General features: G+C 65.4%; 55 protein-coding genes, 2 pseudogenes and 1 riboswitch (2 of these 58 only partly in view). Of the genes and pseudogenes, 36 read left to right on the plus strand and 21 right to left on the minus strand.

Features of this window, described 5'->3' with window-relative positions; all coding sequences use genetic code 11:
* The 5 genes from L0C60_RS00825 to L0C60_RS00845 form a co-directional block, all read left to right on the plus strand.
* Window positions 1-693, plus strand: the 3' portion of a protein-coding gene (locus tag L0C60_RS00825) for an imelysin family protein (RefSeq protein WP_234507903.1). The gene continues 276 nt to the left of window position 1, outside the view; the window shows 693 of its 969 coding nt (coding positions 277-969); the start codon falls outside the window, past its left edge; the stop codon is at window positions 691-693.
* Window positions 693-1877 carry a di-heme oxidoredictase family protein gene (locus tag L0C60_RS00830; protein ID WP_234507905.1) on the plus strand — a complete coding sequence of 395 codons (1185 nt, stop codon included), beginning with the start codon at window positions 693-695 and terminating at the stop codon, window positions 1875-1877. Before L0C60_RS00825 ends, L0C60_RS00830 begins: the two co-directional genes overlap by 1 nt.
* A 53-nt stretch (window positions 1878-1930) precedes the next feature.
* Window positions 1931-2086: riboswitch (cobalamin riboswitch) on the plus strand.
* Window positions 2087-2246: 160 nt separating this feature from the next.
* Complete coding sequence (locus tag L0C60_RS00835) at window positions 2247-2600, plus strand: acyl-CoA thioesterase (protein WP_243092416.1); 354 nt, start codon at window positions 2247-2249, stop codon at window positions 2598-2600.
* Window positions 2600-3571 carry a ribonucleotide-diphosphate reductase subunit beta gene (locus L0C60_RS00840; protein ID WP_243092417.1) on the plus strand — a complete coding sequence of 324 codons (972 nt, stop codon included), beginning with the start codon at window positions 2600-2602 and terminating at the stop codon, window positions 3569-3571. The genes L0C60_RS00835 and L0C60_RS00840 overlap by 1 nt, the downstream gene beginning before the upstream one ends.
* Before the next feature lie 9 nt (window positions 3572-3580).
* Window positions 3581-5251, plus strand: coding sequence for a ribonucleoside-diphosphate reductase subunit alpha (locus L0C60_RS00845; protein WP_234507908.1), 1671 nt, complete (start codon window positions 3581-3583; stop codon window positions 5249-5251).
* Here L0C60_RS00845 and L0C60_RS00850 read toward each other — a convergent pair.
* From L0C60_RS00850 to L0C60_RS00875, 6 genes are all read right to left on the minus strand, one after another.
* On the minus strand, window positions 5248-5943 hold the full coding sequence (locus L0C60_RS00850; protein ID WP_234507910.1) for a glycosyltransferase family 2 protein: 696 nt from the start codon (window positions 5941-5943) through the stop codon (window positions 5248-5250). The genes L0C60_RS00845 and L0C60_RS00850 overlap by 4 nt on opposite strands.
* On the minus strand, window positions 5936-6670 hold the full coding sequence (gene surE / locus L0C60_RS00855) for a 5'/3'-nucleotidase SurE (RefSeq protein ID WP_234507912.1): 735 nt from the start codon (window positions 6668-6670) through the stop codon (window positions 5936-5938). Before surE ends, L0C60_RS00850 begins: the two co-directional genes overlap by 8 nt.
* Window positions 6671-6750: 80 nt before the next feature.
* A complete protein-coding gene (locus L0C60_RS00860) occupies window positions 6751-8070 on the minus strand; it encodes an ABC transporter substrate-binding protein (RefSeq protein WP_234507914.1) in 1320 nt (439 codons plus the stop codon).
* 12 nt (window positions 8071-8082) lie between these two features.
* Window positions 8083-8898 (minus strand): carbohydrate ABC transporter permease, encoded by an 816-nt coding sequence (locus L0C60_RS00865; protein WP_243092388.1) that lies wholly within the window; start codon window positions 8896-8898, stop codon window positions 8083-8085.
* Window positions 8891-9793: a carbohydrate ABC transporter permease gene (locus L0C60_RS00870; RefSeq protein WP_418952993.1), complete on the minus strand. Its 903-nt coding sequence runs from the start codon at window positions 9791-9793 to the stop codon at window positions 8891-8893. The genes L0C60_RS00865 and L0C60_RS00870 overlap by 8 nt, the downstream gene beginning before the upstream one ends.
* 10 nt (window positions 9794-9803) lie before the next feature.
* Complete coding sequence (locus L0C60_RS00875) at window positions 9804-10556, minus strand: sugar phosphate isomerase/epimerase family protein (RefSeq protein WP_234507917.1); 753 nt, start codon at window positions 10554-10556, stop codon at window positions 9804-9806.
* Window positions 10557-10703: 147 nt separating this feature from the next.
* On the opposite strand from L0C60_RS00875, the gene L0C60_RS00880 reads away from it, so the two are divergent.
* From L0C60_RS00880 to L0C60_RS00905, 6 genes are all read left to right on the plus strand, one after another.
* Window positions 10704-11726 (plus strand): ABC transporter substrate-binding protein, encoded by a 1023-nt coding sequence (locus tag L0C60_RS00880; protein ID WP_234507919.1) that lies wholly within the window; start codon window positions 10704-10706, stop codon window positions 11724-11726.
* On the plus strand, window positions 11713-12459 hold the full coding sequence (locus tag L0C60_RS00885) for an ABC transporter ATP-binding protein (RefSeq protein WP_234507921.1): 747 nt from the start codon (window positions 11713-11715) through the stop codon (window positions 12457-12459). Before L0C60_RS00880 ends, L0C60_RS00885 begins: the two co-directional genes overlap by 14 nt.
* Window positions 12444-13193, plus strand: a complete 750-nt coding sequence (locus tag L0C60_RS00890; RefSeq protein ID WP_243092389.1) for an ABC transporter permease — start codon at window positions 12444-12446, stop codon at window positions 13191-13193. Before L0C60_RS00885 ends, L0C60_RS00890 begins: the two co-directional genes overlap by 16 nt.
* A complete protein-coding gene (locus tag L0C60_RS00895; RefSeq protein WP_234507925.1) occupies window positions 13193-13594 on the plus strand; it encodes a SaoD/DsrE family protein in 402 nt (133 codons plus the stop codon). The genes L0C60_RS00890 and L0C60_RS00895 overlap by 1 nt, the downstream gene beginning before the upstream one ends.
* A 103-nt stretch (window positions 13595-13697) precedes the next feature.
* The gene (locus L0C60_RS00900; RefSeq protein WP_243092390.1) at window positions 13698-14249 is read left to right on the plus strand and encodes a hypothetical protein; all 552 of its coding nucleotides are present in this window, start codon (window positions 13698-13700) and stop codon (window positions 14247-14249) included.
* 252 nt (window positions 14250-14501) lie between these two features.
* Window positions 14502-15485, plus strand: coding sequence for a TAXI family TRAP transporter solute-binding subunit (locus L0C60_RS00905; RefSeq protein WP_234507929.1), 984 nt, complete (start codon window positions 14502-14504; stop codon window positions 15483-15485).
* Here L0C60_RS00905 and L0C60_RS00910 read toward each other — a convergent pair.
* Genes L0C60_RS00910 through L0C60_RS00930 form a run of 5 tightly spaced genes read right to left on the minus strand, consistent with a single transcriptional unit; the run spans window position 15482 to window position 19018 of the window.
* Window positions 15482-16123 carry a histidine phosphatase family protein gene (locus L0C60_RS00910; RefSeq protein ID WP_234507931.1) on the minus strand — a complete coding sequence of 214 codons (642 nt, stop codon included), beginning with the start codon at window positions 16121-16123 and terminating at the stop codon, window positions 15482-15484. The genes L0C60_RS00905 and L0C60_RS00910 overlap by 4 nt on opposite strands.
* The gene (locus L0C60_RS00915) at window positions 16120-16470 is read right to left on the minus strand and encodes a DUF6285 domain-containing protein (protein WP_234507932.1); all 351 of its coding nucleotides are present in this window, start codon (window positions 16468-16470) and stop codon (window positions 16120-16122) included. Before L0C60_RS00915 ends, L0C60_RS00910 begins: the two co-directional genes overlap by 4 nt.
* Window positions 16463-17440, minus strand: coding sequence for a phosphotransferase family protein (locus L0C60_RS00920; RefSeq protein WP_234507933.1), 978 nt, complete (start codon window positions 17438-17440; stop codon window positions 16463-16465). The genes L0C60_RS00915 and L0C60_RS00920 overlap by 8 nt, the downstream gene beginning before the upstream one ends.
* The gene (locus tag L0C60_RS00925) at window positions 17437-18591 is read right to left on the minus strand and encodes an acyl-CoA dehydrogenase family protein (protein WP_234507934.1); all 1155 of its coding nucleotides are present in this window, start codon (window positions 18589-18591) and stop codon (window positions 17437-17439) included. Before L0C60_RS00925 ends, L0C60_RS00920 begins: the two co-directional genes overlap by 4 nt.
* Complete coding sequence (locus L0C60_RS00930) at window positions 18482-19018, minus strand: MerR family transcriptional regulator (RefSeq protein ID WP_234507935.1); 537 nt, start codon at window positions 19016-19018, stop codon at window positions 18482-18484. The genes L0C60_RS00925 and L0C60_RS00930 overlap by 110 nt, the downstream gene beginning before the upstream one ends.
* A gap of 101 nt (window positions 19019-19119) precedes the next feature.
* Here L0C60_RS00930 and L0C60_RS00935 point away from each other — a divergent pair, with 101 nt between their 5' ends.
* Genes L0C60_RS00935 through L0C60_RS00965 form a run of 7 tightly spaced genes read left to right on the plus strand, consistent with a single transcriptional unit; the run spans window position 19120 to window position 25564 of the window.
* Entirely contained in the window at window positions 19120-20415 is a 1296-nt protein-coding gene (locus tag L0C60_RS00935; RefSeq protein WP_234507936.1) for a phenylacetate--CoA ligase family protein, read from the plus strand.
* Window positions 20402-21133 (plus strand): SDR family NAD(P)-dependent oxidoreductase, encoded by a 732-nt coding sequence (locus tag L0C60_RS00940; RefSeq protein WP_234507937.1) that lies wholly within the window; start codon window positions 20402-20404, stop codon window positions 21131-21133. Before L0C60_RS00935 ends, L0C60_RS00940 begins: the two co-directional genes overlap by 14 nt.
* A 10-nt stretch (window positions 21134-21143) precedes the next feature.
* Entirely contained in the window at window positions 21144-22340 is a 1197-nt protein-coding gene (locus tag L0C60_RS00945) for an ABC transporter substrate-binding protein (RefSeq protein WP_234507938.1), read from the plus strand.
* Between the two features lie 3 nt (window positions 22341-22343).
* Window positions 22344-23225 carry a branched-chain amino acid ABC transporter permease gene (locus L0C60_RS00950; protein ID WP_234507939.1) on the plus strand — a complete coding sequence of 294 codons (882 nt, stop codon included), beginning with the start codon at window positions 22344-22346 and terminating at the stop codon, window positions 23223-23225.
* Window positions 23222-24151, plus strand: a complete 930-nt coding sequence (locus L0C60_RS00955; RefSeq protein ID WP_234507940.1) for a branched-chain amino acid ABC transporter permease — start codon at window positions 23222-23224, stop codon at window positions 24149-24151. The genes L0C60_RS00950 and L0C60_RS00955 overlap by 4 nt, the downstream gene beginning before the upstream one ends.
* Window positions 24132-24881, plus strand: coding sequence for an ABC transporter ATP-binding protein (locus tag L0C60_RS00960; RefSeq protein ID WP_234507941.1), 750 nt, complete (start codon window positions 24132-24134; stop codon window positions 24879-24881). The genes L0C60_RS00955 and L0C60_RS00960 overlap by 20 nt, the downstream gene beginning before the upstream one ends.
* The gene (locus L0C60_RS00965; protein ID WP_234507942.1) at window positions 24878-25564 is read left to right on the plus strand and encodes an ABC transporter ATP-binding protein; all 687 of its coding nucleotides are present in this window, start codon (window positions 24878-24880) and stop codon (window positions 25562-25564) included. Before L0C60_RS00960 ends, L0C60_RS00965 begins: the two co-directional genes overlap by 4 nt.
* A gap of 14 nt (window positions 25565-25578) precedes the next feature.
* On the opposite strand, the gene L0C60_RS00970 is transcribed toward L0C60_RS00965, so the two are convergent.
* Window positions 25579-26067, minus strand: coding sequence for an AbrB family transcriptional regulator (locus tag L0C60_RS00970; protein WP_234507943.1), 489 nt, complete (start codon window positions 26065-26067; stop codon window positions 25579-25581).
* Window positions 26068-26251: 184 nt separating this feature from the next.
* On the opposite strand from L0C60_RS00970, the gene L0C60_RS00975 reads away from it, so the two are divergent.
* Genes L0C60_RS00975 through L0C60_RS00995 form a run of 5 tightly spaced genes read left to right on the plus strand, consistent with a single transcriptional unit; the run spans window position 26252 to window position 32101 of the window.
* The gene (locus L0C60_RS00975; protein WP_234507944.1) at window positions 26252-27325 is read left to right on the plus strand and encodes an ABC transporter substrate-binding protein; all 1074 of its coding nucleotides are present in this window, start codon (window positions 26252-26254) and stop codon (window positions 27323-27325) included.
* A 9-nt stretch (window positions 27326-27334) separates the two neighbouring features.
* Window positions 27335-29026 (plus strand): ABC transporter permease, encoded by a 1692-nt coding sequence (locus L0C60_RS00980; protein ID WP_234507945.1) that lies wholly within the window; start codon window positions 27335-27337, stop codon window positions 29024-29026.
* 9 nt (window positions 29027-29035) lie between these two features.
* The gene (locus tag L0C60_RS00985; RefSeq protein ID WP_234507946.1) at window positions 29036-30154 is read left to right on the plus strand and encodes an ABC transporter ATP-binding protein; all 1119 of its coding nucleotides are present in this window, start codon (window positions 29036-29038) and stop codon (window positions 30152-30154) included.
* Between the two features lie 7 nt (window positions 30155-30161).
* The gene (locus L0C60_RS12875; protein ID WP_243092391.1) at window positions 30162-31490 is read left to right on the plus strand and encodes a sensor histidine kinase; all 1329 of its coding nucleotides are present in this window, start codon (window positions 30162-30164) and stop codon (window positions 31488-31490) included.
* A complete protein-coding gene (locus tag L0C60_RS00995; RefSeq protein WP_234507948.1) occupies window positions 31469-32101 on the plus strand; it encodes a response regulator in 633 nt (210 codons plus the stop codon). Before L0C60_RS12875 ends, L0C60_RS00995 begins: the two co-directional genes overlap by 22 nt.
* Here L0C60_RS00995 and L0C60_RS01000 read toward each other — a convergent pair.
* The 5 genes from L0C60_RS01000 to L0C60_RS01020 form a co-directional block, all read right to left on the minus strand.
* On the minus strand, window positions 32080-33387 hold the full coding sequence (locus L0C60_RS01000; protein WP_243092392.1) for a GH1 family beta-glucosidase: 1308 nt from the start codon (window positions 33385-33387) through the stop codon (window positions 32080-32082). The two genes, L0C60_RS00995 and L0C60_RS01000, sit on opposite strands and share 22 nt — an antisense overlap.
* Window positions 33388-33397: 10 nt before the next feature.
* Entirely contained in the window at window positions 33398-34255 is an 858-nt protein-coding gene (locus L0C60_RS01005; RefSeq protein ID WP_234507951.1) for a carbohydrate ABC transporter permease, read from the minus strand.
* Window positions 34256-34258: 3 nt separating this feature from the next.
* Window positions 34259-35185 carry a carbohydrate ABC transporter permease gene (locus tag L0C60_RS01010; RefSeq protein ID WP_234507953.1) on the minus strand — a complete coding sequence of 309 codons (927 nt, stop codon included), beginning with the start codon at window positions 35183-35185 and terminating at the stop codon, window positions 34259-34261.
* 37 nt (window positions 35186-35222) lie between these two features.
* Window positions 35223-36527, minus strand: a complete 1305-nt coding sequence (locus L0C60_RS01015; protein WP_234507955.1) for a sugar ABC transporter substrate-binding protein — start codon at window positions 36525-36527, stop codon at window positions 35223-35225.
* 73 nt (window positions 36528-36600) lie between these two features.
* Entirely contained in the window at window positions 36601-37593 is a 993-nt protein-coding gene (locus L0C60_RS01020; RefSeq protein WP_234507956.1) for a LacI family DNA-binding transcriptional regulator, read from the minus strand.
* Between the two features lie 120 nt (window positions 37594-37713).
* Here L0C60_RS01020 and L0C60_RS01025 point away from each other — a divergent pair.
* The 13 genes and pseudogenes from L0C60_RS01025 to L0C60_RS01085 form a co-directional block, all read left to right on the plus strand.
* Window positions 37714-38308, plus strand: a pseudogene (locus L0C60_RS01025) (IS4-like element ISTth2 family transposase); the annotation flags it as partial.
* 28 nt (window positions 38309-38336) lie between these two features.
* Window positions 38337-38474 (plus strand): hypothetical protein, encoded by a 138-nt coding sequence (locus L0C60_RS01030; protein ID WP_234507959.1) that lies wholly within the window; start codon window positions 38337-38339, stop codon window positions 38472-38474.
* A gap of 129 nt (window positions 38475-38603) precedes the next feature.
* Window positions 38604-39650 (plus strand): D-xylose ABC transporter substrate-binding protein, encoded by a 1047-nt coding sequence (gene xylF / locus L0C60_RS01035; RefSeq protein ID WP_234507961.1) that lies wholly within the window; start codon window positions 38604-38606, stop codon window positions 39648-39650.
* 261 nt (window positions 39651-39911) lie between these two features.
* The gene (locus tag L0C60_RS01040) at window positions 39912-40922 is read left to right on the plus strand and encodes a sugar ABC transporter permease (protein ID WP_243092418.1); all 1011 of its coding nucleotides are present in this window, start codon (window positions 39912-39914) and stop codon (window positions 40920-40922) included.
* Window positions 40919-41668, plus strand: coding sequence for an ATP-binding cassette domain-containing protein (locus tag L0C60_RS01045; protein WP_234507965.1), 750 nt, complete (start codon window positions 40919-40921; stop codon window positions 41666-41668). Before L0C60_RS01040 ends, L0C60_RS01045 begins: the two co-directional genes overlap by 4 nt.
* Before the next feature lie 28 nt (window positions 41669-41696).
* Window positions 41697-41870, plus strand: a pseudogene (locus tag L0C60_RS12880) (winged helix-turn-helix domain-containing protein); the annotation flags it as partial.
* A gap of 84 nt (window positions 41871-41954) precedes the next feature.
* Entirely contained in the window at window positions 41955-42818 is an 864-nt protein-coding gene (locus L0C60_RS01055; protein WP_234507986.1) for an ROK family protein, read from the plus strand.
* The gene (gene xylA / locus L0C60_RS01060; protein WP_234507967.1) at window positions 42819-43982 is read left to right on the plus strand and encodes a xylose isomerase; all 1164 of its coding nucleotides are present in this window, start codon (window positions 42819-42821) and stop codon (window positions 43980-43982) included. It abuts the gene before it with no gap.
* Window positions 43979-45445 carry a xylulokinase gene (xylB, locus tag L0C60_RS01065; protein ID WP_234507969.1) on the plus strand — a complete coding sequence of 489 codons (1467 nt, stop codon included), beginning with the start codon at window positions 43979-43981 and terminating at the stop codon, window positions 45443-45445. The genes xylA and xylB overlap by 4 nt, the downstream gene beginning before the upstream one ends.
* The gene (locus L0C60_RS01070) at window positions 45446-46447 is read left to right on the plus strand and encodes a M24 family metallopeptidase (protein ID WP_326491140.1); all 1002 of its coding nucleotides are present in this window, start codon (window positions 45446-45448) and stop codon (window positions 46445-46447) included. It begins immediately after the preceding gene.
* 84 nt (window positions 46448-46531) lie between these two features.
* Complete coding sequence (locus L0C60_RS01075) at window positions 46532-46744, plus strand: hypothetical protein (protein WP_234507973.1); 213 nt, start codon at window positions 46532-46534, stop codon at window positions 46742-46744.
* A gap of 63 nt (window positions 46745-46807) precedes the next feature.
* On the plus strand, window positions 46808-47368 hold the full coding sequence (locus L0C60_RS01080) for a Fic/DOC family N-terminal domain-containing protein (RefSeq protein WP_243092393.1): 561 nt from the start codon (window positions 46808-46810) through the stop codon (window positions 47366-47368).
* Between the two features lie 9 nt (window positions 47369-47377).
* Window positions 47378-48304, plus strand: coding sequence for an AI-2E family transporter (locus L0C60_RS01085; RefSeq protein WP_326491146.1), 927 nt, complete (start codon window positions 47378-47380; stop codon window positions 48302-48304).
* Here the strand turns inward: L0C60_RS01085 and L0C60_RS01090 are convergent.
* The 4 genes in view from L0C60_RS01090 to L0C60_RS01105 are tightly spaced (at most 42 nt apart) and all read right to left on the minus strand, a layout consistent with a single transcriptional unit that may run on beyond the window.
* Window positions 48301-50157, minus strand: a complete 1857-nt coding sequence (locus L0C60_RS01090) for an APC family permease (protein WP_234508685.1) — start codon at window positions 50155-50157, stop codon at window positions 48301-48303. The genes L0C60_RS01085 and L0C60_RS01090 overlap by 4 nt on opposite strands.
* Window positions 50154-51071 carry a hypothetical protein gene (locus L0C60_RS01095; protein ID WP_234508684.1) on the minus strand — a complete coding sequence of 306 codons (918 nt, stop codon included), beginning with the start codon at window positions 51069-51071 and terminating at the stop codon, window positions 50154-50156. The genes L0C60_RS01090 and L0C60_RS01095 overlap by 4 nt, the downstream gene beginning before the upstream one ends.
* A 42-nt stretch (window positions 51072-51113) precedes the next feature.
* Window positions 51114-52385: an ABC transporter ATP-binding protein gene (locus L0C60_RS01100; RefSeq protein WP_243092394.1), complete on the minus strand. Its 1272-nt coding sequence runs from the start codon at window positions 52383-52385 to the stop codon at window positions 51114-51116.
* A 9-nt stretch (window positions 52386-52394) separates the two neighbouring features.
* Window positions 52395-53835: the 3' portion of an ABC transporter permease gene (locus L0C60_RS01105; RefSeq protein WP_234508680.1), read on the minus strand. 233 nt of this gene lie beyond the right edge of the window; only the last 1441 of its 1674 coding nucleotides appear in the window; its start codon lies off the right edge, out of view — the gene reads right to left on this strand; its stop codon occupies window positions 52395-52397.

Below are 53835 nucleotides of genomic sequence, written 5' to 3' on the forward strand. Positions count from 1 at the left end.
GCCCTGGAATACCTGCTCTTCCAAGCGCTCCCCAAGGAAGCCGAGGGTTTGCGCCACCTAGCCCTTTTGGCGGAGGACCTTGCCCGCCAGGCCGATGCGCTCCGGGAACGGTACGAGGCCTACCTGCAGGAGGCCTCGGAGGAAGAGCTCGCCTCGGAACTCTACGCTGCCAGCTTGGAGCTGGCCGAGGAGCTCTTCAGCGAAAAGCTTAGAAACCCGGAAAGCCCCTATGCGCGGCGCTCGGCTGAGGATTACCGGGCCAACGGCCGAGGGTTGGCCAAGGCCTTGGCCCTCCTAACCCTTCAAGGCAACTCCTGGGCATTGACCCTGGACCTTCAGGCAGCCCTTGCCAACCTACCAAGCCCCTTGGAGGAGGCTTGGGATGATCCCCGGGTGGAAACGGCCCGAACGAAGGCCATGGCCCTGTACCGCGCCCTCTCCCAAACCCCGGTGGGAGGCGCCAAGGAGCGGGCGCGCCTTTGGCTACGCACCTTCCGCGAAGAGTACCTGGGGGAAGGGGAAGTGGACGAGGGACTTGCCGCTTTAGAGGGCCTGGAGCAAGCGGTACAGGCACTTCCCGAGGCGCAAGAGGCGGTGCGCCTTTTGCAGGCTATCCGGGCTAAGGTGGAGGCCCACGCCCCCGCTGAGGAGGTGGAGCCTATTCTCAGCGCATTGGAGGAGCTTTTGCGCTAATGCGGAAGGGGCTCTTTTTCCTCTTTGTCCTACTCCTCGGAGCCCTTCCTGCCCGGTACCTGGTGAACGACGCCTCGTCCCGGGCCTTCGGCCACCCCTTACCCGGGTTGACGCCCGAAGAATTGGAGGCGTTCCGCTTGGGGGACCAAGCCTTCAACCGGGTTTTCGTGAGGGAGGACGGCCTGGGCCCTCTTTTTGTTCACCAGTCCTGTGCCGGGTGCCATGTGCGGGATGGCCGGGGTCGGCTGGCCTTCGCCGAGCGGAGCGAGGCGCTCGTGCGCACCCGGGCTCCAAACGGCCTGGACCCCCATCCCCGTTTCGGGTGGCAACTCCAGGACCACGCGCTTTTGGGGTTGGAGCCTGAGGGGAGGGTGGCCCTCCGCTTTGAGGAGGTGGAGGGAAGGTATGTGGACGGTACCCCTTACCGCCTGCGCCGGCCCCATGTGGAGGTCTTGGACGCCAACGGGTTCCCCGTGCCTGGGCGGTATAGCCTCCGCTTGGCTCCGCCCGTCTTTGGGCTTGGGCTTTTAGAGGCGGTCCCCCAAGCGGTACTGGCCGCCTTAGAGGACCCTGGGGACCGGGATGGGGACGGGGTGTCGGGACGGCTTGCCTACCTGGAGGGGGGACGCGTGGGACGGTTCGGGTGGAAGGCCAGCGTGGCCAGCCTGGAGGAGCAAAGCGCCATAGCCTACCGCGAGGACATGGGCCTTTCCACGCCCTTGTTCCCCGAAGAAGACGGAAAGGTGGAGGTTTCCCAGGAAGAGTTGGAACGGGTGGCCTTTTACCTGCGCCACCTGGCGGTGCCGGCACCGCGGCACCGCCCCGAGGACCTTAAGGGGAAGCGCCTCTTTCGGGAAATCGGGTGTGCCGCCTGCCACCGGGAGAACTTGGCCGGACTTCCCGCCTACACGGACCTTCTCCTGCACGATATGGGCCCCGGTCTGGACGACGGGGTTGCGGAAGGGGCGGCCCAGTCCCGGGAGTGGCGTACCCCGCCCCTTTGGGGCATCGGGCTTACCCGGCAGGTGCTTGGGGAGGAGGCGTATCTCCACGACGGCCGGGCCCGGAGCTTGGAGGAAGCCGTTTTATGGCATGGAGGGGAGGCGGAAGCGGCCAAGAAGCGTTTTCTCGCCCTGCCCCGAGAGGACCGGGAGGCTCTGTTGCAGTTTCTCAAAGAGCTTTAGCCGAGGGCCTTGACCAGGGGCCCAACCCATGGTAGTCTCCCCGCAGGGGTACCCAATACCTAGGGTGCCCTGGCCGCGATGCCAGGCCGACAGGCCTGGACGCCTTTGGGCGGTGGGGGAAGTCCGGTGAAAGTCCGGCGCTGTCCCGCAACGGTAACCGGCCCCACCTGGCCGGAAGCCCGAGTACCCGCTTCGCGGCCCTGCCCCGTAGCCCTCGAGGCAAGGGTGAAGGTGGTGATGCGCATGGGACCTTGACCTGACCCTTTCCCCCAAAACGCGTAAGGACCAGTGTACGGCTGGCCCAAAGAGGAAGCGGCTTTCGCCTACTTTTTGCCCGGTTTGGAGGAGGTGCTCGTGCGGGAAACCCGCATGGTGTATCCCGTGTTCCCGGGAGAGACCAACCACTACGGAACCCTTTTCGGTGGCACGGTCATGGCCTGGATGGATCAAGCGGCTTTTGTGGCCGCTACCCGGCATGCCCGGTGCAAGGTGGTCACCGTGCATGCGGACGCCGTGGACTTTAAGCATCCTGTGCCCTTGGGCTCCATTGTGGAGCTGGTGGCCCGGGTGGTGGAGGTGGGGCGTACGTCCATGCGCGTGGCGGTGGAGCTTTGGGTGGAGCCTTTGCAAGGGGAGCGGTACCTTGCCGCTCAAGGGGGTTTTGTGTTGGTGGCGCTGGATGCGTCGGGCCGACCCACGCCGGTGCCTCCTTTGGAGGGATGATGCTCACTGAGCCGAGGTTCCATTACCGCCCTTACGAGTATCCCGAACTTCTGCGTTTCCGGGATGCCATCCGGCATAGCTACTGGGTGCACACGGAGTTCAGTTACACCGCCGACGTTCAAGACTACGCCCTAGTAGATGAGAAGGAACGCGCCTTGGTGCGGCGGTCCCTTTTGGCCATCGCCCAGGTGGAACTTGCCGTCAAGCTCTTCTGGGCCCGGATCTACGACCGCTTTCCCAAGCCGGAGGTGGCGGAGGTGGGGATGACCTTCGCCGAAAGCGAGGTGCGCCACGCCAACGCTTACGCCCACCTCCTGGACCTCCTGGGGCTCAACGAACACTTTCAGAAAGCCCTGGAGGAGGAGACCGCCCTGAAGGAGCGCCAACGGCTTCTTCAGGACGTCCTGCGCCGGGCCCGGGAAGAAAACCTAAAGACGTATGCCCATAGCCTTCTCCTCTTTGCCGCTTTTACGGAGCACATCTCTCTTTTCTCCCAGTTCTATGTCCTCATGGCTCTAAACCGCCGTGCGGGGCGTTTCAAGGGCATTTCTAACGCCATAGAGGCCACCAGCAAGGAGGAGAATATCCACGGCCTCTTTGGCGTGGAGCTCCTGCGCCTCCTCCGCAAGGAGCTCCCCGAGCACTTCGGGGACGGCTTTGCTGAGGAGGCCTTGGCCTGGGCCGAGCGCTTTTTCCGCGGGGAGGAGGCTTTGGTGGACTGGATCTTTGCCCAGGGAGACGTGGAAGTAGTTTCCCAGGAGGAGGTCTTGGAGTTTCTTAAGCACCGCTACAACGAGGTGCTTTCCCTCCATGGCCTTCCTGCCCCCTTTACGCCCAGGACCGAGCTCCTTCGGGATACGGAATGGTTCGCCCTCGAGCTCCTTGCCGACAAGGAAGTGGACTTCTTCAACAAGCGCAGCGTGGCTTACGCGCGGCGCGTGCAGAGCTACGATCCGGATAGCCTTTTCTAAGGAGGCGCCATGGTAACGGTAAAGCGGGAGTACAAGCCCTGGTACTGGGTCAACGAGTGGACGCGGCTTTACATGAGCCGCGGTTACCTCCTTCCCGGGGTGAGCGTGGAGGAGCGGGTGCGTCAGATCGCCCTCCGGGCCGAGGCGCTTACGGGGATCCCGGGTTTTGCGGAGAAGTTTGCGCGCTACGTGGCCTACGGCTGGTATTCGCTGGCCACTCCCGTCTGGGCCAACTATGGCCTCAAGCGGGGGCTTCCCATCTCCTGCTACGGCACCTACGTGGAGGACGATACCGCCTCCATCCTTCGGGCGGTGGCGGAGATCGGCATGATGAGCAAACAGGGGGGCGGAACCTCGGTCTACCTTGGGGAGCTTCGGCCTCGAGGGGCCCCCATCCGCGATAACGGGGAGAGCAACGGCTCCTATGCCTTCGCCAGCCTTTTTGACCGGGTGATTGAGGTCTTCAACCAAGGTTCTACCCGTCGCGGCCAGTGCGCTGCCTACCTGCCCATAGAGCACCCTGACTTCTGGGAGTGGACCCGTATCCAACGGGAAAACTCCGAGATCCAGTCCCTTTTCTGGGGCGTTTCTGTGGGGGATGCTTGGTTGGAGTCCATGATTGCCGGGGATCGGGAAAAGCGGGAGCGCTGGGCCGCCGTCCTCAAAAGCCGTGCGGAGGTGGGTATCCCGTACATCTTTTTCCGGGACAACGCCAACCGGCAGGCTCCCGAGGTTTTCCGCAAGCTGGGTAAGACGATTTACGCCAGCAACCTCTGCACGGAGATCATGCTCCCCTCCAGTCCGGAGGAGAGCTTCGTGTGTTGCCTCTCCTCTCTAAACTTACTCCACTTTGATGAGTGGAAGGACACGGATGCTGTGGAGACCTTGGTCATCTTCTTGGACTCCGTTTTGGACGACTTCATAGAGAAGGCGGAGGGCATCCCCTACATGGAGCGGGCCGTGCGGTTTGCCAAGCGGTACCGCGCTATTGGGATAGGGGTCCTGGGGTGGCACAGCTACCTACAGTCCAAGGGCATTCCCCTGGAGAGCGCCGATGCCCTTTTCCTCAATAACCTTATTTTTAAAACCATTCGGGAGCGGGCAGAAGAGGCTTCCCGGTGGCTGCGTGCCCGCCATCCGGAAGATGAGTTGGCCGAGGTCATGGAACGGCGCAACGCCACCCTTCTCGCCATCGCTCCCACCAAGTCCAGTTCCTTCATCCTCGGCCAGGTATCCCCTTCCATTGAGCCCTATACCAGCAACTACTACCTCAAGGACCTGCAAAAGGCACGGGTTCCCTTCAAAAACCCCTTTCTGGAGGAGCTCCTCCGGGAGAAGGGCAAGGACGAGGAAAGGGTGTGGCGGAGCATCCTGGAGCACAACGGTTCGGTGCAGCACCTGGACTTCCTGAGCGAGGAGGAAAAGGCTGTCTTCAAAACCTTCGCCGAGGTTTCGCAGAAGACCCTGGTGAACCTGGCTGCGGCCCGGCAACGGCACATTGACCAGGGGCAGTCCCTGAACCTGGTGATCCACCCCGAAGCTCCGCCCAAGGATGTAAACGAGCTTGTCCTCCACGCCTGGCGCTCTGGCCTCAAGAGCCTTTACTACCAGTTCAGCGCCAGCGCTGCCCAGGCCTATAGCCGTGACCTTCTCCTCTCCTGCCGGGCTTGCGAGGGCTAGCGGAGCCGCAGGTGGTCCTTGAGGGGGGTAGGGGGTAGGCCGTGTTTGGCCCGGAGGCGCGCCAGGTAGAAGGCCCTTTCCTCTATACGTTTCCCGTAGCTTTGGTTCTGCCCGTGGACCCGAACGCCGATATTGGGGCCCCGCAGGTAGTGGAAGGGGAGGCCCGCCTGGTGGGCGCGGAGCCAAAGGTCCCAATCCCAGTAGTCCCCCATGCTGGGGTCAAGGCTGCCCAAGGCGAGGAGTGTGGCCCGGGGTAGGGCTGTGCCGGAGGCCAGGATGCGGTTGTCCTGGAGAAGCCACTCCCCCGCCTCCCCCGGGGCAAAGGGGAGGACCTCGAGGCCTACGAGGAGGACCCCTTCCCCGTAGGCTACCCCCTCCCCTCTTCCGAGGGCCCGCCAGACCCGGTGCAGGTAGGTGGGGGTGAGGAGGAGGTCATCGTCGTCCAGGAAGAGGACGATTTCCCCTTGGACTTCCTCCAGTCCCGTGAGGCGGGCCTCCACCTGCCCCCGGCCCCGGTTCCAAAGAGCCCGGATCCTGGGATCTTGGAGGGAGGAGGCCGCCTCGAGGCCCTCCCCCTCCCCGTCCTCCACCACCAGGGCCTCAAAGGCCGTGAAGGTCTGCCGAAGGAGGGAGCCCAGGGCCTCTAGCAAAAGGCCAGGGCGGCCCTTGGTGGGGATGAGGACGCTAATCATGGGCTAGGCTTGGCTGCAGGCGTTTTTCGTCCGTGAGGTCCAGCCGCAAGGGGGTGGCGGCGATAAAACCCTGCTCCACCGCCCAGCGGTCCGTCCCCTCCTCCGCCTCTTGGAGGGGCTTGGCGGCGAACCAGTAGAGGGGCCTGCCCATGGGGTCCTCCCCCGGCACCACCACCCCCTCGTAGGCCCGCACCGACTGCCGCGTCCAGAGGAAGCCCTTGGGCTCGAGGGGAAGGTTCACGTTCACCAAGAAAGGAGCGTTGAGCCGGAGGAGGGTTTCCAAGGTACGCACGATCCATGGCTTCAGGCGCTCAAAGTCTGGGGTTCTGCCGTTTAGGGGCACGCTAAAGGCGGCGGCGGAGAGGCCAAAGAGCCGCCCCTGTTTGGCGGCGGCCACCGTGCCGGAGTGCCAGATCTCGTGCCCCAGATTGGTCCCCAGGTTTACCCCCGATAGCACGAGGTCTATGGGGCCAAAGAGGTGTAGCCCCAAGGCCACGCAGTCGGCGGGGGTTCCCCGGACCCGGTAGGCGGGGAAATCGGGCCCCGGCAAGGGGGCGGGATGGGGATAGGCCCTCACGGGATGGGCGATGGTGATGGCGTGCCCCGTGGCGCTTTGCTCCGTTTCCGGGGCCACCACGAAGACTTCCCCCAGGCGGGTTGCCGCCTCGGCCAAGGCCCACAGTCCCGGGCTAAAGATGCCGTCGTCGTTGGTCACCAGAATCCTCATGCCCTAAGGGTAGGGGCCGGGTGTCAGGAGGCCATCAGAAAAGGCCCCGGGCTTAGCCCGGGGCGGCTTTTTGCGGCTTGTTAGCGGCTTGCCACGCTCCGGTTATAGCGTTCCAGCGCGGCATCCGCCCGGGCCTTGGCCTCCTTCAAGGCATCCCGGGCGGGTTTGCCCCGGAGGACTTCCTCCCAAGCGGCCTGCACGTACTGGCGGATCTCGGGGAAAGCGCCCATCAAGCACCCTGCGCTGGCGCTATTGACCTTACTGGTACCCAGTTGTTGGATCGCCGTGGTGTAGTTGGGCTGGCGCACGTGGGCTTGGCGCACCTCGGGAAGTTCGGTCACCCCCTTCACCACGGGGAAGTAGCCGGTGTCCAGGTGCCACTGGGCTTGGGTTTTGGGCTCCAAGAGGAAGCGCACGAAGCGCCAGGCGGCCTGGGTTTCCCCTTCGGAGAAGCCCCTTAGGACGTAAAGGGCTGCGCCGCCAATGGCCACCCCGTTCCGTTCCCGCAGGTAAGGGTAGTAGGCGGTGCGCAGGGGGAAGCGCCCCCCCACCTGGCGAAGAACCCCCGTGAGGCTCGCCGTGGAGTAGGCGGCGATGGCCGCCTGGCCCTGGGCGAAGAGGCTTTGGGAGTCAGCCCAGTTCCGGCCCGTGTTGGCCGCCACGCCTTCCCGCACCAGGCGGGCGTAAGTGTCCAGGAAGGCCACAGCGGCCTCGTTGTCAAAGGTCACCGCCGTGGCCCTGGCCTTGCGGCCGTTTTCGTTGTTGCAGAAGTACTCGCCGGAGTTGTAGGAGATCTGCTCCACGAACCAGGAGTCAATGGGGATGGAGAGGCCGTAGCGCACCGTGCGCCCCTGGGCGTCCTTTTTGGTGAGCTTGCGGGCAGCCTCCTCCAGGTCCTTTAGGGACCAGGTCGGCCTGTAGGGGATTCCGGCTTCCTGGAAAGCGGCCATGTTGAAGTAGAGGATGGGGTTGGAAGAGTTAAAGGGGAGGCCGTAGAGTTTACCCTCGAGGGTGTAGTAGCTCCTGGGTTGGGGCAGGAAGCGGTCCAGGTCAAACCCGTCCCTTCGGGCCAGATCCTCCAGCGGCACCACAGCCCCGGAGTCCGCCATGATCCGGGCCCCGATATCGTAAACCTGGATCACGTGGGGGTAGCCCCGGCCTGCCCGCAGGGCGGCGAGGAGCTTGTTGATGCCGTCGTCGTAGCTCCCCACGTATTGGCTTTTCACCTGGACAGCGTTTTGGCTCCGGTTGAACTCCTGCACGAGCTTTTCCGTGGCCTCTCCTAACACCCCGCCCATGGAGTGCCAGAACTCCACGGTCACCCGTTGCGCCTGGACGGGGGCTAGGAGGAGCCATCCCAAGGCGCTAACCTTGGTCAATCCCAAGAACCATGTCCGCATACGCCACCTCCTTTATCCCTTCAGCCCGCCCAGGGCGATGCCCCGGATGAAGGCCCTTTGGGCGAGCAGGAAGGCGAACAGGGTAGGGAGAAGAACGAGGACAGCTCCCGCGGCCACCACGTTCCAACGGGCCACCTCTTCGTTCAGGAGGAAGTTCAGGGCGATCTGAGCCGTCTGCATCTCCCGGCTTTTGGTGACCACCAGAGGCCAGAGGTACATGTTCCAGGTACCGATAAAGGTGAGGGCGGCCAGGGCGCCAAGGGCGGGGGCGGTGAGGGGCAGGGCCACGTGGCGCAGGACCTGCCCGTGGGTGGCCCCGTCTATGCGGGCGGCGTCAAAGTAGTCCTCCGGAATGGTCCTCAGGGTTTGGCGGAGGAGAAAGACGCCCAAGGGGCTTGCCAGGAAGGGGACGGTGAGGGCCCAGTAGGTGTCCAGCCACCCAAGGCGGTCCACCAGGAGGTAAAGGGGCAAGAAGGTTACCTCCCCGGGAACCAGGAGGAGGGCCACCGCTAGGCCAAAGAGGGCTTCCCGGCCCCGGAAGCGTAGCCGCGTGAGGGCGTAGGCGGCGAGGAGGCTCGTGGCCAGGACCCCCAGGGTCACGGCGGTGGAAACGAGGAAGCTATTGAGGAGGAAGCGGGCCAGGGGAAACTTGGCCAGGGCCTCGGCGTAGGGGGCGAGGGTGGGGTTTGGGGGTAGAAGGGTGGGGGTGTAGAGGTCCCCCTCGCTCCGGAGGCTTGCGGAAAGTAGGGTGAGGAGGGGAAGGGTGAGGAGGAAGGCGTAGGCGGTGGCGAGGAGGTAGGTGGGGAGAAGTCTCAAGCGCTTACGCATAGTGCACCCTCCGGCCCAAAAGCCAGAACTGGAGCGCCGCAAGCGCCAGGAGGAGGAGGAAGAGGAGGAAGGCTTCGGAAGCCGCCAAGGGTACTTGGAAGTTGAAGAAGGCGTCCTGGTAAACTCGGTAAATCCAGACCATGGTGCTCTCGGCGGGTCCTCCCCGGGTGAGGAGGTGGATCTGCCCGAAGGCGGTGAGGCTTTTGAGCACCACCAGGAGCCCCACCAGGAAGAGGGTGGGGGAGAGGAGGGGGAGGGTGATGCGGAAGAAGCGGGTCCAGGGGCCCGCCCCGTCCACGGTGGCCGCCTCGAGGACCTCCTCGGGAATGTTCTGGAGCCCCGCCGTGAGGAGGATGGCGGTGAAGCCCACCCCGGCCCAGGCGGTGACCACCGCCAAGGTGGGCAGGGCCAGCTCGGGGGAGGTGAGCCAGGGAAGGGGAGGGAGGCCGAGGGCGGCTAGGGTCCGGTTGGCCCACCCCCCCACGGGGTGGAGAAACCATCCCCAGGCCACCGCGGCCACGGCGGTGGGGACGGCGGTGGTGAGGAAGAAGAGGGTGCGGAAGAGGGTCACGCCGGGGTAAGGGCGGTAAACCAAGAGGGCGGCGAGGAGCCCCAGGAGGAGCTCCAGGGGCGCGGTGATGAGGGCGAAGACCAGGGTGGTTTGGACGCTTTTCCAGAACTCGGGGCGGGAGAGGGCCTCGAGGTAGTTGGCTAGCCCCACCCATTCCCGGCCCTTCCCGAAAAGGTTTTCCTGGTGGAGGGAAAGCCAAAGGGCCTCCCCCACGGGCAGGATGAGGAAGAGGAGGAAGAGGCCGTAGGCGGGGAGGAGGAAGGGCAAGGGCTCCAGGGCATACCGCCTCGCCCCGCCCTTTTCCTGGGTGAGAACCCGTTCCACGGGGGCCACCCTACCGGTCCTCCGTCAGGGAAACGTCAAGCCCTTGGCGTAAGCGCGCCAGGTAGGCCAGGGAAGCCCGGGGATCCCCCCGCACCTCCAGAACCAGGGGAAGGCTAAGGTAGGGAGGGAGCCAGCGGGCATGGTCCAAAACCCCCTGCCCGAGGTTCCAGTGGCGGTCGTAGACCCCGTCGGTGTCGTTGAGGTGCAGGTGCTCTGGTCCGAGGGCAAGCCAGGGCTCGGGCTTTGGGGTGGCGCTGAACACCCGGGCATGGGCGGCGTCAAAGCAGAAGCCCAGGGCTTCTGGGTAGGCGGCGAGAAGGGGTTGCAAGGCCTCGGGGCTGGGCTCGTGGGTGTTTTCCAGGAGAAGGCGGATGCCCAAGGCTTGCGCCCTCCGTACCACCGCCCTGAGCTTTTCCGCCAGGCGCTCCGCCCGGGCCTGGGCCTCCTCGGGGGTCCGGCCATGGGGAATGCCCGAGTGGAAGACCGTCCGGTCTGCGCCCAGTTCTGCCGCTCGTTCCAGGCCGAAGAGGAGGCGCCTTAGGGTGAGGGCCCGCACCTCGGGGTCGGGGGAGAGGAGGTCCAGGTTCCAGAAGGGAAGGTGGGCGGAAACGGGTTCCTTTAGCTCCTGGGCCAGGCGGTGGAAAAGGGCGTCGTCTTCCAGGTGCTCTGGGTCCAGGTAGACCTCGAGGCCCACCCCGAGCGCCTCCAGTTGGTTGCGTTGGGGTAGGACCTGGTCCAGGGGAAGGGCTAGGCGGAGGTCCATGGACCCCACCCTATGCGTTTCCCTTCAGGGGTGTGTCATCAAGCCTTCTGCATTCCCCCGGGGCTGGGTGGCTTCTCTGCTAACCCTTCCTTTGGCCCCAAGGGGCGGGCTTTCCTTTGGATGGGCGTGCTTTATACCCTTGACAAGATGAAGCTCAGGCACCACCCTATGGGTATGGACTGCTGCGTGGACCGCAGGAAGGTAGTCCAGGGGTTGTCGGGGCTTGCGCTCGGGGGTTTGAGCCTAGCGCAACGGGGAAAGAAGCGGATAAAGCTTGCCTTTTGCTCCCAGCTCCTCTGCATCATTCCCTATGAGGTAGCCCAACGTCGGGGCTATTTCGCCGAGGAAGGCCTCGAGGTGGAGCTCGTCTATGCCCGGGGGGGAGCGCAAGCGCTCCAGTTTTTGGTGGGCAAGGCAGTGGACTACGCCGCCACCAGCCTGGACGCCGCCCTGCAGGCTTACCGGCAAGGGGCGCCCATCGTCCGCGTCCTTTCCACGGGGAGGCTTCCCCTTTTTGCCCTGGCCGCCGGGCCTAAGAGCACGGTCCGGAGCGTCCCTGACCTTCAGGGCAAGACCGTGGGCATCTCCGCCCTGGGCAACGCGGACCACGTGCTCTTGGTTTACCTCCTGAAGAAGGCTGGGGTGGATCCCAGGCGGGTGCAGTACGCCACCTTGGGCCCCAACCTGTACGAGGCGCTTCGGGCGGGGCACGTGGAGGTGGGGATGGTTCAGGAACCAGCCCTCACCCTTCTCAAGGAGGCGGGAGGAAGGGAGATCGTGAACCTCATGGACCTCAAGCAGGCCCAGGCCTACCTGGGCGGGGCTTACGAGTTCATGGGGGTGGCGGTGCGGCGGGAGGAGCGGGAGGCGCGCCTTGGGGAAATAAAGGCTATGGCGCGCGCCCTGGAAAAGGCTCTCCGCTTTGTCCACGCGGCGGACGCCCGCCTCATCGCCGACACCCTTCCCAAGGCCTTGATTGCGGGCGGGGACGAGGAGCGGCTTAAGGCCGTTATCCAGCGGTATCGCAAGGACCTTTACCCCACGAGCGTGCGCATTGACCTCGAGGCCGCCAGGAGGGTAGCGGAAAGCCAGGTGGAGGCGGGGCTCCTACCCCCTTCCTTCAAGGTGGAGAGCCTATTGGACCTAGAGGTGGTCGGTGCTACGGGTTAAAGGCCTTCGCCTGGGCTATGGCCCCGTCCCCGTCCTGGAGGGGGTGGACCTCGAGGTGGGAAAGGGGGAGTTCGTCAGCCTGGTGGGCCCCTCGGGGAGCGGTAAGAGCACCCTTCTGCGGGCCATCGCCGGCCTGCTTCGGCCGGAGGCCGGGGAGGTGGAGCGGGACTTTGGCGCGGAGGAACTTGGCTTCCTCTTCCAGGAGGACGCCCTCTTGCCCTGGCGCACCGCCCGGGAGAACGTGGCCCTGGGGCTGAGGATCCGGGGGCTGGCGAAAGGGAAAGCGTTGGCCGAGGCGGATGCGTGGCTTTCCCGCCTGGGCCTTGCGGGCCTTGGGGACCGCTTTCCCCACGAGCTTTCTGGAGGGCAGCGGAAACGGGTGGCCCTGGCCCAGGTCCTGGCCATCAAACCCCGCCTCCTCCTCATGGACGAGCCCTTGGCCAGCTTGGACGCCATTCTCCGGACCCAGGTGACCCGGGACCTCCTCGGCCTGGTGGAAGCCGAAGGCATCGCCGTGCTCCTGGTCACGCACGATCTGGAGGAGGCCATCGCCCTTTCGGACCGCATCTACCTTCTTTCCAAGGGGCCAAGGGCACGGATGGTGCGGGAGTACCGCATTCCCTTCCCCCGGCCCCGAGACCCTGTGGGGGTAAGGGCGGAACCCCTGTTCGGCTCCCTTCTGCAGAGGCTTTGGCGGGATCTGGAGGAGGTTTCCCCATGCGTCGCCTACTAGTGCTCATAGGGCTCCTTCTCTTCTGGGAAGTCCTGGCAGGCCTCGGTTGGGTGAACCCCCTTTACGCTCCCCCGCCCCACCAGGTGGTCCTCACCCTCCTGGAGCTCTTCCAAACGGGGGAGATCCTCCCCCACCTCCAGGCCACCTTCACCGCCGCCCTTCTGGGCCTAGGGGGCGGTATCCTCCTCGGGGGCGTCTTGGGCCTGATGGCCGCCTTCAGCCCGTTCTTCTCGGACCTCTTGGAGCCCTTGATGCTCCTGCTGAACGCCATCCCGCGGGTCATCCTGGCGCCCCTTTTCGTCATTTGGCTGGGGATCGGCCTGGCTTCCAAGGTGGCCCTAAGCCTCATCCTGGTTGCGGTGCTCATCTTCTTCGCCGTCTATAGCGGGGTGAAGCAGGTGGATCCCCGGCTTTTGGAGCGGGTGCGCACTTTAGGTGGGGGAAGGGGTTGGTTGCTGCGGGAGGTCTACCTGCCCTCCCTTTCGGCCTGGGTCCTGTCTTCCCTGAAGGTGGCGGTGGGCTTTGCCTTCACGGGGGCGGTGGTGGGCGAGTTCGTGGCCTCGAGCCGGGGTCTTGGCTATCTCCTTTCCTTCGCCCAAAGCACCTACAACGCCCGGCTTTCCCTGGCCCTCATTACCCTCATCGTCCTGTTTGTCCTTTTTCTCTTTTTCCTTTTCGGCAAGTTGGAGGACAGGCTTCTTCGCTGGAGGCCTAGGAACCAAGGAGGTTTCTAATGCGCGTAGCCTACGTTTTGGCGAGTCCTCGGGCGGCGAGCCACAAGCTCGGGCAGATGATCCTGCCCCAACTGGAGGCGGGGGTGCACGGGGCGGAGGTGGTGGGGATCTTCTTCTTTGACGACAACACCTTGGTCCTGCAACGGGGGAACCCCATTGGGGAGCGCCTGGCGAAGGTGGCCAAGGAGAAGGGGATCCTCCTCATGATGTGCGACCTTTGCGCCCTGGAGAGGGGGCTTGCGGAGGGGGAGGCCCGTTGGTGCACGCCCACGGGGGAGGGGCGGAAGGTGCCTGGGGAATGCCGGGTGGCGGCCCACGTGGTGGAGGGGGTGGAGGTGGGGTGTTTCCCGGACCTCTACCGGGCCCTGGCTGGCCGGGTGGACCAGGTGATCACCCTCTAGGGGGTTGCGCCGCGAAGGTTACCCTTCACACGCACATCCCCGGAGGCGATTTTGCTTTGCTAGTCAGGCCCGAAAGGGCGGGGTAGAGCGGTAGACTGGTGCCATGGAGCAAGCCAAGCCACCCCCTTTCCAGGCCATCCTTTTGCTCCAGGGAGTGGCCTCCCCGCCCAAGGGGCCTGGCCACTTTCCCTCGGTGCAGGTTCTGGACCGCACGTACCGGGTGCCCGGGAATGGCCTGGCCCCCAAGGCCAGGGCCGGCTTACCCGGGGTACTTCAGGCTTTCCTGCGGCGAAACCCGGGAGGGGGTCCTGTGCCCGTCCTCCTCTATCCCCGCACGGAGGGGTGTTCCTTGGACCTGGGGAAGACGCTCCTTGCCAAGATCTACACCACGGAGCCTCCCCCCCTAGCGCCAGGACGCTTCAGGGTGGTGGGGCTCCTCGTGGACCGGGAGGGGCAACGCCTGCGGGTGGAGGTACGGCCCAACCCGGAGAAGGGCACGCTAGGAGAGGCCTTCACCCTCTGCCTGCGGCTAGCCCCAGGGCTTGCCGATGCCCCTTTGCCTTTAGGGCGGGTCCTGGACCTGCGGGGCCGCCTCGAGGAGGACCTGAGCCTCTTGGTGGAGGAAGCGCAAGAGGTCCCCGGCGGTTTGCGCTAGGGGCCCCACCGGTGCCCTTGGGAGCTGGCCAGGGGACATTGCATTAGCCTCAAAGGTGCGCTGTGATCCCAAGCTCCCACCGCCTAAGCCGAGGTCGTTCCTCTAGAACGAGGTTTGACCAGTAGCCCAAAGTGCCCTCCTTGACGCCTTCAAGTGTAAGCATAAGGTGGCCCAATGGAACGCTTTTGGACAAGGAGGGGCTTGTGGTGCGGCTCCTTTCTCAGTAAACTCCCCTCCAACCGGAGGGGTGCCATGAAGCGGTGGCTTTGGGTTTTGGCCCTTTGGGGAGTAGCCCTTGCGCAAAAGCCCCAGATCGTCATCGGGACGGGCGGTGTGGGCGGGGTCTACTTCTACTACGGGACGGCAGTGGCGGAGATCCTCAACAAGGCCGGCGTGGTCCAAGCCCAGGCCATGCAGTCCGGCGGGTCCATGGAGAACCTCATGCTCCTCCGGGACCGTACGGACCCTGCCCGGGGCCTCTACTACTGCGGCACCGTGCTGCCCGATGCGGCTCTCCTGGCCTTCCAAGGGGAGGAGCGTTTCCAAGGAAAGCCCGCGCCCGTACGCATCCTTTTCACCATGTACCCCAATTTTTTCCACGTGGTCACCACGGAGGATAGCGGCATCCGCGTCCTGCAAGACCTAAAGGGAAAGCGCGTTTCCACCGAGGTGGCCGGGGGCATCATTGAATACGAGGCCCGCCTCCTTATGTCTGCGGCCATTTCTGGCTTTGACCCCAAGCTCCACTTTGGCAAGTGGGAGCGGGTACGGGTGGCGGAGGCGGCCCCGATGCTCTCCGAGGGGAACCTGGACGCCTTCTTCTGGTCTGGTGGCTTGCCCACGGGGAGCATTCTGGAGCTTGCGGGTAGCCTCGCCCGGAAGGGGAAGCGCCTCTTCCTCGTTCCCCTGCCCCCGCAGAGCACCCCGGTGCAAGTGCTCAAGCGACGCTTTCCCGGTGTGGTAGACACGGGGATTATTCCAAAAAGTGTCTACAACACGCGGTACGATACCCCTACCCTTACCTTCTGGAATCTCTTCGTCTGCCCAGCGAGCCTTCCCGAAGAGGTGGCCTACGCGATGGTGAGGGCCGTTTTTGAGAACCTCCCTGCCCTGTACGCTGCCGTGGCCCCTGCCCGGGACACCACCCTGGATAACGCTGTCCGCTCCCGGAATGGCAAGGTGCCCTACCACGAGGGGGCTGTGCGCTACTTCCGGGAAAGGGGGGTGTGGCGCTAGGGCGTCCGGTAGGCCAGCCATAGGGCTTCCATGGTGGAGAGGCGGGTTTTGGGGAGGAGTTCGTACGGGGTGAGGTTGTGGAGGCGCAGAAGAGGCTTTTCCCCCAGGTCCAGGATGGAGAGCCCGCAGGGGTGCACTTCCAGGGGGAGGAGGCCTCTTTGCCCGGTGAGGGCAAAGCTGAGGAGGGCCCGGATCACCCCTCCGTGCGTCACCAGGAGGGCGGTGTCCCAGTGTCTCTCTAGGAGGCGCTCGTAGGCGGGGAGGACCCGGTTCAAGAAGTCGGAGTACCGTTCCCCGCCCAGGAAGCGCTCGGAGAGGTCCTTGGGATGGAACGCTTCCCGGAAGGCCCGCTCTGCGTCTTTTAGGTCTCTAAGCCTACCTGGGCGGATCTCTTGGAAGTCTGGCCAGGCCTCCACGGGGACCGTGCGCCCCTTAAGGACGAGGGCAAGGGTTTCCTCGGTGCGGGGCAGGCCTGTGTGGACGGCGAGGTCCAAGGGCACCTTCCGAAGGAGTTTCCCTACCGCCTCCGCCTGCTTTCTCCCCCTCTCGGTCAGCCTCACCCCTTGCGGGGGCACGGGCTTCCCTTGGGGAAAGTAATCCACCTCGCCGTGGCGCAGAAGGAGAAGCCGCCTCCTCATGGGTAACGCTCCAGGTATTTGGGGTTGGCTACTTTGAGCTTGCGGACCACGTGGGCCTTGAGGTAGGCGAACGTGCCAGGCGGGGCGTGGCCCTGGCGGATGCGCAGGGCCAGGGAAGTCAGGAGCGCGTCCACCTCCCCTTCCTCGCCCAACAGCTCCGTCAAGGCCCTGCGCTCCTCTGCTTCAAGGTCCTCCCCTAAGGCCACCTGCCTCCGCGCAATACCCAAGGCGTTTAGGGCCACAAGGGTTTGGAAGCGAAGCCGGGGGTCTGTGAGTGCGGGGAGGACTTCCCGCTCCAGAAACTCCGCCACCGCCTCCAGCAACTCGTCCAGTGTGGGCCTATCCATAGCTTTCCAGAAGGTAAAGGACCTCGTACTCCATCTCCGCCGCAAGTCTGCCTAGGACGGCGAGCTCCACGCTCCGCTCTTCCCCGTTGAGGTGCCTCCGGGCCTGCTTCAGCGCCCCGAGGCCCCAGCGCACGTTGCCTAGGACCTCCCACCAGAAGAGCTCTTTTTCCCCAAAGTCCTGGCCGGTGAGGGCGTTGTAGCGTTCCAGGAAGGGCCCCACCTCGCCCACTCCCCCAAGGCGCTTGGCGTCCTCCCCAAAGCGCCAGGCCCGCACCAGGGGCCAGGCCAGGTCCTCCCGGGGGTCGCCAAGGTGGGCGAACTCCCAGTCCAGGACCGCCACCAGCCCCTCCTCGTCCACCAGTAGGTTGCCGACGCGGAAGTCCCCGTGAACGAGGACCAAGGGGCGTTCCCGAGGAGGGTGGTCCTGAAGCCAACGTAGGCCCCACTCCAGGGCGGGGTGGGGCTCCTCGAGGGCGTCCAGGTCCTCGTAGGCCGTTTCCAAGGCGGTGCGCCAAGGGTGGGCTTCGGGGGCCGGGAGGAAGGAGACCTTCTCCAAGGGTATGGTGTGGATCTTCGCAAGCTCCTCCGCCATGGCCAAGGGAAGCTGCTCCCGGGCTTTGGCGTACTCCGGCCGCCGCACCACCCGGGTGCCGATGGACTCCCCCTCCAGGCGGCGCATCAGGAACGCCTCTCGGCCCTCCATGTCGGGAAGATAGGCCAGGGGTTCTGGTACCCGCACCGCGTGCGCTTGGGCCAGTTTGAGGATGCGGAACTCCGTGGCCAGGCTGAGGGTGCCCCGGTAGATTACTCCCCCCGCTGCCCGCCGCAGGAAGAGGGGGTGGAGCGCATCGCCCGTACGGTAGTCTACCGCCCACGCTTCCTTGGAGGCCCCTCCCGGCAGGCGTTGGAGCCGGACCACCTCCCCTGGACCTAGGAGATCCCTTAGCGTGGCCTCTAGTACTTCCTTCATGGCCGAAGCCCCTTGTAGAGGGCCCGCTTCCCCACGGAGGCCCGGTGGACCTCGCTGGGGCCATCGTAGATGCGGAAAGGACGCACCTCCCGGTAGAAGATGGATAGGGGGATGTCCTCGCTGATCCCTAGGGCCCCGGTGATCTGCACCGCGCGATCCACGGCCCGGCCAACCGCTTCGGAAACGAAGACCTTGGCCATGGAGGCTTCGTGGCGGATCCTCTCCCCGCGGTCCAGCTTCCAGGCGGCGTGCCATACCATGAGCCGGGCGGCGTGGAGCTCTATGTGGCTGTCAGCAATCATGAACTGGACGCCCTGGTGTTCGGCCAGCTTCTTACCGAAGGAGTCCCGCCGCAACGCATAGTCTTGGGCGATCTCCGTGGCCCGGACCCCCACGCCCAGCCAGCGCATGCAGTGGGTGAGCCGGGCGGGGTCTAGGCGTAGCTCAGCGTAGGCGAAGCCCTTGCCCACTTCGCCCAGGATGGCGTCTTCGCCCACCTCGCATGCCTCCAGGACGAGCTCCCCGTGCCCCCCCACGGACCAGTGGTCCATGGTGGGGATGGTGCGCACCAGCTTGAGGCCCGGGTTTTCCCGGTCCACCAGGAAGAGGGTGGGACCCTCCTCGGTGCGGGCCAGGACCAGGAAGAAGGCCGCCCCCTCGGCCCCTGTGGTGAACCATTTCCGGCCGTTCAGGATGTACTTTCGGCCTTGGCGTTGGGCTGTGGCCTTGAGGAGGGTAGGATCAGCCCCAGCGCCCATGGGCTCGGTCATGGCGAAGCCGGAGCGAACCTCACCGGCCACCAAAGGCTCCAGGTAGCGCCTTTTCTGCTCGGGGCTCGCCACCTTGTGGAGGAGGTGCATGTTGCCCTCGTCGGGAGCGGCGGCGTTGAGCGCCCTGGGGCCTAAGAGGCTCCTTCCCGCCTCCTCCAAGACCACCGCCAGTTGGGTCCAGGAGAGGCCCAGGCCGCCCATCTCCTTCGGCATGTGGGGCAGAAAAACCCCCCACTCCCTTGCCTCCAGCTGTAGCGTTTTGGTAAGGGTCTCAAGGTTCGCCGGCGTCGCCTCCCGCTCCCGGGGTATGACCCGTTCTTCCAGAAAGGCCCGTACCCTCTCCCTTAACGCCTCGGTCTCCCGGTCCAACGAGAAGTCCATCCCGCACCTCCTTCGGGGCGAAGTGCTTGGTGAGGAAGCGGTAGAAGCGGCGGATCATCCGTTCCTGCCGCTCTATGCTGGCGAGCACTTCCCCCGTTTTCCGCCACATGGCCCAAAGCTCTTCGTCCGAGAGGGGAATTTCCTCCCGACGCCAGTCCTGCCGGTAGGTTCCATCGGGGTGGAAGATGGCCTTCTTAAGGGCCATTATCTGGCGAATCTCGTCCAGGGTAAACCCTAGTTGGTTGAGGTCTTGGATGTCCTGAACCAGGTAGAGGGCGAATTCCGTGTAGAGCTTCCGCCCCCCTTGGGTGAGGGCACCGGGCTCCAAAAGGCCGAGCTGGGCATAGTGCTGTAGGATGCGCCGCGAAACGCCGCTCGCCCGGGCGAGGTCGCTCAGGGTGTAGAGGGAGGGAAGCGTTGGGGGCATGGACCCAGTTTAGCACAAGGTGCCCATAAACGTACATAAATGTTCACTCTTGACATAGGTTGTCCAAAACCCTATAGTGGGCGCAAAGCGCGGAGGGCAAAATGGCGGCCTACTGGGAGCCGGAAGTGGAAACCATGCCTCGGCGGGAGCTGGAGGCCTTGCAGCTGGAGCGCCTTCGCTTCCAGGTGGAGCGCCTCTACCGGGAAAGCCCCTTCTTCCGCGAAAAGTGGGCTGGCCTTTCCCTGGAGATCCGGCACCTGGAAGACATTGCCCGCTTTCCCCTGGTCACCAAGGGTGAGCTGAGGGAGGAGCAGCGCCTCCACCCGCCCCTAGGGCGCTACACGGTGGCTCCCCAGTCGGAGTGGAGGGAGTACCACCCCAGTAGCGGCACCACCGGCTTCCCAGTGGGAACGGTATGGAGCGAAAGGGACGTGGAGAACATTACCCAGGTAACCGCCAGGACGCTCTTCGCCTATGGGCTACGGCCGGGGGACACGCTCCTCAACGGGTTTAGCTACGGCCTCTGGGTTGCGGGGATGGCGGTGCACTACGCTGCCCGGGCGCTCGGCCTCTTCGTCTTGCCGGTGGGTGCCGGTCAGACGGAACGCCACCTGGAGCTCCTCTCCCGCTTTCGGCCCAAGGCCCTCACCGCTACCCCCTCCTTTGGGCTTTACCTGGCCGAGGTGCTGAAGGAGAGGGGGCTAGAGAGCCCTTTAAGGATAGGGGCCTTCGGGGGAGAAGCGGGGACGGAAAACCCTGCCACGCGGAGCCGGTTGCAGGAGGGTTTGGTGTTGCGCGCTTACGACTACTACGGTTTGGCGGAGATGGGACCCACCTTTGCCGGGGAGTGCGCCTTCCAACAGGGGCTTCACTTTGCCGAGGACCACTACCTGGTGGAGGTGGTGGATCCTGAGAGTAAGGAGCCTCTTCCGGAGGGGGAAGTGGGCGTCCTGGTGCTCACCCACCTCACCCGGGAGGCCACCCCTTTGGTGCGCTACTACACGGGGGATCTGGCGCGTATCACCAAAGAGCCTTGTCCGTGCGGCCGCACGCACCTCCGAGCGTTGGGGGGTATTCTGGGCCGTGCGGACGATCTTGTGGTCTACCGCGGGGCCAAGTTCTATCCCGGCCAGGTGGAGGAGGTGGTGCGGGGTTTTCCCGAATTGTCCAGCGAGTACCGGATAGAGGTCCTCGAGGTGGATGGGGTGGCCAGGGAGGTCACGGTGGTGGTGGAGCTGGCCCGTCCTCAGGACCTCGGCGAAGGGTTTGCGGATAGGATCCGGCAGCGCCTCAAGGAGGCCCTGGGGGTGACCCCAGGGGTCCGCCTCGAGGCCCCCGGTACCCTGGAACGCACGGCCTTTAAGGCCAAGCGGGTGGTGCGGCATGCCGGGGCTTGAGGGGCTTCCGGTGTTGGTGGTGGGGGCCACGCGGGGGATTGGCCTGGCGGTGGCCCAGGAGCTCGTTCGCCAGGGAGCGAGGGTGGGCATCACGGGGCGGGACCCTGACCGGGTGCAGGGCGTGGCTGAGCGGCTTGGCGCCTGGGGCATGGCCGTGGACGTACGGGAACGGGAACGCTTGGCCGAGGCGGTGGCCCGCTTTGCCCACGAGGAAGGGCTTTACGGCTTGGTGTACAACGCCGGTACCAGCCCTGCCTTCACCCGGGCTGAGCGCTTGCCCTTGGAGGTGTGGGACGAGGTGCTTGCCGTAAACCTTACCGGGGCTTTTGTGGCGGCCCGGGCTTTCGCCCAAGAGCTTAAGGGCCCTGGGAGCCTGGTCCTGATAGGGTCCGTCCTGGGCTTCCGGGGTGGGGCCCGGCTGGCTGCGTATACGGCGTCCAAGGCGGGTCTTTGGGGACTCGCGCGTTCCTTGGCCTTGGACTGGGCGGACAGGGGTATCCGGGTGAACCTTGTGGCCCCTGGTTGGACGGAAACGGAGATGACGGAGGGCTTGCGGAACCACCCGAGGCTTGGCCCTGCCATCCTGCAGGAGATCCCCTTGGGGCGCTTGGCTCGCCCTGAAGAGGTGGCGAGAGTGGTAGCCTTCCTCTTGGAGCCGGAAAACGCATACCTGACGGGAGGCGTCTACGCCGTGGACGGCGGCGTGGGAGCGAGATAGGAGGTGATCTATGAAGGTCCTAAGGTGGGTCGGGGTTTTGGCTTTGGTGGTCGGTTTGGCGTGGGCGCAGGGACAGCAGCCCATCAAGATCGGGGCGCTTTTCATCCTGAGCGGCAACTTTGCGGGCTACGGAAAGTCGGGTTCGCAAGGGGCGCAACTGGCGGTGGACGAGATCAACGCCCGGGGGGGTGTGCTGGGCCGTCCCTTGCAGCTCATCGTGGTGGACGACCAAGGGAACCCGGAGGTGGGTGTCAGGGAGGCCCGCAGGCTCATCCTGCAGGAGAAGGTGGATTTTCTCTTTGGCGTTGACTCCAGCTCGGTGTCCCTGGCGGTGGCGCCCCTCACAGACGAGTACAAAATCCCCCTGGTGGTCACCCATGCGGCCACCCCAACCCTGACGGAGCAGTGCCGGCCCTACGTGTTCCGTACCTCCAACAACGCCCGCATGGACGCGTGGGCGGCGGCGGCCCTGGCCGCCACCTTACCGGTGAAACGCTGGGCCAACATCGGCCCTGACTACGAGTTCGGCCGCGTTTCCTGGCAGGACTTCATCACCCGCTTGAAGCAGTTGCGTCCCGATGTGGAGGTGGTGAGCGAGCAGTGGCCCCGCTTCGGCTCCACGGACTACGCCAGCTTCATCACCGCCCTGATGCGGGCGCGGCCGGAAGGGGTCTTCTCCACCCTGTGGGCGGGGGACATGGTCATCTTCGCCCGCCAGGCGAAGGCCTTTGGGTTTTTCAACCAGGTGCGCTATTTCGTCAACCCTGTAGGGGCTGCCCTAGAGGTCCTCGGACCCTTGGGCAAGGAGGCCCCGGAGGGGCTTCTCGTTTCGGCCCGCTACTGGTTCCTCTACCCCAACACCGAGCGGAACCGAGCCTTTGTAGAGGCATACCGCAAGCGCTACAACGAGTACCCCAGCTACAACGCCCAGGAGGCCTACGCCGGAATGCACATGCTCGCCCTGGCGATCCAGAAGGCCCGTTCTACCCAGGCGGAGGCGGTGCGCCGGGCCTTTGAGGCCGATGGCGGGCTCACCTACGACGCCCCCGAGGGGCGCAAGCGCCTGCGCCCTGAGGACCATCAGGTGTTTGAGGGGCTCGTTTGGGGCTACACCAAGCATACCCCCGAGTATCCCTTCGCCATCCTGGACCGCATGCGCATCATCCCGGCCACGGACACGGTTTACCCCACGCAGTGCAAGCGGTAGGCCATGGAACTGGGCTTCTACCTCCTGCAGCTCCTTACCGGCTTGGCCTACGCCAGCACCCTCTTCCTCCTTGCCGTGGGGCTTTCCCTCATCTTCGGGGCCATGGGCATCGTGAACTTCGCCCATGGCTCCTTCTACATGCTGGGAGCCTACCTGCTTTACGCCTTCGCCCAGGGCCAGGCACAAGGCTTCTGGCAGGGGCTTTTGCTGGTGGGGGCGGCGGGGGTGGTGATCGGGGCATTGGTGGAGCGCCTCTTCATCCGGCCCATCTACCGAAGGCCGGAGGAGTACCAGATCCTCCTCACCTACGCCCTCCTTCTTATCCTCGAGGACCTCGTGCGCTTTGCTTTTGGTGCCGCCTACCGCTCCTTCCCCATGCCCCCCGCCTTTGCCAATCCCCTTTTCGTCCTGGGGACCCCTTTCCCTAGTTATTACCTCTTCTTGGTGGGCTTGGCTGCCTTGGTGGCCTTCCTCCTTTGGGCCTTTCTCCAGCGCACGCGCCTCGGCGTGTGGGTGCGGGCGGCCACCCAGGACCGGGAGATGCTAGAGGCATTGGGCGTCAACGTCCCCCTGCTTTACACCACCGTCTTCGCTGGGGGAATAGCCCTGGCTGCCCTGGGTGGGGCGGCCCTCCTTCCTCTCCAAGCGGCCACCCCAGGTATGGCGGTGGACGCGGTGATCCAGGCCTTCATCGTGGTGGTGATTGGGGGCTTGGGTAGCGTCTGGGGCGCCCTTTTGGGGGCTGTGCTTATAGGGCTTCTCCAGGCCTTTGGCATACTCCTGCTTCCGGAGATGGCCATGGTCTTCCCCTTCGCCCTCATGGCCCTGGTCCTGCTCCTCCGTCCCTGGGGCCTCCTCGGGCGTCCACCGGCGGTGCGGACATGAGGCTTCTCCTCCTCTTCCTCTTTCTGGCGGTGCTGGGTCCGGCCCTTTCCGAGTATGGACTCAAGCTCCTCAGCGAGGCCTTAATTCTAGGGCTTTACGCCATGGCCTTTAACCTCCTTTTCCACCAGGCAGGCCTCCTCTCCTTCGGCCAGGCGGCCTTTTTCGGCATCGGCGCTTACACCATGGCCCTTCTGGTGAGCCGGGCAGGATGGCCCTTTCTCCTCACCCTACCCCTCGCCCTTTTGGCCTCAGGCCTGGCGGCGGTCCTTATCGGGTTCTTGAGCCTGCGCCTAACCCGCATCTACTTCACCATGCTGACCTTGGCCTTCGCCCAGCTCCTTTACGCCGTGGCCCACAAGTGGTACGCCTTCACCGGGGGGGACAACGGGATCACGGACTTGCGACCCCATGGGGTGTTAGGGGAGAGCCTGCCCTTTTACTACCTGGTCCTCGCTTCCTTCGCCCTGGGGGTGGGGTTCCTCGCCCTGCTGGAGCGGTCGCCCTTTGGCTATGCCCTTCGGGGGCTTCGGGACAACCGGGCCCGTGCTGAGGCCGTGGGGATCGGGGGATTTCGCCACCTTCTCCTGGCCTTCGTGCTTTCCGGCCTCCTCTCTGGCTTGGCAGGGGCCCTTCAGGGGGCGTTGCAGCGTTCCGTTTTCCCCGAGTACCTCTTCTGGACCCGTTCGGCGGAGGCCATCCTGGCCACGATCCTGGGAGGGAGTGGGGTCTTCCTGGGGCCTGCGGTAGGGGCTGCGGCCTTTCTCTTCCTCCGGGTTTTGGTCCAATCGCAAACGGAGTACTGGCCCTTTTTCCTGGGGGTGGTCCTTCTCCTCACCGTGCTCTTCTTCCCCAAGGGGCTAGCCGGGGTGGGGGAGGAAGTGGTGCGGAGGCTTAAGGGGGTGCGCGGTGGCGTCCCTCAAAGTTGACAAGGTCTACAAGTCCTTCCAGGGCTTTTTGGCCCTGGGTGGGGTTTCCCTGGAGGTGCAGGAAAAATCCTTCCATGCGCTCGTGGGGCCTAACGGGGCCGGGAAGACCACCCTTTTCAACGTGATCACCGGGCGCCTGGTCCCGGACCAAGGGAAGGTGTACTTCCGGGGCCACGACATTACGGGTTGGCCCACGCCCAAGGTGGCGCGCATGGGCATTGCCATCGCTTTCCAAAGGGCCCAGCCCTTCGCCTCCATGACGGTTCTGGAGGCGGTGGTCTTGGCCCGGCTTGGCTACACCGGACACACCTTTCACCTGCTTATGCCCCTGGGGCGCTTTGCCGAGGCCAGGGCTAAAGCGGAGGAGGCCTTGGGCAAGGTGGGCCTCGAGGCGCATGCGGGCCGCCGGGTGGCCGAGTTGCCCCTGGGAGACCTCAAGCGCCTGGACGTGGCCATGGCCCTAGTGGCTGAGCCCGAGCTCCTCCTTTTAGACGAACCCTTAGCTGGGCTCTCCCGGGCGGAGCGACGGCGCATGGTGGACTTTATCGGCGACCTGTTGCGGCGAGAAGGTGTGACCCTTCTTTTTACCGAGCACGACACGGAGGCGGTGCTGGCCCTGGCGGACCGGGTCACCGTGCTTCACCAAGGCCAGGTGCTGGCGGAGGGCACGCCTGAGGCGATCCGGGGCGACCCGGCGGTGCGGGCGGCATTCCTCGGAGGGAGCCCATGAGCCTGGTGGTGGAGGACTTGCGGGCGGGCTACGGGGAGATTTCCGTCCTTCACGGGGTGAGCCTGCGGGTGGAAGAGGGGGAGGTGGTGGCCCTTCTTGGGCGGAACGGGGCCGGAAAGACCACCCTGATCAAGGCAGTCATGGGCCTCGTGCGCCGCTTTTCCGGGCGCTTGCGCTACCATGGCCAGGATTTTAGCGACTGGCCCCCCTACCGGCGGGCACGGCTGGGTTTGGGCTATGTTCCTGACGACCGCCGCATCTTCCCCGAGCTCACCGTGAGGGAAAACCTCCTCGTGGCCGCACGGCCTGGCCCCTGGAACCTGGAGCGAGTCTTCCAAATCCTGCCGCGGTTGGCGGAGATTCAGGACCGCCGGGGTGGGCTCCTTTCCGGCGGCGAGCAGCAGATGCTCACCATCGCCCGCACCCTCCTGACTAACCCCAGGCTCCTCCTTCTGGATGAACCTACGGAGGGCCTCGCCCCGCTTATCGTGGAGGAGATCGCCCGCCTCGTCCTGGCCCTTAAGGCGGAGGGCATGCCCGTCCTCCTTGCGGAGCAGAACCTCCGGTTTACGGGGAGGGTGGCGGACAGGGCGTATGTCTTGGAAACAGGCGAGGTGCGCATGGAGGGCCGCATGGCGGACCTGGTCCGAAGCGAGGAGGTTATGGCCCTCCTGTCCTTATAGGCCGGTTAGCCCGCTCACCGGGCACCTAGGCCCAGGAGGCGGGCCAGGAGGGGAACGAGGAGGAAGACGAGGAAGACCCGCACCGTGTGGAAAAGACCCACGAGCCCAGCGTCCCCCCCTTCGGCCCGGCTCAAGGGGCCCATGCCGGTGATGCCGCCGGGGGAGAGGGCGAAGAAGAGGGTAAGGGGGCTAAGCCCCAGAAGGCGGGCGTAAAGGAAGGCCAAGAGCAGGGCCAGGGCCAGAAAGCCCAGGGCGGCAAGGGTTGCCCAGGGCAGGAGCCATCCCTGGAGGAGGTCCCGGCGGAAGGCCATGCCCACGACAACCCCGGCTAGGAGTTGGGCCAAAAGGTCCAACCCTGCTGGTGCGGGCGATGGGGTAGGAGAGAGCACCTGGGAGAGACCCGCCCCGAGCATGGCCCCCACCACCGCCCCTCCGGGGAGGCCCAGGCGGTGGAAGGCTAGCCCCAAGACGAGCCCTAGGACGAGAGGGCGGAGAAGTTCCATGTCCTTCGGTATATCCCCGAGCGTCCCCGCCCGACAAGGGCCAGGGCGCGCCCCTTGGCGGAAACGGGCGTCCCTAGGGGTTTGCGCCGAAGCGAACGAGCGGGAAAAAAAAGAAACGACCTTGTCCTGAAGGGGGCGGTGGCGTATAGTCCCCCTTGTAGGCCTAAGTTGGGAGGTGATGGCCATGAAACGAACGGTGTGGCTTTTGGCTTTGCTCGGTGTATGGGCCTTGGGGCAGCAGTCCCGCCCCGCTTCCGATCCCCAGGTGGTGGAGGCGGCCCGCAAGGAGGGCCGTCTCATCATCTACTCCTCCACGGACCAGGCGAGCGCCCAAGCGCTTTTGGACGATTTCCGCCGCCTCTACCCATTTATCCAGATTGAATACAATGACCTTGGCACCCAGGCCATTTACGACCGTTTTGTGAGCGAAACCGCAGCGGGAGCGAGGAGCGCCGATCTCCTCTGGTCCAGCGCCATGGAGCTCCAGGTGAAGCTGGCGAGCGAGGGCTATGCCCTGCCCTACGACTCCCCGGAGGCCAAGAACTGGCCCGCCAACGCCCGCTTGCAGAACCTGGCCTATGGGACCACCCTCGAGCCGGGGGTGGTGGTCTACAACCGCCGCTTCCTCAAACCCGAGGAAGTGCCCACCACCCGCGAGGGCTTGGTTCGCCTCCTGCAGGAGCCCAGGATGCGGGGGCGCGTGGCCACCTGGGACCCCGAGCGGAGCGCCGTGGGCTTCACCATCCTCAAGGCGGATTACGACCGTTACCCCGCCTTCCAGGACCTGGTGCGGGCCTTCGGCCGGGCCCAGGCTTCCCTCTACTCCTCCACCGGGGCGGCCTTTGAAAAGGTCATCTCCGGCGAGCACTACCTGGCCTATGGCTTCTTCGGCTCCTACGCCCTCCTGCGCCAGCGCACGGTGAAGGATTTGGGCATCGTCTACCTCACGGACGGGACGGTGGCCATCCAGCGGGTGGCCTTCATCAACCGGCGGGCGGCGAACCCCAACGCCGCCAAGCTCTTCCTGGACTACCTCCTTTCCCTCCGGGGCCAGAACCTCATGGCCTACACCGCCCTGATCTTCGCCAGGCGGGAGACGGTGGTGGGCGAGGCCACGCCCCAGGCCCTGTACAAGGCCGTGGGCGGCAAGGACAAGGTCTACGCCATCCCCGTTTCCCAGGAGATCCTCAAGAACCTGGACCCGCAGGAGCGCTTGCGCTTCCTCACCTTCTGGCGGCAGGCCATCCGGGGCCAGTAGGGGGTGGGCGTGCTGGGCCGGAGCCTCTTTTCGCCCAACCTGGCCCTTCCCCTCCTGGCGGGGTTGGTGGCGGTCTTGGTCTTGGCCCCCTTGGGCATCCTCCTCTACCAAAGCCTCCTCACCGCCCCCTTCTTCGCCCCGGTTAAGCGGCTTGCCCTCGAGGCCTACCGCTACCTCCTCCACGACCCCTACTTCTTTGAGGCCCTGAAGAACTCCTTCGCCATCGGCCTCGGCATGGTGGGGGTGGCCGTCCCCCTGGGAAGCCTCTTCGCCTTCCTGGTGACGAAGACGGACCTCCCCTTCGCCCGATTCTTTGAGCTCCTCCTCCTCGCTCCCATCTTCATCTCCCCCATCATCCTGGGCATCGGGTTCATCGTGGTCTTCGGTCCCTCGGGCCTGGTGTCTGGCCTGGTGGAGGCGGTCTTTGGCCGGGTACCCTGGACCATATACACCCTCCCCGCCATCGCCGTCATCGCCGGCCTTACCCACGTGCCCTATGTCTACCTCTACGTGGCGAGCACCATCCAGAACGTGGACGCTTCCCTGGAGGAGGCAGCCCGGGTGGCCGGGGCCAGGCCCTTCTGGGTGGCCCTAAGCGTCACCCTCCCCTTGGTCCGGCCCGCTTTGGTTTACAGCGCCGCCCTCATGCTCCTCTTGGGGTTTGAGCTTTTCGGCCTACCCCTCGTCCTCGGGGACGCCAAGGGCATCATGGTCATCACCACCTACCTCTACCGCCTCACCGCCATCACCGGCACCTCCGCTTACCACCTCATGGCGGCGGTGAGCGTGGCCATCGTGGCCATCGCCATGGCCCTGGTCCTTTTGCAACGCTACCTGGTGGGGCGGATGGAGGGGCGGTACGTGGCCATCGGGGCCCGGGGTTACCGCACGGAGCGGCTTCCCCTGGGCAGGCTCCGCTACGTCTGGGCCCTCCTTCTCGCCCTCTACCTCCTGGTGGCGGTGGTCCTCCCCGTGCTGGGCGTGGTCTTCCGGAGCCTGGTCACCAGCTGGGGGCCTGGGGTGGACCTCCGCGAGGTCCTCACCCTGGGCCACTACCTGGAGGTCTTCAAGCTTCCAAACCTCAGCCGGGCGGTGACCAACACCCTGGTGGTGGCCGCCCTAGGGGGGGTCCTGGCCCTGGGCTTTTACCTTCTCATCGCCTTGGGGATCCAGCGGGGCGGGGGGTATGGCCGGGTATTGGACTACCTGGCGGGCCTGCCTCGGGCGGTGCCGGGTATCGTGATGGGGCTCGCCTTCCTCTGGCTTTTCCTCTTCTTCAAGCCCATTGCTCCCCTGCGGAACACCCTCCTCGCCCTCATCCTGGCCTACACCGTGGTCTGGATGCCCTACGGGGTGCGCCTCCTCACCGCCGCCCTCCTCCAGGTGGGGCGGGAGGTGGAGGAGGCGGCGCGCATCGCCGGGGCCTCGCCGGTGAGGGCCTTCTTGCACGGCACCCTTCCCCTCCTCAAAGGGGGTATCCTCACCGCCTGGTTCCTCCTCTTCATCCAGTTCGTGCGGGAGTACTCCACGGGGGTCTACCTGCTCACGGCGGGCACGGAGGTGCTGGGGGCCCAGATCGTGGCCCTTTGGGGCACGGGGGCGGTGGACGTGATCGCCGCCCTGGCCACCCTCCAGGTGCTCATCGTGAGCGCGGTGTTTTTGCTGGCGAACCGCCTTGGGGTGCGGCCCCAGGGGCTTTGAGGTGCGGCCATGACGGAGAAGCGCACGACGAGCTTGCTCTCAGGGGTTAAGGGGGATGAGGCCCCCTTGGTGGTGGAGGCCCTGGAGGTGCGGCTTGGGGAGAACCCTGTCCTCAAGGGGGTGGACCTCACCGTGGCCCCCGGGGAGGTGGTGGCCCTTTTGGGTCCCTCGGGCTCCGGCAAGACCACCCTCCTCCGGGCGGTGGCGGGCCTGGTGCGCCCGAGCGGGGGCCGGATCGCCCTGGGGGACACGGTTTTCTTTGACGGAGGAAGGGGGGTCTTCCTGCCCCCAGAGCGGCGGGACCTGGGCCTCGTCTTTCAGTCCTACGCCCTTTGGCCCCACCGCACGGTCTTTGAGAACGTGGCCTATGGGCTCCGGCTTCGGAGGGTGCCGGAGAAGGAGGTGCGGGAGCGGGTGCTCCACCTCCTGGACCGCCTGGGGCTGACGGGTCTGGAGGGGCGCTACCCCGGGGCGCTTTCCGGAGGACAACAACAACGGGTTTCCCTGGCCCGGGCTCTGGCCTACAACCCCAGGCTCCTCCTTCTGGACGAGCCCCTCTCCAACCTGGACGCCAAGCTCAGGGACCAGGCCCGGGTCTGGCTCCGGGAAACCCTAAAGGCCACGGGCAAGGCCGCCCTCTTCGTTACCCATGACCAGGCGGAGGCCATGGCCATTGCCGACCGCATCGCCCTCCTGAACGAGGGCCGGGTGGAGCAGGTGGGGACGCCCGAGGAGCTTTACCGCAACCCCCGAACCCTTTTCGTGGCGGACTTCCTGGGCAACCCCAACGTGGTGGAGGCTCTGGTGGTGGTCGTGGAAGAGCCTTGGGTGCGGCTAGAGCTTTCCGGCTTCCCCGTGCGGGCACGCGCCATGGGGCCCCTGGTCCCGGGGAGGCTTGCCAAGCTGGTCCTCCGCCCCGAGGCCTTGCGCCTGGCGGGGCCTGGGGAGGCGAACGCCCTGGAGGGGGAGCTTGCCCATTCCCTCTACCTCGGGATGCACCACGAGCACTGGGTCAGGGTGGGGGAGGCCCTTCTTAGACTCCTTAGCCCCACGCCCCTTCCCGGGCCCAGGGTGCGCCTGGCCTTTGACCCCGAGGCAGCCTTGGCCTACCCCGCCCAGGGGGGATAATGGCCTCGTGGTGCGCGCCTTGGCGGTGCCGCTCCTGGCCCTGTGCTTGGGCTTAGGGGTCTTGGAGGCCTTTCGGGCAAATGGGCTCCTGTCCGAAGCCCTCCTGGCGGAAGCCCGCCGGGTGGCCGAGGCGGGAGCTTTGGGGGTGGCGCTGGAGCGCTTGGGTGGCCGGCTTACCGCTAGCCCCCCTAGCCCCTTGCCCCTCTTGGGGGAAGGGGTGGAAGGGGTAGAGGTGGGGCCCACGGGCCTTAGGGTTTGGGTCGCCCGGCCTTCGGGTCCCGTGGACCTTGTGGTGGAGCGGGCCTACCCCCTCTACCTTCCCGCCCTGGGGCCTTACCTGGTCCTTTTCCTCCTCGCTTTCCTCTGGGACAGGGCCCGGGTGCTGGGGGAGGTGCAGGGCCTACTGGGACTTTCCCTAGGGGCGGCCAAGGAGCGGCTTGCGGCTTTGGAGGCGGCCCTTGCCTCCTTGGAAGAAGGGGTGGCCATCGTCCGGGGTGGGCGCGTGGTCTACCTCAACCGGCGCGCCCTGGCCCTCCTGGGGTTGCCCGAGGGGGCCATGACCCCCTTGGCCCTGGAACGGGTGTGGCCGGCCTTGGCGGCGGCAAGGGGTGCGGAGGTCCTGCCCCTTCCCGGGGGCCGGCCTGCGAGGGTGCGGGAAAGCGCCTCCGCCGGGTACCAGGTGATCGTCTTCCAGGACCATGCGGAACTGAGACGCCTTGCGGAAAGCCTCACGCAAAGCCGCCGCCACCTGGACCTTTTGCGGGCCCAGACCCACGAGTTCCAGAACTTTTTGCACCTCCTGGGGGGTCTTTTGGAGCTCGGGCGGGTGGAGGAAGCCCTGCGGCTTTTGCGGAGCGAGGGCGAGGTGGAGGCACGGCTGGAGGAGGTGCTCGCCCGGGTGGAGCTTCCCCTTTTGGCGGCCCTCCTTTTGGGCAAGTGGCGCCGGGCCCAGGAGCTGGGCGTGGAGATGGCCTTGGAGGGGCATCTCCCTGCCCGCTACGCCCCTTTTGGGGACCTATTGGCCTCGGTTCTGGGCCAGCTTTTGGAAAACGCCCTCGAGGCGGCAGCCCAAAGGCCCGGGGGCCAGGTGCGGCTCCGCTTCCGGGCAGAGGAGGAGGGCCTCTATGTGGAGGTGCGGGACAACGGCCCGGGGCCTAAGGGAGAGGTCCTCTTCCAGCCGGAAGCCAGCGGCCGAGGGGCGGGCAGGGGCTACGGCCTGGCCCTGGCCCGTACCCTGGTGCGGGCGGCAGGGGGGGAGCTGGGGTACCGGCGGGAGGAGGGTTGGACCGCTTTCTGGGTAGCCTTCGGTAGGCTATGGACCGAGCGCTCATCGTAGAGGACGATCCTCGGGTGGCCTCTTTGCACCGGGCCTTTCTGGAGGCGGAGGGGGTCCAGGTGGTGGGGGTTGCAGGTAGCCTCGAGGGGGCCCTCTCCGCCCTGGCGCTGGAGCCCGATCTGGTCCTTCTGGACCTCTACCTCCCGGACGGCCACGGGCTGGACCTCTTGCCCGCCCTGGTGGGCACCTACGTCATCGTCATCACCGCTGCCAAGGACGTGCCCACCGTGGAGCGGGCCCTTCTGGGCGGGGCCATGGACTACCTGGTGAAGCCCTTCGGGCAAAGCCGTCTGAAGGAGGCGCTAAGCCGCTACCGCGCCTTCCGCGCCCTCAAGAAGAAGGACGAGGTTTCCCAAGCGGACCTGGACCGCCTCCTCGCCCGCAGGCGGACGCCCAAGGGTCTGGACCCCCTTACCCTGGAACGGGTGCTCGCCCTCTTTCAGGGCCGGGAGACCCTCACCGTGGAGGAGGTGGCCCTGGCCCTGGGCCTCTCCCGGGTCACCGCCTGGCGCTACCTGGAGGGGATGCGGCGGGAAGGGCTCTTGGAGGGAGAGGTGGACCCTCGGGGCCAGGGGCGCCCCCTGAGGCGCTACCGCTTGGCGGGGGGTTGAGCCGCCTCCCCCCCGGTCCTTTCCCGGTACCAAAAGGCGCTCCGCTTGGGGATGCGCCTGCCCGAGGCGAAGTCCACGTAGAGGAGCCCGAAGCGCTTCGTGTAGCCGTGGGCCCACTCAAAGTTGTCCAGGAGGCTCCAGACGAAGTAGCCCTTAAGGGGCACTCCTTCGGCCTTGGCCTTCAGGGCCGCCTCCAGGTGCGCCTCCAGGTAGGCCACCCGCTCGGGGTCTTCCACCACCTCCTCCCCCCGCCAGAGGTCCGGGTAGGCGGCCCCGTTTTCCGTGATGAAGAGGGGCCAGGGGGTTTCCTGGGCGAGGCGCTTTAGGAGACGGTAAAGCCCCTCGGGGTAGACCTCCCAGCCCATGGCCGTGGTGGGCCGCTCCGGGGGGAGGTAGCGCACGGGATAGGGGCCCTCCCCCCGGGCCACGCGGGCCCGGGTGTAGTAGTTCACCCCCAGGAAGTCCAGGGGCCTTGCCATGCGCTCCAGGTCCTTGGGGTGGATGGGCACGCTGGGTGGGTTGGCGAAGGGGCTTTCCGGGTAGCCCCGGCCCAGGAGAAGGTCCAGGAAGAAACGGTTGTGGTAGCGGTCCGCTCGGTCCACGGCCTCCTCGTCCTCTCCCTCCACCCAGGTGAAGTTGAGGACGATGCCCACCTGTTTGGCCCCGGTTGCCCGTAGGGCCTCCACCGCCAGGCCGTGGCCCAGGAGGAGGTGGTGGGCGGCGCGGAGGGCGGCCTCGAGGTTCCTGAGGCCCGGGGCGTGCTCCCCCGTGAAGTGGCCTAGGAAAGCGCTACACCAGGGCTCGTTGAGGGGAGCGAAGTAGGGCACGCGGTCGGAAAGGGCCCGGGCTACCAGGGCGGCGTACTCGGCGAAGGCGTAGGCGGTCTCCCGGCTCCGCCACCCGCCCCGCTCCTCCAAGGCCCAGGGGAGGTCCCAGTGGTAGAGGGTGAGGAAGGGGGTGATCCCCTCCGCCAATAGGGCGTCCACCAGGCGGTCGTAAAAGGCGAGGCCCTTGGGGTTAATGCGCCCCTTGCCCTCGGGGAGGATCCGGGGCCAGGCCACGGAGAACCGGTAGGCCTTTAGGCCCAGCCAGCGCATCCAGGCTATGTCCTCCCGAAAGCGGCGGTAATGGTCGCAAGCGGGTTCGCCTGAGCTCCCGTCGCGGATGGCTCCTGGGCGTTGGCTAAAGACATCCCAAATGGAGGGGCCCCGCCCGTCCTCCCTCGTGGCCCCTTCCACTTGGTAAGCGCTGGTGGCCGCTCCAAAGAGAAAGCTTTCCTTTTCCACAAGATACCTCCTATCCCTTGACCGCCCCCGCCGTGAGGCCCTGGATGAGCCAGCGCTGCACCAGGAAGAAGAGGAAGAGAACGGGCAGCGTGGCCACGGTGGCGGCGGCCATCACCAGGTCGTAGCGGTTTTGGAAGTTACCCACAAAGTTGCGGATGCCCACGGGAATGGTGGCGGTGGCCTCGGTGGTGAGGATTTGGGCGAAGAGGAGCTCGTCCCAGGCGGTGAGGAAGATGTAGACGGCGGTGGCGGCGATGCCCGGCAGGGCCAGGGGCAGGATTACCCGGTGGAAGGCTTGGAAAGGGGTGGCCCCATCCACCAGGGCTGCTTCCTCCAGCTCCTTGGGTATGGAGGCGAAGAAGCCCCGGAGAATCCAGATACTCATGGGCACAAAGAAAGCGGTGTAGGTGAGGACCAGGCCCGAGTAGCTCCCCACGAGCCGCACCTCGAGGCCCCACGCCTCCCTGGCCCAGTTCTGGAAGGCGATGTACATGATGTAGATGGGGATGAGGAAGAGGATCCCCGGGATTACCTGGGTGAGGAGCACGCTTCCCCCGAAGAGCTCGGCTCCAGGGAAACGGAACCGCGCCAGGGCGTAGCCCGCCAGGGTGGCCACCCCCAAGGCGAAGAGGGTGGTGAGGCCGCAGACCAAGAGGGAGTTCTTGAGGTACTGGAAAAAGGGCAGGGCCCGCCAGATCTCCAGGTAGTTGCCCCACTGGGGCACCTTGGGGAAGAGGCTCCCCGTGGCCGCCTCCAGCTGGGTCATCAAGGAGGTGTTCACCATCCAGAGGATGGGGAAGAGTTGCCCTGCTAGGCCTAGGACCAGGACGCCCCAGGCGCCCCACGCAAGCCAACGTTCCTCGCGCACCGTTCACCTCGCTTTCAGGTCTTCCCGGAAGACCCGGTACCAGAAGAGGATGAGGAGGAGGGTCAAGAGCATGTACAGGGTGCTGGCGGCAGCCCCCAGGCCGAAGTTCCACATGCCGAAGGTGTTCCGGAAGAGGTTGGTCATGAGGAGGTCCCCCCATTCCCCGGGATAGCCGGCCCCGTGGCCGAACATCATGTAGACGATGTTGAAGCTGTAAAGCGTGCCGAGGAGGCCGTAGAGGAGCAGGATGGCCGTCACGGGCCGGAGGAGGGGCCAGGTGATGTGCCGGAAGCGTTGCCAAGGCGTGGCCCCATCCACCTTGGCCGCCTCGTAGAGCTCCTGAGGGATGGTTTGGAGGGCCGCCAGGTACGTGACCATGACGAAGGGCCAGCTCCGCCACACCGTGGGGAGGACGATGGCGAAGAAGGTGAGGGGGCCGATGAGCCAGTGGGGCTTCTCGGGCAGGAGGTGGAGCACGTCCACGAGGAGGGTGTTGATCACCCCGTTTTTGAGCCACATGAACCCCCACAGGAGTCCCACCACGTAGCTCGGCACCACCCAGGGGAGGAGAAAAAGGGTTCGCCAAAGCCCTCTAAGGAGCAGGGGTCGGTTGAGCACGTGGGCGAAGAGGAGCCCCAGGGAGAGGGTGAGGGCGTTGACCACCAGGGCGTAGAGCAGGGTGGTGCGCACGGCGTAGAGGAAGCCCGTGCGGAAGGTGGACTGGGGGTCAAAGAGGATTTCCCGGTAGTTCGCCAGGCCCACGAAGGGGGCGCTGAGGTAGAGCCTTAGGGTGCTTAGCTTCAGATCCAGGAACCCCATGTAGATACCCTGGAGCATGGGGCCGTAGTGGACGAGCACCATGCCCAGGAGGGCGGGAGCCACGAAGAGGTAGGCGAGGCCGTGGCGTTGCCAGAATTTTGCTAGACCCATGATGTTTAAGGAAGGGGGGCATACGCCCCCCTTTCTGCTACCTCAAGGCGCTATTGATGGCGGCGGAGGCCTTGTCCATGAGGTCCTTCAGGCCTTCCTGGGTAAGCCGCTTCTGCGCCACCAGGTCCCAGGCCATGCCCAGGTGTTGCACCGCCAGGTTCTCCACCCCGCCCCAGCCTGCCAAGGTGGGGTAGGTGCGGCCGAACTGGGCCGCCTGGACGAAGACCCGCATGAGGGGGTTCCCCTGGACCTCGGGGGCGTTCCAGGCGGCGCGTAGGGCGGGGAGCATGCCGCTCATGCGGGCGTAGGTGACCTGGGCCTCGGGGCTTCCCAGGTACTTCAGGAGCTCCTTGGCCAAATCCTTGTTCTTGGAGAAGTTGAAAAGGGCCAGGTTGGAGCCCCCGAAGAAGGTGTACCGCCCCCTGGGGCCTGCGGGGTAGGGGGCTACCCCCAGGTTCTTGGCGGCTACCCGCTCGGCGAACCCCCCCTTGGCCTCGGGCACCTGGGCCCGCTGGATCATCCAGGGGCCGCTGGCGAAGACGGCGCACTTCCCCGCCTGGAAGTCGGCCTCAATCTGCGCCGTGTTCTTCTCCAGGCTTTCGGCGGGGACGTAGCCCTTTTGCGCCAGGGAGAGGAAGAAGTAGAGGCCCTGGAGGCTTTCGGGGGTGTTCAGGGCGCTTTGCCACCTTCCCTGCGCCTGGCGCACCACATCGCCCCCTGCGCCCCAGATCCAAGGGGCGGCGTTGTGGAGGACGTCCCAGGAGTTCTTGCCCGGGGTGCACAAGGGGGCGAGGCGCCCCTTGGTTTCTGGGTCGGTGAAGGAGGAGGCGGCGAGCCGGGCAAGCCCCGCCTCAAAGTTTTGCCAGTTGGCGAACATCTGGGAGGGGTTCACCCCCGCTGCCTGGAGGGCGTCCGTCCGGTAGTAGAAGGCCCTGAGCTCGGAGAACCAGGGCAGGGCGGTGGCCCTGGTGCTTCCCGCCAAGCGGGTGGTGTTCCACACGGCGGGCAGGTAGGCGTTTTGCCCGCCGAGGGCCTGGAGCACGTCGTCCAAGGGCTCCAACACTCCCATGGCGCTGATGGCCCCCACCCAGGTGGTGCCGAGCTGGGTGATGTCGGGCCCCACGCCGCTCGTGGCGGCGGCGGTGATGCGGGTCCAGGCCACGCCCCAGTCCAGGACCGTGACCTTTACCTGCACGTTGTTGGCCCGTTCAAAGGGAGCCACCAGGGCCTTGAAGTCCTCTGCCGGTTGGGCGCTGTTGGGCATGATCCAGACCTCGAGGGTCCGTTGCGCAAGACCGAGGGAAAGGGCGAAGAAGAGTGTTGAAAGCGCTTTCTTCCACATAGAAACCTCCTTCTAGGCAAACCCGTCCCTTGGGACGGTCCGAAGGCCTAAAGCCGAAGGGCCTGCGTTTCCTTCAGGCTCCCACCTCCTTCACCGAACTCCTTTCCACCAGCTGGAGGGGGATGGGGAAGAGGGTGGGCACTTCCCCTTCCAGCAGGGCTTTCAGAGCTTGGGCCAGGGCGCGGCCTATTTCCCGTGCCGGCTGGCGCACCGTGGTCAGGGGAGGGATCTGGTAGGCGGCCAGGGGAATATCGTCAAAACCCACCAAGGAAACGTCTTCCGGAACCTTGATCCCACGCTCATAGAGGTAGAGCCGGGCCCCTATGGCCGTCTGATCGTTGGCGGCGAAGACGGCGGTGGTATCGGGAAAGCGGGCGAAAAGCTCCTTGGTCGCCTCGTAACCCCCATCCTCTTGGAGGTTGCCGTAGACCACCCGGGGTGCAAGCCCCGCCTCCCGCATGGCCTTGCGGTAGCCTTGGAGGCGCTCGCGCACGTCGGCGCCGCCGCGGTGGCTGGAGATGTGGGCAATGTGGCGGTGCCCCTTCTCCAGGAGGTACCGGGTGGCCCGGTAGGCGGCTTCCCGGTTGTCCAGGACCAAGGACCAGGTCTGGGGCCCCGTGAGGGCCTGGCCGAAGGCCAGGACGGGGACGCCTAGGGGCTTGAGGGCGGACTCCTCCAAGGAGGTGCCGAGGAGGACCACCGCCTCCACCCGGTGGCCCCGGAGGAAGTCCAGGGCTTCCAGCTCCCGCACCAGGCTCCAGTGCCCGGGTACGGCGATGGGGCGGAAGGGGGTGGCCTCCAGCTCCAGGGTGATGGCCTCGAGGATGGGCCCATAGAAAGGGCTCCCGAAATCGGGCAAGAGGATGCCCACGGCGTACGAACGCCCCTTGGCCAAGCTTTGCGCCAGGGGGCTTGGCGTGTAGCCCAGTTCCTCTATGGCCTGGAGCACCGCCCGAACCTTTTCCCGGGACACCCGGGCGGTGCCGTTGAGGACGCGGGAAACGGTGGCAGGCGAAACCCCGGCGCGGCGGGCCACCTCGGCGATGGTGGGGTGCGTGCGGGTCATGGTTTGGAACCTAGGGTAGCACGGCTTGAAAGCGCTTGCAAGAGGGGTCAAGGCTGAGCTCTAATCACTTTGTTCCGTAGGGGCTTGACAAGGGAAAACAAAGAGGGGGTTGTGTAAGGTATGCGAACCCACAACCCCCTCCTCCAGGCTACCACCACCTGGGTCCACACGGTCTTCCATCCCCTCAGAAAACCCGCGCGCACCAACTTGGCCCTCTTCCTCTCCGCTCCCCTTGACCCGACCCTCTCCAACCTCGCCCGCAGAACCCCCCTGCCCACCCTCGCCCAAAGCCGCCTCAACCGCCTCTGGCGCTTCCTCCACCACCCCACCCGGCAAAACCCCTGGACCCTCACGGCCCACCTCCTCCTCCTCGCCCCCCGCCTCGCCTAAGGAAGCCTGCTTCCCATCCTCGTGGACTGGACCCCAGGGGAGGATGGGAAGCATCAGGTCCTGGTGGCCGCCCTCCCCAAGGGAGGGAGGGCCCTGGGGGTGGCCTTCGCCCTCCATCCCCTCTCCCCCTTCCCCAGCCAGAGCCGGGTGGAGGAAGCCTTCCTCCTCCGCTTGGGCCGCCAGGTCCAGGCCCTAGGGTATGTCCCCCTCTTCCTCCCCGACCGGGGCTTTGACCGGGTCTCCCGGATAGGCAGGAGGAACGAGCATGGGTTTCCTCCTGGGGCTACGGGGCCACCGGGAGGGGGAGATGGAGAAGGGGGAACGCTTCCTCTCGGGACCTAAAGGGGCAGGGGGTGGTGCGATCTGAGGGGCATAGCCTTTTCCGCCTGGCTTGCCTCCTTCTGGCGGAGGGTCCTCCTTCCCTGCAGGGCGTGGTGGTGCGGGTGCTTGGGGGTCTTTCCCGGCAACTGGCACGGGGGCGGGGAAAGTGATGAGAGCTCAGAGGCCGGGGGGGTTGACATTTGGGATGTTCCGCGATACATTTACTTTGAGTCGGGAAAAAAAAGAAAGGCTTCTCAAACTCCTGGTCAACCCCTTCCCGGCTCGGTAGGAGGTTGCGTATGCGGAATGGGTGGCTTGGTGTTCTGGTGCTGCTGGTGTTTGCAGGTGGGGTTTGGGCCCAACAACGCCCCTTGGTAGTAGGTGTAAGTTGGGCCAACTTCCAGGAGGAGCGTTGGCGGCGGGATGAAGCGGCCATCAAGGAGCAGCTGGCTCGCATGGGCGCTCAGTATGTGAGCACCGATGCGCAAAGTTCTGCAGAAAAGCAGCTTAACGATGTGGACAGCCTTATTTCCCGAGGGGTAAACGCCCTCATCATCCTCGCTTGGGACAAGGACGCTATTCTTCCTGCGGTCCAAAAGGCTCGCGCAGCTGGCATCCCCGTGGTGGCTTATGACCGCCTAATTGCCGATCCATACGCCTTCTATATTTCGTTTGACAACGTGGAGGTGGGGAGGCAACAAGCCCGTGCTGTGTACCAGGTGCGGCCTCGAGGGAACTATGTCTTCATCCTAGGTGCGCCCACGGATCCTAATGCAGATCTGTTGCACCAAGGACATCTTGAAGTCTTACAACCTGCCATTGACCGGGGTGAGATTCGCGTAGTGGGCAAACAGTATACGGAGGGTTGGCGTCCGGAAGTTGCCCAGCGCAACATGGAACAGATTCTGGCAGCCAACCGAAATCAAGTGGATGCAGTGGTAGCCTCCAATGACGGTACCGCAGGGGGTGTGATTGCGGCCCTGGCTTCGGTGGGGTTGGCCGGGCGTGTACCCGTTTCCGGCCAGGACGGCGATTGGCCTGCTTTGAACCGGGTGGCTCGAGGATTGCAGACCGTAAGCGTCTGGAAGGATGCCCGAGAGCTTGGACGTCGGGCTGCAGAGATCGCAGTGCTCCTAGCTCGGGGGACTCGTCCGGACCAAATCCCGGGTGCTCAGAGGTTCCGCGTTCCGGGGGATCCTAGAGGTACCGTGGTGAACGCAGTGCTGTTGCGGCCTATTCCTATTACACGCGACAACTTGCATATCGTCCTCGAGGCCGGTTGGATCACGAAAGAAGCGCTTTGCCAGGGTGTAAGCGGGCCGCAGGCGCCCGCAGTTTGCCGCTAGGCCTAAGGGGGCTCAGGGGAAGTCCCCTGAGCCCCTTTTGGAGGAGCCATGAACGCCATGTACCCTTCAGATAAGGTAGGGAAAAGTCCCCGTGCCGACATGGGCACATACTCGCAAAATGCCTTCCTTCTTTTCGTTCTAGGACTTCTCTGGATTGTCTTTCATCTAATGACCTTGGGCCAACCGGGCAAGTTTCTATCCCCCCAAAACCTTTGGAACCTTTCCGTACAAACCGCCGTGGTAGCCATCTTGGTAGGGGGAATGGTCCTGGTCATTGTGGCCCGGCAGATTGACCTTAGCGTGGGATCGCTTTTGGGTTTCACCGGGATGGCCATGGCTCTTTTGCAAGCGGTCCCGCCCATTGGCCAAGGATGGCCCTGGCCCCTAGCCCTTTTGGTGGGCCTGCTCCTGGGGGCTGGGGCGGGCCTTTTACAAGGGTATCTGATCGCCTATCTTGGGGCTCCTTCCTTTATCGTTACCATGGCTGGGCTCCTTGTTTTCCGTAATGCTGCCTACTTGATTGCCGAAGGTCGGACCGTAGGCCCTCTTCAGGACGAGTTTCTGATTCTGGGCGGGGGACTCCAAGGTTCGATCGGGCCTTTTTGGTCTACGGTGGTTACCCTTCTGGCCTTGGCCTACACCCTCTGGGCTGTATGGCGTGGCCGGTGGCTTCGGCAACGCCATGGTCTTTCCGTGCGCCCCCTTTGGGTGGACCTCGCTGTAACCCTCTTCCTGGGTTTGGTTTTTGGGAGCTTTCTCTGGGTCATGAACAGTTTTCCTCACCCTGTTACGGGCCAAGGCCGGGGGATCCCTGTGCCCGTACTCATTGCCCTTGGTGTCCTCGTGCTTCTCCATTGGGTATCCCAGCGCACGCGTTTTGGCAGGTATGTGTACGCTATCGGCGGCAATCCTGAGGCGGCCCTGTTAGCGGGCATTCCTGTTCGCCGTGTCCAAGTTCTGGTGTTTGGTCTAATGGGCTTCCTCGCCGCCCTGGCTGGGGCAGTGCAAGCGGCACGACTTGCCTTTGTGCCCACGGGCATGGGCACGCTGCTGGAGCTGTACGTGATAGCTGCTGCTGTGGTGGGAGGTACTTCGTTGGCTGGGGGAAGCGGAACCATTCTTGGGGCGGCGCTGGGGGCCTTGATCATGTCTAGTCTGCAAAACGGTTTGGTGTTAATGGGCGTCCCTACAGAGTGGCAGAACCTAATCCTAGGTGTGGTCTTGGTGGTGGCTGCCGTGTGGAACGCTAGGTTTCACCGGAGGCGGACATGAGCCTACCGCTGTTGCGCGCGGAAAACGTATCCCTACGTTTTGGTGGGCTGCAAGCTTTGGACAGGGTATCCTTTGATCTCCACGAGGGCGAGGTTCATAGCTTGGTGGGGCACAATGGGGCGGGAAAGACCACCTTCATCCGGGTCTTAGCGGGGGTTTACACCCCACAGGAAGGGAGGATCCTCCTGCGGACTGGGGGCGGGCTCGAGGAGGTGCGCTTTACCTCCCCAAGAGATGCGCAGCGTTTTGGCATTGAAACCATTCATCAGAACCTGGCCTTGGCTGATAATTTGGATGCAGTAGCCAACGTTTTTTTGGGTCGGGAACGCGTTCGGCATCTTTCTCTGGATGAGGAATTCATGGAGACGGAGGCGAGAAGGGTATTGGAGCGGGTAGGAGCGAGGCTACCTTCCCTCAGGGTCCCGGTGCACCGCCTCTCGGGGGGCCAGCGCCAAGCGGTGGCCATTGCCCGGGCCCTACTCTTCCGGGCAAAGGTCCTGATCATGGATGAGCCCACCGCCGCCCTTGGCCCGGGGGAAACGGCTCGGGTCAAAGCGCTCATCCGCGCTCTCCGCGAGGAGGGTCTGGGTATTGTCCTCATTAGTCACGATCTCCACGACGTCTTTGACCTAAGCGACCGGATTACGGTGATGAAGGGAGGCAGGGTGGTGGGAACGGTGCGGGCCTGCGAGAGCACCCAGGAGGAGGTGTTGGGGATGATTTTGGCTGGAGAGCCCAAGAGGTAGGCAGGGATTTGGGAAAATGCGGACCAGTATGCCTAACGCTTCCGAAATCCCCAAAGGCGGTACCCGGCAGCTTCGTCGTTGGCACAAGGCTAGGATTCTGGACCTGTTGCGTAAGCAACCCGGGCTTTCTCGGAGCGACCTAGCCAGACACCTAGAGCTCTCTCCCTCAGCCGTTACGGAGGCCGTGGCCGAGCTTCTAGAAGAGGGCCTCCTCTTGGAACGGCCCCTCCCTCCCCAGGGCCAGGGCCGGCCTTCCATCGCCCTCGAGGTAGAGGGCGAAAGGAACGTGGTCCTTGCCTGGGAAATAGATGTGGACCGGATGGCGGTGGCCCTTATGAGCCTAGCGGGGGACGTGCGGGTAAAGACGGTCCTGCCCCCGGCGCCGAGGGACCCTCAAGAGGCGCTAGCCCTTTTGGCGGCAACCACGTACCCCTTGCTTTCGGGCAGGCGGGTTCTCGGCGTAGGCGTCGCTGTGCCGGGCCTTGTGGAACCCGAAGAAGGTCACTTGACCCTAGCACCCAACCTGGGCTGGCAAGACCTGGCCTTGGGGGAGATGGCACAGAAGGCTCTGGCAAGCTTGGGGCTTGCAGAAGTTCCTCTCATAGTGGAAAACGAGGCGAATGCCGCAGCGTACGGCCTTTATGCCTTGGGGGGGTGGGAGGTAGGCCACTGCGTGTACCTGAACCTGGGCGTAGGCGTGGGAGGCGGCGTCGTGGTAGACCGGAAGGTTTACCACGGGGCCCGTTTTCACGCAGGTGAGGTGGGCCATATTCCCCTGAACCCCGATGGGCCTTCCTGTGGTTGTGGCAAACAAGGATGCGCCGAAGTCTATTTGAGCTTTCGCCGGTGGAACGCGAACGCCTCCAAGGAACTTCTGGCGGAGATAGGGGACAAGCTGGCGCACCTTTGCGCCATCGTGTTGAGCACGCTAGATCCGAACCTCATCGTGCTAGGAGGACCTTTGGTGGGGGCCACAGGGGAGGAGCTTCTTCGCGAGGTTCGTCAAAGGCTCCCTAAATACGCCTTGCGGGTTCACTCTCCTGAGCAAGTTGTTCTTTCCCCTTTTGGGCGGGAAGCCGCTCTTCTGGGGGCAGGCGCTTTGGCTGCTGCCCAGTTCATAGATCAAATGGCTTTTGTGGAGGTGGTTTAGATGTACGAGCCTAAACCGGAGCACAAGTTCACATTTGGACTTTGGACGGTGGGTAATGTGGGCCGGGATCCCTTTGGGGATGCGGTTCGGGAAAAGCTTGATCCAGTTTACGTCGTGCAGAAGTTGGCGGAGCTTGGGGCTTATGGGGTGAACCTGCACGACGAGGACCTCGTCCCCAGGGATACGCCGCCTCGGGAGCGGGACCAAATCCTTCGTCGGTTTAGGAAAGCCCTTGAGGAAACCGGTCTCCGGGTCCCCATGGTTACCGCAAACCTCTTTTCCGACCCTGCCTTCAAGGACGGTGCCTTTACGAGCCCAGACCCATGGGTCCGGGCCTATGCGCTTCGCAAGAGCTTGGAAACGATGGACTTAGGCGCGGAGTTAGGAGCGGAGATCTACGTGGTTTGGCCCGGGAGGGAGGGAGCGGAGGTAGAAGCTACGGGCAAAAGCCGTCATGTGTGGGAGTGGATGCGGGAGGCGCTCAACTACATGGCTGCTTACGCCAAGGACCAAGGTTATGGGTACCGCTTCGCTTTGGAACCAAAGCCCAACGAACCTAGGGGCGACATCTATTTCGCCACGGTGGGAAGCCTTCTGGCCTTTATCTACACCCTCGAGGACCCTGACCGCTTTGGCCTCAACCCCGAGTTTGCGCACGAAACCATGGCAGGGCTAAACTTCGTCCACGCAGTGGCTCAGGTCCTGGAGGTGGGTAAGCTTTTCCATATAGACCTTAACGATCAGAGGATGAGCCGGTTTGACCAGGACCTCCGCTTCGGCGCAGAAAACCTGAAAGCTGCCTTCTTCTTGGTAGACCTCCTGGAGCACTCCGGCTACCAGGGTCCCCGCCATTTTGACGCCCATGCCCTGAGGACAGAGGATGAAGAAGGGGTTTGGGAATTTGCCCGGGGATGCATGCGTACGTATTTGATCCTAAAGGAGAAGGCCCAGGCCTTCCGGCAGGACCCCGAGGTTCAAGCCTTGCTTGCGGAGTATTACCGGGCGGACAAGGAAGCCTTGGCCCTTCTTGGCTCCTATAGCCGGGAAAAGGCGGAGGCCTTGAAGCGTGCGGATATTCCCTTGGAAGGGGTGCGGCGAAGGGGATACGCGTTGGAGCGGTTGGACCAACTTGCGGTGGAACACCTTCTCGGGGTACGCGGATGAAGGCGGTTGTGGGGCTGGACTTGGGTACCAGCGGGCTGAAGGGGGTGATTCTGGACGAGAGGGGCCAAAAGCTGGCCGATGCCCGGGCCAGCTATCCCCTGCATGTTCCCCAACCGGGTTGGACCGAGCAGGATCCCCGCGATTGGGCGAAGGCCTTGAGGGAGGTCCTCGAGGCCCTCACGTCCAGGCTCCCCCAAGTAGAGGTGGTGGCTATCGGTCTTTCTGGGCAGATGCATGGGGCCGTGTTCCTTGACCGGGAGGGGGAGCCAATACTTCCGGCTCCTCTTTGGAATGACCAGCGCACGGCGGAGGAGGCCAAGTGGATAGAGGAGGTGATCCCTCGTCCCGAGCTGATCCGGCGCACGGGCAATCCGGCTATCACCGGTTTCCAACTCCCCAAGATTGTTTGGCTTAAGCGTAAGCGTCCCGACTTGTTTCGGCGGGTCTATAAGGTGTTATTGCCCAAAGACTACCTGGGTTTCCTCCTTACCGGGAACTGGGCCACGGAATACTCCGACGCTTCCGGCACCGGGGCCATGGCGATCCGGGAACGGGTTTGGGACGAAGAGCTGCTTAGGGCGCTTGGGCTAGCCGTTTCCCTTCTCCCCGACCTTGGGGAAAGCCACCGCGTGGTGGGAGGGCTCCGGCCGGAGTGGGCTCGAGCGGTTGGTCTCAGGACAGGTACCCCCGTGGTGGCGGGAGCCGGGGACAACGCCGCCGCTGCCATTGGGCTAGGGGTTTCCCGCTATCGGCCGGGCACCGGTAGCGTTTCCTTGGGCACGAGTGGGGTCATCTTCCTTCCCATTGAAGCGCCTTTGCCCGATCCTGAGGGACGGATCCACCTTTTTTGCCACGCTGACGGTGCCTACCACCTTCTAGGGGTAACCCTGAGCGCCGCGGGGAGCTTGGAATGGCTTCGCCGACTTTTCCCCGAGGTTTCGCTAAAGGAGCTCCTTGCGGAGGCGGAGAAGGTTCCTTTGGGAGCGCAGGGGCTTTACTTTCTCCCGTTCTTGGCGGGAGAGCGGAGCCCCTATTTGGAGCCGGCGTTGCGGGGCGCTTTCTTGGGTCTTTCCTTGGTGCATGAACGCGGCCATTTGGTGCGGGCGGTCCTGGAAGGGGTGGCCCTAAGCTTAGGGGTTGTTTATGAGGTAATGCGTTCCTTGTCGCAAGCCGAAGCGTTTCTGGTCACCGGCGGAGGTTCGGCCTCTAGCCTTTGGCTAAGCCTCTTGGGAGGAGCTCTACAGGTTCCCCTTTACCAGGTTGTGGGCGAGGAAGGAGCTGCCCGGGGAGCGGCCATCCTGGCTATGGTAGGGGGAGGGGTGTACCCGGACCTCGAGGCCGCCCTTCAGGCAACCCGGTTGCCGGAGGTAGCGGTAACCGAGGTAGATCCAGGCGTTCGCCAGCTTCTTCCAGAATACGAGGCCTGGGTGTCCATGCTTCTGGAACGTTATCGGAGGTCCTAAGTGCTTGGCGAAAATCTAAATAGGCTCCGGCTTTGGATGCGAACCCAGGGGTTCTCCCGCTTCTACGTCGCCCGCCCTGAGAACTTCGCCTGGCTCACCGGGGGTAGCAACACCCTGGGGTTCGGGGAGGGGGTGGCGTACTTGGAAATCGGGGAAGAGCTTCTCCTTCACACGAGCCGCATAGAACACCCCCGGATGGCGGAGGAGGAGGTCCCCGGGCTTCCCGTGCGAGTGCACCCGTGGTACGCCTTCCCGCCCCCGGGTAGCCCGAACGACCTCGAGCACGACCTCACGTTCCTCCGGCTCACCCTCTCCAAGAAGGCGCAGGAGGCCTTTCACCGCCTGGGAAAGGAGGCGGCGGAGGCGGTGGGGGAGGTGGTCCGGGGGGCAAAGCCCACTTGGAGAGAGCGGGAGCTAGCGGGGGCCTTAGCCGAGGCCCTCTGGGGACGAGGAATCCGCCCGCAACTCCTCCTGGTGGCGGGGGAGGAGCGGCTTTTTCGGCACCGCCACCCCCTGCCTAAGGACCGGCCCCTGGGGCGGAGCTTCATGGCGGTGGTTTGCGCCGAGCGGGGAGGTCTCGTTGCCAACCTCACGCGGATGGTCAACCTGGGGGACGGGGAGGTGGAGGCCCGCTACCGCAAGGTTTTGGAGGTGGAAGAGGCGGCCTTGGACGCTTCCCGGCCGGGGGCCAAGCTGGGGGAGGTTTTCGCTGCCCTCCAAGCGGCCTACGAGCGGGTGGGCTTTCCTGGGGCCTGGGAGGAGCACCACCAAGGGGGCGTGGGCGGGTACCGGTCCCGGGAGGCCATCGCCGTGCCGGGCCACCCTTTGACCCTGGAGGAGGGGATGGCCTTGGCCTGGAACCCGAGCCTTGCTGGGGCCAAGGTGGAGGACACCTTTCTCCTGACTGGGGAGGGGCTTCTCAACCTGACGGAGGATCCCCGTTGGCCCACGGTGCGGGTGGGGGGCAGGGCCAGGCCTGACCTTTGGCGGGGAGATGGGTGAGGCCCGAGAGGGGCATCGGGTGTTCTCAGCGCAACCCGTGGACCACGCCCCCAGTAGGTAGGGGCCAAAGTTCCCGGCTCGGAGGTGGTCACCCTCTCCCGCACCCAGATCCTCACCGCCCTCAACAAGCGGGAAAACTGGTACCTGGTGGTGGTCGAAACGGATGGGCAGAGGGCCTTGCGCATCCACTACGTCCCTCCCTTCATGGGTGAGCCCGACTTCGCCGCCACCAGCGTCTCCTACGACCTCAAGCAGGTCCTGGATCGGGCGGTGCGGGTGGTGGAGGTGGCGAAATGATACGCCCGTATAGCAGGCTCCGAGCTTGTTATACAAAAGGGGGGGTTTAGTATCATAAGCCCCGTGCGCCCCGAAGCCTTCTCACCCCAGGCCCCGGGCAAGCTCCTTTCCATTGGGCAAGGCGCCTACGCCTTCCTCCCCGACCCCTTGCCGCCCCCTTTGGAATGGACAGCGCCTTTGGTCCGCCTCCTGGACGAGGCGAGGGGGAGCCTCGGCGAGCTGGCGGGCCTTCTGCACACCCTGCCTAACCCATACCTTTTCATCCGGCCTTTCATCCACAAGGAGGCCGTGCTCTCATCGCAGATTGAGGGTACCCAAGCGAGCATGGTGGACGTGTACGCCCTCGAGGTCCAGGCCCCTCTTTTTCCACCCCCAGAGTTGCGGGAGGATGCCAAGGAAGTCCTCAACTACATTCGCGCCCTGGAGCGAGGGAGCGAGCTCCTAAAGGAACTTCCCCTTTCCCTGCGGCTCCTCAGGGAGATGCACGCTGTTCTCCTGCAAGGGGTACGGGGCCAAAGCCGGGCCCCGGGCGAGTTCCGGCGAACGCAGAACGGGATTGACTTCCCGGGGCGCACTTGTAGCCCAAGTTTCCCATCTAAGGGGCCGTGGCACGCATTTGGCTAAGATGGGGGCGTGGGTCGTTTCTTCGTTGGCCTTTTTCTTCTAATTCTCGCCCTTTGGGCGTTGGGAAAGCTTTATCCCCTTTTCCTTTGGGTCTTCCTAGCCTTCACCTTGGCGGCCGCTTTGGACCCCCTGGTGGGCGTGCTTCGCCGTTTTCTACCCCATCCCTCGGCGGTGGTCCTGGCTTACCTGGGGGTCCTAGGGGTCCTGGCCTTAGGGCTTTACCTGGTGGCGCCCCTTTTGGCCCGGCAGTTCCGCAACCTGAGCGAGGTCCTGCCCCAGGCCTTCGCCTTTCTTCAGGGGAACCTGGGGCTTTCCGGCTCCGGGCTTCTTTCCTCCCTGGCTCCCTCCTTCCACATCGCCGGGGACCTCCTCCTGCGGGTAGGGGAGACCGTGTCCGGCCTGGTCTTGGCCCTGGTTCTGGCGGTGATGATCAGCCTCGAGCCCCACCTGGTGCCCCGGGCGGCCCCTTACCTCCCGGGGGACGGCTGGTCGGAGGTGCTGGAGGGCACCTGGCGCCGCCTGGGATACTGGGCCCGCGCCCAGTTCCTCATCGCCCTAAGCTTCGCCCTCCTTTTCGGGGGTTGGCTCTTCGCCCTGGGGGTGCCGAGCCCCTTCGCCCTTGGGTTCCTCGGGGGGGTGCTGGAGGTGATCCCCTTCGTGGGGGGGATCACGGCGGCGTTGCTGGCAAGTCTGGTGGCCCTTTCCTCCTTAGGGCCCCTAAGCGCCCTTCTCGTCCTGGCAGGCTATGGGGGTATCGCCCTCCTGGAGGGGAAGGTTCTCATCCCCCTCATCTATGGGCGGACCGTGGGGTTCCACCCCGCCCTGGTCCTCCTCGCCATTTTCGCCTTTGGCAAGCTCTTCGGCCTCCTGGGCATCTTCCTCGCCGTGCCCATGACGATCCTCGCCTCAGGGCTTCTTTCCCGCTGGCGCCGCTAGCCCCCCACGTGGACCACGGGCCGCCGCCGGGGGTCGGCCTCCACCCGGCGCAGGATCTCGTGGGTGAGGGTGGGTACGTCCCCTTCCCCGAAGAGGAGGAAGTCCAGGGCGGCCTGCCAGGGTCCTTCATCGGACCACTCAAAGTAGATGTGGGGGCGCTTTCCCGTCCGCTCCCGCAGGTAAAGGAGGAAGGCGGCCAGGGTGTTGGGGGCGGCGGTACCCAGGATGCGGAAGACCTTGGCGTCCCGGTGGTCTACCCCCCAGACCTGGGCCACGGTGCTGAACTCGGAGGGATCCTGCACATAGACCTCCACGAAGACGATGGGGTCGTGGGCGGGGATGTGGGTGGCCTCGCGGATGCGGCGCTCCTTGTCCCAGTAAACGGACCTCCCACCCCGCTCGGGCCGGTGGGCCACCAGGCGGAGGGGGGCCTCCTGCTCTTTCAGGTGGGCCACCATCCGCTCCGCCATCTCGTCCAGCTGGAAGGCTTCTACCCGGAGTTCAAAGGAGCGCAAGGTGCGGGAGAGGAAGGAGAGGAAAAGCGTTGCGGCGATGAAGAAGGAGGCGATGCGCACCCCGTCGGGCCGCTCCACCACGTTGGCCACCAGAACGTAGGCGAAGACGGGGAGGAGGGTCTGGAAGTAGCGGGCTTCCTTGCGTTTCTCCCTTTGGGCGGAAAGGGCCACGCCCAAGGCGGCGGAGCTCATCACCACCAGGACCCCGGTGGCGTAGGCCGCCGCCTGGGCCTCCACCTGGGCACGGAAGAGGAGGGTGATGCCGAAGGCCACGCCGGTGAAGAAGAGCACCAGGATGCGGTGCTGTCGGGCCCACTCCGGGGCCATGCCGAACCGGGGAAGGTAGCGGGGCACGAGGGTAAGGAGGCCCGCCATGGCGCTGGCCCCAGCGAACCAGAGGATCACGATGGAGAATAGGTCGTAAAGGCTGCCAAACCCCTCCCCCAGGTAGCGGTGGGCCAGGAAGCTGATGGCCCTACCGGAAACCTCCTCGCTTTGCCAGAGCTCGGGGGGAATAAGGAGGGCGGTGGCGAAGCCCGCTGCCACCAGGAAGGAGGCCATCACGGTGGCGGCCGCCAAGAGGAGGCGCTGGCCCCCCCGGATCCGGCCCCAAGGCCTTTCCGGGGTGTCCTGGGGTCCCCCCCGGATGAGGGGCATCACCGCCACGCCGGTTTCATAGCCGGAAAGGCCCAAAGCCAGCTTGGGAAAGGCGAGGGTGGTGGCGAGGATAAGGCCTAAGGGATCGGCGTGGGCGCGGAGGAGCCCTTGCCACCATTGGGCCAGGTGCTCGGGACCCACGTGGCTGAGGGCCACCCCCAGGGTGATGGCGTTCAGGGCTAGGTAGCCCAAGGTGATGGGCACGGCGAGGCCGATGGCCTCCCGGAAGCCCAGGTAGAAGACGAAGCCCAAGAGGGCGATGAGGAGGAGGGTGAGGCTCACCTGGCTCCCCTGGAGCCAGGCGGGGGCCACGGGGTTGCCGATGAGGTGGACGGCGGCGTCGGCGGCGGAGAGGGTGATGGTGATGACGAAGTCCGTGGCCATAAAGCCCAGGACCACCAGGACCAAGACCTTGCCCCGCCACCCGGGGAGGAGCCGGGTGAGGAGGCCCACGGACCCCTCCCCGTGGGGGCTCTCCTCCGCCAGGCGGCGGTACACCGGAAAGACCCCCAGGAGGGCGAAAAGGCCCAAGGCGATGTTGGCGAGGGGGGAGAGGAACCCCGCCGCCAGGAGGGCGATGCCGGGCTGGTAGCCCAGGGAGGAGAAGAGGTCCACCCCGGTGAGGCAGAGCACCTGCCACCAGGGGTAGCGGCCTTCGTCCGTGTGTCCTTGGAGCTTCATAAGCCCTCCAAAGCAGCCTCCACCCCTGGGGGCACGAAGCCCGCCACCTGGTAAAGGCCCCGGGCCCGTTCAAGGGCCGCCCTCGCCTCCCCAAGGCGCCCCTCCTTGCGCAACGTGAGGCCGAGGACGTATTGGGCCAAGGGGTTTCCCGGGGCCAGCGCCACGGCTTTGCGGAGCATGGCCTCGGAACGGGCCAGGCCCTTAGGGGTACTGGGCCCCCGGAACACCCCGCCCTTGGCCTGCTCGCCCCGGTAGTAAAAGAACTGGCTCCGGACGTAGGGGAATGGGAGGGGCGCCACCTGGTCTGGGGTAAGGGTGCCTTCCTTGGTCCGGTAGCTGAGGATGGCCCCGTCCGGGGCGTACTGGGGTTCGGCGAAGCGCAGGCCTCGAGGGGTGGCCACGAAGAGGCCCCGGTGCTTCGGGAACGGGGTGGGCTCGGAGGGGTCCACCAGGTAGTCCCGCCCTCCCAGGCGTAGGACCGCCACCGCATGGCCCAGGTTGCTTCGCTTCCCCTCGGGGTTCTCGTACACCATGTAGACCCCCGAGGCGAGCCCCATAGAGGAGAGCATCCCCTGCACCAGGACCGCCTGGAGCAGGCACTGCCTTTCCCCTTTGAGGGCGGCGTAGGCGAACTCGTAGCCCTCCTCGAGGCTGAAGCGGGGGAGGAGGCGCTTGATGACCCGGAAGGTCCAGGCGGCGGCTTCCAAGGGAGGGGCCTGGGCCTTACGATTGAGGGCGGTACGGAAATCCTCGTGGAAGGCGTGCCGGAAAGCTCCCTCCCACCAGGGGAGGAAAGGCGGGGCCCCCGCCACCTCCCGGTAGGAGTCCTCTACCAGGGTGGCGAAGGCAGGCGTATCCAGGGGGAAGGCCAAGGCGCTAGGGAGAAGGAGGAACACCCAAAGGATGGGTATCACAGACAGAAACTATACGCCTGGCAAGCGAGGGGTGGTGGCGGGCTAAAGTTCCGGCACCTCCTCCATCTGTTCGGGAAGGAAAAAGACCCTCGCCCGGTCGTCATAGCCGAGGAGCCCGGCGTACCGTCCCCACTCCCGCACCACGGCGAGGACCCTCCTGGCCTCGGGCTCGGGGAGGTGCTGGCGGAGCCGGGCCAAAACCCGCTCCTCGGGAACCTGCCGCCTTGCCAAGAGGGCCTGGTGGAGGCGGGCGAAGAGGGGTACCTGGCGCAGGAGGTGCTCGCCGAATAGGATCTTCCGCTCCTCGGGGGTGGCCGAGGCCCAGGCGGCCCCCGCCGGGGTGAGCTCGGCGTCTCCCCGCTCCGCTCGGGCGAAGCCCAAAAGTTCTAGGGCTTCCAGGAGGGGGAAGAGGTCGTCCACCTCGAGCCCCTCCTCCGCCGCCAGCACGGGCAGGTCCGCCCGCCCCCCGTGCCGGGCCAAGGCTTCCGCCAGGCTCGCCAGGGCCTCCACGGAGGCCGAGGGCAGGCGCACGATCTCCTCCTCTAGATGCCTTTCCACCTCCTCCCGCAGGGTGAGGGCCTGGTAGATCTCCTCCACCACCGCCCGGAAGCGGGGATGGTGGGGATCCCGGGGGTGGGCTAAGGGGATGGGGATTTCCCGGCCGATCCTTGCCGGGCTTCCCTGGAGGACCAAGGCCCGGTCCGCCAGGGCCACCGCCTCTTCAATGTTGTGGGTGACCAGGAGGATGGCCCGGGCGGAAAGCCGTCCCGCCTGCCATAGGTCCAGAAGGTCCCCCCGTAGCCCCTCGGCGGTGAGGGGGTCCAGGGCGGAAAAGGCCTCGTCCAGGAGGAGGACCTTGGGCTCCACCACCAGGGCCCGGGCCAGGCCCACCCGTTGCTTCATCCCCCCGGAGAGCTCCTTGGGCAGGGCCTCCTCAAACCCCTGGAGGCCCACGAGGGCGAGGGCCTCCCGGGCGCGGCGTACCCGCTCCTCCTTAGGTACCCCGCGGGCCTCGGGGCCCAAGGCCACGTTCTCCAGGACCGAGAGCCAGGGGAAGAGGGCGAAGCTCTGGAAGACCGTGGCCATGCCCTCCACCGGACCCTCCACCCGCCTGCCCTGGAAGCGCACCTCCCCCCGGTCCGGGGGGATGAGCCCGGCCAGGATGCGGAGAAGGGTGCTCTTCCCCCCGCCCGACCGCCCCAACAGGGCCACGATCTCCCCCTCCCCCACGGCGAGGTTCACGCCTTCCAAAACGGGGAAAGGCCTCTCCCCCGCGCTAAAGGCCTTGCTCACGTCCTCCGCCTCCAAAAGCATCCCAACCTCCTATAGGCGGTACCTCTCCTCCGCCAGGCGGTAAAGCCGCCGCCAGACGAGGCGGTTTAGGGCCACCACGTAGAGGCTCATCACGGCGATGCCGAGGAGGAGGTGGGGCCCTTGGCCCTCCGCCAGGGTCCAACGGGCGATGTAGCTTCCAAGGCCCGTGGCCTCGAGGGTCTTCCCATGCCACGTGACCACCTCGGCCACAATGGAGGCGTTCCACGTGCCCCCGCTCGCCGTGATGAGGCCCGTGACCAGGAAGGGGAAGCAGGCGGGGAGGAGGAGGCGCCGCCAGAGCGCCCAACCCCGCAGGCCAAACCCCCGCGCCGCCTCCTTCAGGTCCCCGGGAACCGCCATGCTCCCGGCCATGACGTTGAAGAGGATGTACCACTGGGTGCCCAGGGCCATGAGGAAGGCGGAGAAGACCTCGAGGGACAGGTGGAAGCGCAGGAGGAGGTAGGCGAAGAAGGGGTAGAGGAGGTTGGCGGGGAAGGCGGCCAAAAACTGCAACAGGGCCTGGACCCGCACGGCAAGCCGGGGCCTTTGGCCGAGGAGGATGCCCACGGGAACCCAGACCACGCTGGCGAGGAGCATAACCCCGAGCACCCGCAACAGGGTGAAAAACCCCAGGGCGAAGGCGTGGGCCACCTCGGCGAGGCTCAAGGGGCGGAGGGTGGCGAAGAGGGCCGCCAGGCCCCATAGGGCCAGCAGGGCCAGGGCGGCGTAGAGGGGCCAGGTGGGGAGGCGAAGGGGACGGGGGGGACGGAGGCGACGCTCGTAGCGGAGGAGGGCCTCCAGGGCCCAGTCCGCTCCCCTTTCCGCAAGGCCCCGCACGGTACGGGTGCGCCGCAAGAAGTCCAGCACCCAGCTCCTCGTCGGTTCCTGTCCGGCCCTTTCCTCGTACTTGAAGCGCTGGCTCCAGGCCACGAGGGGGCGGAAGAGGAGCTGGTCGTAGAGGACGATTACGCAAAGCATGGCCAAGACGGCGAGGGCCAAGGCCTCGAGGTTGCCCTGGGCCAGGGCGGAGGCCATGTAGGACCCGATCCCGGGCAGGTCCACCTCCGTCTTACCCACGGCGATGGCCTCCGAGGCCACCACGAAAAACCAGCCCCCGGACATGGACATCATGGCGTTCCACACCAGCCCGGGAAGGGCGAAAGGGAGCTCCAACCGCCAAAACCGTTGCCAAGGGGTGAGGCGGAAAAGCCTGGCGGCCTCGTCCAGCTCACGCGGCACCGTCTTCAAGGCCTGGTAGAAGCTGAAGGCCATGTTCCAGGCTTGGGAGGTGAAGACGGCGAACACGGCCGCCAGCTCGTACCCCAGGGCCCGCCCCGGGAAAAGGCCGGCCAGGGTCCCCACGGACGCTGCCAGGAAGCCTAGGATGGGCACCGACTGGAGAATGTCCAAAAGGGCCACCAGGAGGGGCTCGAGGCGGGTCTTGGCCGCC

Origin of the sequence: Thermus hydrothermalis, from assembly GCF_022760925.1 — a bacterium.
GTDB classification, from domain to species: domain Bacteria; phylum Deinococcota; class Deinococci; order Deinococcales; family Thermaceae; genus Thermus; species Thermus hydrothermalis.

Bases quoted from the DNA above. Each gene is read 5' to 3' on its own strand.
- L0C60_RS01100 (WP_243092394.1), bottom strand. From the start codon at position 52,385: ATGCTTTTGGAGGCGGAGGACGTGAGCAAGGCCTTTAGCGCGGGGGAG.
- L0C60_RS00920 (WP_234507933.1), bottom strand. From the start codon at position 17,440: ATGAAGGAAGTACTAGAGGCCACGCTAAGGGATCTCCTAGGTCCAGGG.
- L0C60_RS00850 (WP_234507910.1), bottom strand. From the start codon at position 5,943: ATGATTAGCGTCCTCATCCCCACCAAGGGCCGCCCTGGCCTTTTGCTA.
- xylB (WP_234507969.1), top strand. From the start codon at position 43,979: ATGAAGGCGGTTGTGGGGCTGGACTTGGGTACCAGCGGGCTGAAGGGG.
- L0C60_RS00845 (WP_234507908.1), top strand. From the start codon at position 3,581: ATGGTAACGGTAAAGCGGGAGTACAAGCCCTGGTACTGGGTCAACGAG.
- L0C60_RS00865 (WP_243092388.1), bottom strand. From the start codon at position 8,898: ATGCGTAAGCGCTTGAGACTTCTCCCCACCTACCTCCTCGCCACCGCC.
- L0C60_RS00930 (WP_234507935.1), bottom strand. From the start codon at position 19,018: ATGCCCCCAACGCTTCCCTCCCTCTACACCCTGAGCGACCTCGCCCGG.
- L0C60_RS00965 (WP_234507942.1), top strand. From the start codon at position 24,878: ATGAGCCTGGTGGTGGAGGACTTGCGGGCGGGCTACGGGGAGATTTCC.
- L0C60_RS00955 (WP_234507940.1), top strand. From the start codon at position 23,222: ATGAGGCTTCTCCTCCTCTTCCTCTTTCTGGCGGTGCTGGGTCCGGCC.
- L0C60_RS00875 (WP_234507917.1), bottom strand. From the start codon at position 10,556: ATGGACCTCCGCCTAGCCCTTCCCCTGGACCAGGTCCTACCCCAACGC.
- L0C60_RS01015 (WP_234507955.1), bottom strand. From the start codon at position 36,527: ATGTGGAAGAAAGCGCTTTCAACACTCTTCTTCGCCCTTTCCCTCGGT.
- L0C60_RS01010 (WP_234507953.1), bottom strand. From the start codon at position 35,185: ATGGGTCTAGCAAAATTCTGGCAACGCCACGGCCTCGCCTACCTCTTC.
- L0C60_RS00915 (WP_234507932.1), bottom strand. From the start codon at position 16,470: ATGGATAGGCCCACACTGGACGAGTTGCTGGAGGCGGTGGCGGAGTTT.
- L0C60_RS00945 (WP_234507938.1), top strand. From the start codon at position 21,144: ATGAAGGTCCTAAGGTGGGTCGGGGTTTTGGCTTTGGTGGTCGGTTTG.
- L0C60_RS00925 (WP_234507934.1), bottom strand. From the start codon at position 18,591: ATGGACTTCTCGTTGGACCGGGAGACCGAGGCGTTAAGGGAGAGGGTA.
- surE (WP_234507912.1), bottom strand. From the start codon at position 6,670: ATGAGGATTCTGGTGACCAACGACGACGGCATCTTTAGCCCGGGACTG.
- L0C60_RS00940 (WP_234507937.1), top strand. From the start codon at position 20,402: ATGCCGGGGCTTGAGGGGCTTCCGGTGTTGGTGGTGGGGGCCACGCGG.
- L0C60_RS00975 (WP_234507944.1), top strand. From the start codon at position 26,252: ATGAAACGAACGGTGTGGCTTTTGGCTTTGCTCGGTGTATGGGCCTTG.
- L0C60_RS00970 (WP_234507943.1), bottom strand. From the start codon at position 26,067: ATGGAACTTCTCCGCCCTCTCGTCCTAGGGCTCGTCTTGGGGCTAGCC.
- L0C60_RS00895 (WP_234507925.1), top strand. From the start codon at position 13,193: ATGCGCGTAGCCTACGTTTTGGCGAGTCCTCGGGCGGCGAGCCACAAG.
- L0C60_RS00985 (WP_234507946.1), top strand. From the start codon at position 29,036: ATGACGGAGAAGCGCACGACGAGCTTGCTCTCAGGGGTTAAGGGGGAT.
- L0C60_RS00910 (WP_234507931.1), bottom strand. From the start codon at position 16,123: ATGAGGAGGCGGCTTCTCCTTCTGCGCCACGGCGAGGTGGATTACTTT.
- L0C60_RS00880 (WP_234507919.1), top strand. From the start codon at position 10,704: ATGAAGCTCAGGCACCACCCTATGGGTATGGACTGCTGCGTGGACCGC.
- L0C60_RS00860 (WP_234507914.1), bottom strand. From the start codon at position 8,070: ATGCGGACATGGTTCTTGGGATTGACCAAGGTTAGCGCCTTGGGATGG.
- L0C60_RS00830 (WP_234507905.1), top strand. From the start codon at position 693: ATGCGGAAGGGGCTCTTTTTCCTCTTTGTCCTACTCCTCGGAGCCCTT.
- L0C60_RS01020 (WP_234507956.1), bottom strand. From the start codon at position 37,593: ATGACCCGCACGCACCCCACCATCGCCGAGGTGGCCCGCCGCGCCGGG.
- L0C60_RS01090 (WP_234508685.1), bottom strand. From the start codon at position 50,157: ATGAAGCTCCAAGGACACACGGACGAAGGCCGCTACCCCTGGTGGCAG.
- L0C60_RS00890 (WP_243092389.1), top strand. From the start codon at position 12,444: ATGCGTCGCCTACTAGTGCTCATAGGGCTCCTTCTCTTCTGGGAAGTC.
- L0C60_RS01045 (WP_234507965.1), top strand. From the start codon at position 40,919: ATGAGCCTACCGCTGTTGCGCGCGGAAAACGTATCCCTACGTTTTGGT.
- L0C60_RS00905 (WP_234507929.1), top strand. From the start codon at position 14,502: ATGAAGCGGTGGCTTTGGGTTTTGGCCCTTTGGGGAGTAGCCCTTGCG.
- L0C60_RS00840 (WP_243092417.1), top strand. From the start codon at position 2,600: ATGCTCACTGAGCCGAGGTTCCATTACCGCCCTTACGAGTATCCCGAA.
- L0C60_RS00935 (WP_234507936.1), top strand. From the start codon at position 19,120: ATGGCGGCCTACTGGGAGCCGGAAGTGGAAACCATGCCTCGGCGGGAG.
- xylF (WP_234507961.1), top strand. From the start codon at position 38,604: ATGCGGAATGGGTGGCTTGGTGTTCTGGTGCTGCTGGTGTTTGCAGGT.
- xylA (WP_234507967.1), top strand. From the start codon at position 42,819: ATGTACGAGCCTAAACCGGAGCACAAGTTCACATTTGGACTTTGGACG.
- L0C60_RS00950 (WP_234507939.1), top strand. From the start codon at position 22,344: ATGGAACTGGGCTTCTACCTCCTGCAGCTCCTTACCGGCTTGGCCTAC.
- L0C60_RS00835 (WP_243092416.1), top strand. From the start codon at position 2,247: ATGGTGTATCCCGTGTTCCCGGGAGAGACCAACCACTACGGAACCCTT.
- L0C60_RS00995 (WP_234507948.1), top strand. From the start codon at position 31,469: ATGGACCGAGCGCTCATCGTAGAGGACGATCCTCGGGTGGCCTCTTTG.
- L0C60_RS01040 (WP_243092418.1), top strand. From the start codon at position 39,912: ATGGTCCTGGTCATTGTGGCCCGGCAGATTGACCTTAGCGTGGGATCG.
- L0C60_RS00900 (WP_243092390.1), top strand. From the start codon at position 13,698: ATGGAGCAAGCCAAGCCACCCCCTTTCCAGGCCATCCTTTTGCTCCAG.